The organism is Mycobacterium sp. NGS29 (assembly GCF_059812965.1).
The window spans coordinates 56,931-114,601 of the sequence record NZ_JCALDR010000016.1; the positions used below are offsets into that span (position 1 = coordinate 56,931).

Here is a 57,671-nt window from a genome sequence, read left to right on the forward strand (position 1 = left end):
CGCGCGCACTCGGCGTACCGCGCCTCGGCGCCGCCGACCGAGAACTCGGTGACAGCCGGGAACAGCATCGCATTCGACAACCCGTGGGCCACCTGGAAGTGCGCGCCGATCGGACGGCTCATCCCGTGCACCAGCGCGACGCTGGAGTTGGAGAAGGCCATTCCGGCCTGGGTGGACGCAAGCATCATGGCTTCGCGGGCCCGGGTATCGGCACCGTCGCGGTAGACCCGCTCGAGGTTGCCGGCGATGAGCCGGATCGCGGACAGGGCCAGGCCATCGCTGATCGGATTGGCCTTGCGGCTGACGTACGCCTCCACCGCGTGAGTGAGCGCATCGATGCCGGTGTCAGCGGTCAGCCGCGGGGGCATCGACAGCGTCAGTTCGAAGTCGACGATCGCGGCCACCGGGAGAAACGACACACCCGGACACAGCATCTTCTCGTGCGTGTCGCTGTCACTGATCACCGTGAATTGCGTTGCTTCCGAACCACTTCCGGCTGTGGTCGGAATAGCTATGACGGGCAGGGCCGGTCCCGCGTAGTTGTTCGGTGCCTTGAATCTGCGCATCGGACCGTCCTGGTACGCCAGCACCGCGAGCGCCTTCGCGGAATCCATCGGACTGCCGCCACCGAAACCTATGACGCAATCGGCATGGTGTTCACGCAACGCGGCAAGACCATCCTGCAGCGAGGCGGTCGTGGGATCCGGGACGGTGCGATCGAAGAGCGCGGCCGACATTCCGGCCCGCCGCAGCGAGTCGAGCACTCGTTGCGCGGCCCCGGTGCCCGTCAGGAAGGAGTCGGTCACCAACAGCGGGCGATGCAGGTCGAGAGCGCCCAACACGTCGGCAACATCGTCGATAGCGCCGGCCCCGACGTGTAGCTGACGGGGAAAGGAGATCACATCGACTCAAATTACTCGCGGCTCAGGTCGATCGTTCCGGCGGAACCGGCAACGGCAGTTCGGGCGGTCGCTAGAGCTTTCGCAGCTGTCGCAGGATCCGCACGAAGGGGACGCTGGCGGCCATGCCGCGCTTCAAACTCGGTTGCGCAGCGCTCATGTTGACCACCACGGCGTAGCGCAGTCCAGCGTCGCGTAGCTCAGCGGCCTGTTCGAGCACCTCATCGGGGGTGCCGTTGAGAATGCTGCCGGTCAGCAGTGCCTGTGGGACATTCTTGGTCGCTGCCAGTACGGCCTGCTCGTCGAGGGTCTGCGGAATGAGATCCTGCATGCCGGTGAAGTCGTCTCCGAATGGATGCCGCGACCCGTGCCGGGACCATTCGGAGGCCGGGATGTTGAGGGCAAAGGCGCGGAGGACCTGGGAGCCGAGCGCTTCGTCGACCTCATCGCGGCTGCGGCCCGTCACCACCATGACGAGGCTGGCCGGCACGATTGACATCGGGTCACGACCTGCGTCGCAGGCCGCCGCCCGGACGACATCGAGGGCAGCGGCATAGTCGTCGGGATGGACGAGCGCAGCAGGAAACCAGGCGTCGGCGTAGCGACCGGTGGCTTTGAGCATGCGCGGGCCGTGGGACGCCACCCAGATCTCTGGCCATTTACCGCGATAGGGCGGTAGGTCGAAGATCGCGTTGTGCAGGGGAAAGAATTCCGAATCGCGGCTGACGAGTTCACCGTTGGAGTTCCACAACGCCCGGATCGTGGCAAGGGCCTCGATCAACCGCCCGACCGGCTTGGACCATTCCACGCCATAGGGTTCGTTGGTTACGCGTTCGCCGGTGCCGATGCCCAGGATCGCCCTGCCCTTGGTCAGCAGATGCAGCGTGGCGGCGGCTTGTGCAGTCACCGCAGGGTTGCGCCGGCCGGCGTCGGTGACGCTGGTTCCGAGTCGCAGCCGTGCGAGTCGATTCTTGGCGGCCAGGTATCCCAGTGCCGTCCAGGGCTCGCTGACGGCGTCGGGTCGGGGCATCAACTTCGCGGTCGTCGAGCCGAGATACTTTGCCGTCATGATCGACCGGGGTGTCAGAGCGTTCACGTGATCAGCCACCCAGAACGAATCGACACCTGCTGCGACGGCGGTGAGGTAGTTCGCGCGAGTGATGGCCAGCGGGCCGATGCTCGAGTAGGCGAGCACGTCGACGAGGCCGACCCGGAATCCTGACATGTCATTCCTCGGGTGCGAAGGTAACCATTGGCTTTTCGATTCAAAGCCGCCAGCAATGCGCCGGGTAGCGTAGCGGACTACCTACAGTGGTCGAGCCCAACTCGCGCCGAGTTCTGATCGGGATGCTCGTCAGTCAGCGCCGATACCGATGGGCCAGCGTCTCGGCCTGACGGTGTGCCAGTGCCATCGCGGTGAGCATGGGATTGGCCATCGGGCTCGACGGGAACAGCCCGGTGTCGCACACGTACACGTCGTCGAGGCCGTGCACGGCTCCCCACGAGTCCGTCACGTGCCGACTCGGATCTGCCCCCATCGCCGTCGTGCCGAAGACGTGGTTGGCCACCACGCGAAAGTCGTTGGGAGACAATGCCGCAGCCCGGATCGCGGGTGCCGCCTGGGGCGCATCGTAACGGGGCGCCAAGCCACGGATTCCCGGTACCACGCTGCGGGCGCCCGCGGCGGCGAACATCTCGGCCAGCCGGGCCGCGCCCTCCTGGATGCGACGCACGTCGGCGGCCCCGACGTCGTAGCGCAGGCTGGTCATGCCACCCGGCCGGGCCCGCACCCGTCCGACCGAGTCCTGCCCACTCACCCACACCGTCCAGGTCGCCACGTTCCGGTAGCCGGCCAGCGAGCGTACGTACTCGTCACCGGTTCCCGGGTGCAGCATGCCGAGTACTGACGGGGTGGCCCAGATCGACTCCAGTTTGATGCCTTCCTCAAGAAAGCCGGTTACGTGGTAGCCCTGGGTCGCACCGGTCCACGGCGCGATCTCGTCGTCGAACTCGCCCAGCACAATCATGCCGGGGTGCATGCGAACGTTTCGCCCGACGGCCTCCTCGTGGTGGCCGCTGCGCTGCAGGATCTGCGGCGAAGCGAACGCACCCGCGGCCAGCACCGTGCATTTGGCCTTGACCCGCACACGATGGGTCCGCCGTCCGGAGCTGGGATCGACCACCGTGCCCGTCAATCCGTACACCCGATTGCCTTGCCGCAGCAGCGAATCGACGTGCACGGAGGTGTAGACGCGGCCACCGGCGGCCAACAGCTCCGGCACCCCGCGACGATCCATCGATTGCTTTGCCCCCGAAGGGCATCCGGTGATGCACTGACCGGAGCCACGGCAGTCGTGCTCGTTTCGCCGTAGCGATTCCACTTGGTAGCCCAGCGCTTCTGCCCCGCTGCGGAACAGGTCGTTGCGCCGGCCCTGCACGTGCGACTGGACCGGTCGCACCCCCAGGAACCGTTCGACCGCCTCGTAATGACGGGCCATCTGCTCCGGTGCAGCCCCTTCGACGCCGTGTTCGCTCGCCCACTTCTCGAACACGAAGTCCGGGGCCCGCATACAGATTCCGGAGTTGATCACCGATCCGCCGCCCAGACATCGCGCTTGCAACGTGGGTATCACCACATTGCCCCGCGTGGTGCGCATGCCACCTTCCCAGAACCAGCGGGCGAACGTCTCGCCGGCCTCCGCTCCCCGATCGCGCTGGCGCATGGCCGCGCCGGCCTCCAGGACGACGACATCGAGGCCTTCGCCGGCCAGTCGGTGCGCGAGCACGGTGCCCGCGGGGCCGGAGCCGACCACACACACGTCACAGTCCAGGGCCAGTGCACGGTGGTAGTCGGAATGTTCCTGTATGCGGTTGGCCGCGTTGTGTTTTGGCACATCCAGCGCCGGCCGGCGCGCGTCGAGGCGGGCCCGGGTTTCGTTGAGCACATGGCGGGTGACACCGCCGACCATGCCGACGACCGGGCCGGATGCGGGTCGGCGGTAACCGGCGAGCACTTCTTCGAACGCGGTCAGGAACCAGGCCACGTCGGCGTCGTCCAGAGTCACCGGCGGCAGCAGCTTGATCATGTTGAGGTTGAATCCCGGTATCTGCACCAGGATTCCGCGCTTGTGCAGGTCGATGTGAACCGCGGCCGCGAACGCACCCGGATCGCCGATTCCCATCAGAGTCTGCTGCACCCGCAGCCCGAGCTGGGCCGAATTCTTGAACACCACGCCGATGATCAGGCCCTGCCCCGTGATCCGGTCGATCACGTCGTAGCGGTCGGCCAGTTCCTGCAGCCCGCTGCGGAACTTCTTCGAGAGGGCACGCGCCCGCCGGGGCGCGTCCAGGTCTTCGAGCACATCGAGAGTGGCCAGCCCGGCGGCCATGGCGAGGTTGTTCTCGGCGAAGGTCGACAGATAGATGGGCCCGGACTTGAAGGCGGCGTAGACGCGGTCGTAGATGTCCTGGGTCAGCAGCACCGCACTCACCGGCGCCTGGCCACCGGAGAGCGCCTTGCTGACAGTGAGCATGTCAGGTTTGACGCCGGCACCGTGGCAACCGAACCAGTTGCCCAATCGTCCGAGGCCGGTCTGCACCTCGTCCATCACCAGCGCGGTCCCGTGTTGCGCGCAGAGTTGCTGGGCCGCACGCAGATACTCGGCCGAGACGACTTCGCAGGTCATGCCCTGCACGGCTTCGACCACGAAGGCGGCGACGTCGCCGTAGGAAAGTTCGCGCCGGAGCGTCTCAATATCGTTGCGTGGCAACGGAGTACAGGTCGGCATCAACGGATCGGCGGTGATCTTCATCTCGTCGAAACCACACATCGAGATCGCGGCGTAGGTGCGGCCGTGAAATGCCCCCTCCAGATACAGATAACGACGACGACCGGTGGCCTGACGGGTGAAGCGCACGCAGATCTCGGTGGCCTCGGTCCCGGAGTTGGCGAACACCACCTTGGCGAACTGCGGGCCGGCCAACGAGATGAGCCGCTCGGCCAGCAGGCCGCCCAGCACCGACGCGTTGGCGACCGACAGGTTGGGCAGGTCCATGTCGAGGACGTCACGCAGTGCCGCACGGACCTGGGGATGGTTGCGTCCGATGAAGTGCACTCCCCCGCCGCTGAGCAGGTCCAGGTAGCGGGTGCCGTTCTCGGTCCACAGGTAGGCACCCTGCGCCCGGGTGAACACCGCGTCCATGCCGGCGAGTTCGAACATGTACAGCAGCTTGGGATGCACGTGGCGTTTGGCCAGGTGCGTGCTGGAGTGCAGATGCTCCTCGACGAAGTCGTGGAACGTCATGATCGATGGTCCAGCGAGTAGCCGTATTCGTCGAACACGAACTTCCAGTGCTCGCGCACCAGGTCGGCGAGTTCGTCGTCGATGTTCAGCGTGTTGGTCCGGTATCCGCGCAGACCGTCCAGGTAGCCGCCGATGGTGGCGTCGTAGCGGTCACCCTGCGGGATGTCGAGGTGGCGGTAGATGCCGTCGAGCACCTCGCGCGGGCGCGCGCACAAATCTGGATAGGCCACCTCGATGTAGTTCTGCGGCGGAATGAGGGCGCGGTCCTCGAAGAAGCGCTCGAAGAGCTTCTGCCCGACGACCGCCACCTGCGTCGGCAGGTTCTTGACGAAAGCCACTTCGGGCACCTGCAGGAAGTTCTCCCAGTCGGTCTGGTTGCGCATGTGGATCGTGGAGGCGGCGACAGTGAACGGGTTACGGTGTATATGAACGAATTTCGCGTCCGGGAACACATCGAGCAGCATCCGGACCCGGGCCATGTGGGCGCAGCTCTTGATCACGGGGCGCCGCCCACCGGAGTGCAGCCGGATCTTGTTGACGAACCAGCGCAGCGCCGTCTTCCACTCGTCGCGCTCGTCTTCGCGGGCCTGCAGGAAATCGAAGTAGCGTTCGTAGCGGGGCAGCAGGTCGGGCAGCATGAACGCCAGGTACGGCGACAAGCCGGTCAGCTTGGCCAGCGCGATCTCGTCCTCGGCCGCCTCACCCCAGCCCTGGGCGACGTTGTCATAGCCGCGGGTGTCGGGCAGCAGGCGCGCGGTCAGCGGCGGGATGACGCTGCCGGTGGTGATGAACGCGGTGGGGAACACCACCTGGTAGACGGTGGGATAGGTGTGGTCCGGGTCGCGGCCCAGCAGGTTGTGCAGGTGGGTGGTGCCACTGCGCCAGTGCCCGAGGATGAAGATCGGTGGCGGGTCGAGGGGCGTCGAGGCGATCCGCCGGTCGTAGCGGCGGCGTTCCACCGTGCCTACTGCGGTGGCCACACCGCTCCAGCCGGTGATCCAGGCGATCCGATGCAGATAACGGAGGCTCACCCGGAATCGGGCGCCGGCCAGTACGCCGAACCACTTCGGGATCTCGATGCCGGTGATGAGCTGATCGGTGTTGAAGCGGCGCTCGAGGCGGACGACCCGCGCACCGCGAGCTAGCCGCGGTGCCCTGCCGGGCCGTCGCAGCGGGACGGGCGGTTGAATTTCGTTGTGCGGCAGCCCGATTCGTTGCTGCACTGCGGGTTCGGCCAGATAGGCGAGCGTGAAAAGCCAACGCAGGGCGGAGAACAACGCGCGTTGGACGTATCGGTCGGCGTCCTCCCATGCCTGCAGTCGGGCGATGCGTTCGTCAAGCGGCGCGGCGGAGAACAGGCCGCCGCGACTGGTGATGGCGGTGCCCACCTCGAACGCCACCAGCAGACCCCGCAGTTGGACGCGCTTGGCGAACGGGAGCCGGGCCAGCATCGTGTCGACATAGGGCACCACGCCCGCGGCGCTACCGCCCACCCCGATCGGTCCGCGAGCCGGGAAGAAGGCCTCGGCGATCGCGTCGACAACCGCACCCTCTCTGCTGGTCAGTACCTGCAAAAGCCCCCCTCTACGCTTGCGTAGGCCACTGTATCGCTGATCAGGCGGCCCGCAGGCGCGAATGCACCGTCTCCCCCTGCCGTTGAGCCGCTCACGGAGTCGAGCCGAAACCTGCCCGCCTTCGCCGGTAGACGACGGCGCGGGCACCGTGTTCCGGCGCGAAGATCACGCCGTGGTCGCGCGGCCGCTCCCCGTCCGCATCGGTGGGAACCAGCCGGAATTCCCGCAGCAAGGTGCGCAGCGTGGTGTCCATCGTCATGTTCGCGTAGGCCGCGCCGATGCAGCGCTGGAATCCGCCACCATAGGGAATCCAGCCCACCGGCTTGGGCTGCCCACAGAGGAAGCGCTCCGGGCTGAACGAGTCCGCGTCCGGGAAGCTGTCCGGGGACCCGTGGGCCAGCGGGACATTGATCATCAACGTGGTGTCCTCCGGAATCACCCACTCCCCCAGGCGGATTCGTGCTGTGGTCCGTCGCTGGGCTACGTCGGACACCGGACGTGCGCGCTGCACCTCCCAGATCGTGGCCTGCAGGAGTTCCGATCCGCCGGCATCGACTTCGGCGGTCAGCCGGTCGAGGAGTTGCGGATGCCGACGCAACCGTTCCACCGCCCAGGCCAGCGTCGCCGCCGTCGTCTCGTACCCGGCTGTGAGCACGCTGAGCACTTCGTCGGCGATATGGTCATCCGACATCGGCTCCCCGGTGTCGTAGCGGGCCCGCAGCAGGATCGCCAGTACGTCATGTCGTTCGGCAAGACGTGGATCGGTGCGCGCCTGGCCCATCAACGCGTCGATGGCGGTGTTGAACTTGCCGCGACTGCGCAGCAGGCGCGCACCCGGGCTCCAGCTCCCGAAGTCCTTGCGCAGGATCGGCGGCAACAACCCGATGCGGGCCCCGAGCGCGACCGCGGGCGGCATCAACGCTGCGAGGTCGTCGAGGTCGGCCCCTTCGGCACCGACTACGACGCGCAGCAACCCGCGCAGCACGATGCGCGTCATCGCCGGCCAGGCCGCGAATTCTTGCCCGTCTGACCAGGTCGCGGCTTCGTGCAGCAATTCTTCGCTGACGATCTGCCGGTACTTCGCGACGTGCACGGAATGAAAGGGCGGGGAGAGCAGCCGGCGCCGCAGCAGGTGTTCGTCGCCCGACAGGTTGAACATCGAACCGGGGCCGAAGACCTTGCCGAGATTCAGCCGGGAGCGGCCCAGCAGCTCCCGGCTGGTGCCGAACAGGTCCTTGATCTGATCCGGGTCGCCGACCACCACCGTGCGACCAAAGCCGGGCAGGTCGAGGGTGAACACGTTTCCGTAGCGCCGGCCGAGCGCGGCGACCATTCTGCGCCGGGCGAACAGGAATGCCAGCCCCTGGACCGGTTTCGGCGCGCGCAGAGCCGGCGGTAGACGCACCGCCTCGTCTGTTGCTGTCGCCATGGTGCCTGCCTCGGAACGGCTCGTGAGGCAAACATAACTCCGGCTCGGCTACACGTGAGCGGTCTTGCGTAAACGAACGCCCTCAGCGGCCTTGCTCACCCCTGCAGCGCCGCCACGACCTTCTTCGCTGTCTCCTTGGCTGATCCCGGGTTCTGGCCTGTCACCAGCCGCCCGTCCACTACGGCGTAGGAGGTGAACGGGATCAAACCCTTCTCGTAGCGGGCGCCGCGTTGCTTCATCTCCTGTTCGGCGTTATAGGGCACCAGCTTGTTCACCCGGGCCACCACCTCCTCCAACCAGGCGAACCCGGTGAGTTTGCGGCCGGCAACCAACAATGATCCGTCGGACAGCTTGGTGTTGAGCAGGCCGCAGTAGCCGTGACACACCGAGGACACGATGCCGCCGCGCTCATAGATTTCTCGGGTAATGCGTTGCAGCCCTTCGCTATCGGGGAAGTCGAACATCACCGCGTGACCGCCGGTGAAGTAGATCGCGTCATAGTCGGCCGAGTCGATTTCGTTGGGTGCGGCAGTGCTTTCCAGCAGCGCCATCTTCGACTCGTCGGCCCGCCACGCCTTGGCGCTCTTGTCGTAGAACGGAAATTTGAGCGCGCGCGGCTCCAGCGGCGACGGACCGCCGCTGGGACTGACGATCGTCTGCTCGTACCCGGCTTCGTCGAAGATGTCATAGGCATGGGTGAGCTCCGAGAGCCAAAGGCCGGTCGGCTCCGACGGGTCCGCGTAGTGCGAAACATTGCTGACGACATTCAGGATGCGCTTGGTCATGTCGTCGGCATTCCCGTTACCGCACGCGTTAATACCAACTGTTGGCGGTTCGCAGGGGGTTAACCGACTTTCGACGTGAAGACGTCGATCGGCTGTCCCAGCTTCAGCATGACCAGCGGGATGTGGCGGCTCGTGGAGCGCTGATAGGAGACGTACGGCGGGTACAGGTGGCACATGTACTCCCACACGTCGTGACGTTCGCCACCCTCCGGTTCGCGCCACGTGGCCTCGAAGGCCTGCGTCGCAATCTGCACCCCGATGGTTTCGCTGGCAATGATGTTGAGATACCACTCGGGGTGCGAATCGGCGCCGCCCTTAGAGGCCACGATCACGATCTCCCCTGCGACGTTGCCGTAGATGAGCGGCTTGACGTACGTCTTGCCGGACTTGCGGCCGGTGTACCTGATCAGGCAGTGGGTCGTGATTTCGCGGCCACCGACGGCGCTGACGTCGAAAATGTGGCCTCGGGCTCCGCCCGAGTCGAGGTACATCGCAAGGTGTTCTTGAATCCAGTCTCGGCGTTCGGAGCCAATCGCGGCCGCGTCGACGTCGCCCATGAATTCTTCCTTTCGTCGGCGGTCGAGACGACCTCGCGGATCGGACTCGGTTCCAGCCAGGCTATTACAGCGCCGAGACACACCACGCCCACGGGCACGGCTCGAATCCGTTCGACGTGTACAGCCCGGTCACCGGGTGACTTACCCGATGACGTGCACGCAAGCCGGATCAGTGTGCAGGGCGGTAACAACGCTTTGCTCTATCTGCGCTAGGCATCGCCCAATAGTCAACTCGCCGTAACTAATCCGTCTCGCTGACCATTTCCAGGCGCTGGGTCACCCGGGCCAGTGCCTCGTCGAAGATCTCGACTTTCTCGCCGCGTTTCTCGTTGGCCGGTTGAGCGGCGCCCCGGGCACCTTCGGCCTCTACCCGCGCCGCACCTTGGCGCCGTAGCAGACTGAAATTCTTCTCGCGGGCCTGCCGGAGCCGGCTCTGCAGTTCCTTGAGCGACTTCTCGTCCATGCGCGCCAGCGCATCGGGATGACTCTGGCCGATCAACGAATTTTCCTGCGGGGTCAGATTCACATGATGGGTGCTCACCGTTGATTCATACCCGCACCGGACATGCCCGTGGTGACGAACACCGAACCGTCACGCCCGTGCCATTGCGCGTTCACGTCAACCGAACACCGACCAGTAGGGCTCACCTTGGATGACCCGCATCAGAAATTCCAGCGCTTGCTCGGTCTCTTTGTCGGCGTTGTTGCCGTGCGCCAGCCGACATGATTGCGGGTCGACGGCCACGATCCACACGCCTTCCAACCCTTGCTCACGCTCACCGGCGGTCGGTGAAATCACGTCGGCCGCATAGGCAAGTGCACCGGGCTCGGTCAGCCCGTCGCTGTAATCCAGGCAACTCTCGTCACACAAGGTGACGACATGGTAGTGCGGCATCGAGGCCAATCGATCTGAAAGTGTCTGTGCCCTGCCAGGTTCCGCGTCCACACCACGATCTAACACCCTTGCCGCGGGAACGTCAGTGCTTGTCCGACCAGCGGAAGACGGCGAGGCAGGCGATCAGCCCTCCGACGCTCCACGCCGCAAGCACCAGAAATATGCGCCAGTACTCCCAGTTGCCGGCCGGTTCGAAGATCACCATGTCCGCAGGCAGCAACACCGACCGGAAGCCTTGCGCCATCCACTTGACCGGGAAGATGGAGCCCACCGCCAGCATCCACGTCGGCAGTGCCATGAGCGGCACGTAAGTGCCGGACACGAATTGCAGGCCCACCGCCGGACCGTTGGTCAATACCGCCGCCGAGACCGCGTTGCTGGCGAAGTTGCTGACGAATATGCCGAGCAGGGAACAACTTACGATCCCCAGGACGAACACCCAGGACAGGGTGAACCAGCCGAACACATCTGCCGGGAGCCGAAGTCCGAAGCCGAGCACCCCCACCGCCAGCAGCACGACCGCCTCCGCCAGACTGGCGACCGTCACCAGCAGAATCTTGCCGACGAAGTATGAAGCCGCCGTCGTCGGTGTGCCGCGAAGTCGCCGCAGGGCACCGGTGTCGCGGTCGGCAGCAATGCTGATGCCGAGATTGATGAACGAAGTCGACAGGATTCCGTAGGCGAGCATGCTCGCCGCGATCACCGCGCCGGTGCTGGTATCGCTGTTGGGCAGTTTCGCCGAGAAGATCGAACCCAACAGGATGCAGATCACTGCCGGCATCGAAAAGGTCAACACCACTTGCTCGGGCCGGCGGTAAAACATCTTCAATTCGGGGACGGCCCGCGACAACCCGATCCGAAGCGGCGACGGCAGCGTCGAGGCGTGCCCGGTCGCGCGGTATGGCACCGGTGAGGTTTTCCGGACGTCGTCGACACTCATCGACCCGAACCGATCAATTGCAGGTAGGCGTCCTCCAGGGTGGGCCGGGAGACGGTCAGCTGGGCCAGCTCGGCGCCGTCCGTCGACCGCTGTCTGATCAACTCAGTGGGGTGATCCGTCTTCTCCACATGCACTTGACCGCCCTCCACCCACTGGACAGTCGCAGCCGTATCGACGTGTTCGGTCAGCTTGGCCGGTGAATCGACTGCGACCACCCGGCCGCCGGCGATGACGGCGACGCGGTCTGCCAGGGTGGCGGCTTCGTCGAGGTAATGGGTGGTGAGCAGGATGGTGGTGCCGTCGCGCGCCAGCAGCCGGATCAGTTCCCAGAAGCGCCTCCTGGCTTCTGGATCGAACCCGGTCGTCGGCTCATCCAGGAAAAGGAGTTCGGGCATCCCGACGATCCCGAGTGCCACATCGAGCCGGCGGCGCTGTCCCCCGGACAGATTTCGCACCTTCGATTGGGACGCCGACGCGAGTCCGACGAGCTCGAGGACCTCGCCGGGAACCCGGCTCCGCGCATAGCATTTGGCGAACATGTCCACCGTTTCAGACACTTTGAGCATCCCGAAGTCGCTGGCTTCCTGCAGCACTATGCCGATCTTGGCGCGCCAGCTCCGGCCTGAGGCGTCGGGATCTTCGCCCAGGACCCGCACCGATCCGCGGTCCCGGCGCCGATGGCCCTCCAGTATTTCGATGGTCGTCGACTTGCCGGCGCCGTTGGGGCCGAGGATCGCAAAGATCTCCCCGTACCCGACGTCGAGGTCCAGATCCTGCACGGCCTGCAACGTTCCATAGGCCTTCGACAGACCCCGCACCTGCACTGCGGACGACTTATCTGATTGACGCACTGTGGAATTCACCACTACGAACGTCCCGGCTCGGGATCGTCAGGTGATTGCTCAAGTTCAGCCAGCAATGCCCGCAGGTCGGCGTCGGACAGGCTTTCCAGGAGATGCTCCACGTCGTCCGCAGCGCGCGGCTCCGGTTGCGTTTCGGTGTCCGGCAATGAGCTGGCGCCGTCCAGATGCAGGTCGGCCAGTATCCGCGCGGCCAGCGAGTTGACGCTGACACCTCTGAGCAGTTCCAGCACCGGAAGTTCGATACCGAACATCGCACTGATCCGGGCCCGGAAATCCATGGCCATCATCGAGTCCAGGCCGATGTCGTTGAGGATGTCGTCGGGGCCGATATCGCCGGCCGCGACTTCGAAGACGGCGGCCACCACCTGCCGAACGTGGTCTGCCACCGCCTCGAGTCTCTCGGCTTCGGGGCGGCCGGTCAGCGAGTCGATCATCGTGGTGTCGGGATCCTGATCGACCGTCGCTTCGGTCGTTCCCAGATCGGCGAACATTGCGGGAAGCCGGCCGCCGAAGCCGGCGCGACGGGCTCGCATCCAGTCGGCGCTGATCGCGACCACGTTGGGGGTCCTCTGCGTGATGAGCCGATCGAGGATCCGGGCGCCGGCGGCGGGCGTGATGAGCTCGATGCCGCGCTGGGCGTAGACCTTTTCCAGCTTCAGCTCTTCGACCATTCCCACTGACCACGGACCCCACCCGATGGTGAGAGCGGGCAGTCCCTCGGCCTGCCGCAGGTGCGCGAATGCGTCGAGGAAAGCGTTGGCGGCAGCGTAGTTTCCTTGACCGGGTGCGGCGATAACCGAGCCGGCGGACCCGAACAGGACGAAGAACTCCAGGTCGTGACCGCGAAAAGCGTTGTGCAGCACCCGGGTACCGGTGACCTTCGGAGCCATGACCCGCGTGAAGTCCGGTTCGGTCATGTTCACCAGGAGCTGATCGTTGACACATCCCGCGGCGTGCACGATTCCACGCACCGGCCGGCCGCCTTGCCGGACGTGGTCACTGAGCCACGATTGCACCTGATCGGCGTCGGTGATGTCGACCCGGGCAGTGCTCACCTGGGCACCGAGGCGCTCGATCTGTGCCAGGTTGCTGACGGTGTCGTGATGCCGGTGCCCAGGAAGTATCGACGGCCATTGGTTTCTCGGCGGGATCTCACTGCGGCTGAGCAGCACGATGTGACGGGCTCCGCGTTCGGCGAGATACCTCGCGACCGTGCGCCCGAGAGCTCCGAGCCCACCGGTGACCACATAGGTCGCGTCGGGCGTGAGTTTGGTGGGGAATGGCTCGGTCAGGCTCTGGCTCGGGCGCAGCCGCGGCACATACGTCACGTCTCCGCGGATGACGATCTGATCCTCGGCCTGGTCATCAAGGTTGTCGGCCAGAATGTGTTGGCAGACACGCAACGCCGTCTGCTCGCGATCACCGGCATCGTCGATGTCGATGAGTCCTCCCCACTGGCCGGCCAATTCTTGGTGACCGACGACCCGTCCGAGTCCCCAGATGGCGGCCTGGTCGACGGCGATCGCATCGGTGTCCGGCGCCGGTTGCGCTTTGCCGGTGATCACGTAGAGGCGGGGCTGGATGGCGTCGTGTGCGGCGAAGGACTGGATGAGGTGCAGAATCGTGAAAACACCGATCCGGTAATGTGTTTCGGTGGATCCGGTGTCCGCGCAGATGTCCAGCGGCCACAGGTTGATGACGCCGGCGAGGCTGCCTTCTTTCTCCAGATGTCTATCGAGCAGTTGCTGAAATTGTTCCGGATGCCGCGGGTCCAGCGCATAGCCGCCGTCGATCTCGGTCAGTCCGCTGACGGGCTGGTAGATGACCGTCTGGACCCGTTGACCACTGCGGTGCAGTTGTTCGACCAGGGCGGTTCCTATGCCGTCGAGGTCGAGCAAGACGAGCCAGGACGAGCTGTCGGGCACCGACGCGTTGGCGGCGGGCCTCGTTTCGGTCTGCGCGACCCATTGAATCTCGTAGAGTCCCTTGTCCACCCGTTCGGGCGACATCCGCGATGACGCGCTCAGCGATTGCACGGTGAAGCCGTGGATCGCGGCCAGGGGTTCGCCGTCGTCACCGGTGATCGTGAGGTCGCATTCGATCTCGTCGGTGGTTGCCGAGGTGACACGTGCGTGTACGGCCATGACCTTCTCGGGGGGACCGTAGATGGCGCTGCGCCGGATTCGGGTCGGCAGGTAGGGACTGCCATCGTTGTTCTGGCTGTACAGCGGTGTGCCGAGCAATGTCTGGAAGGCGCCGTCGATGAGTGCCGGGTGGAAGCGGTAGGCATCCACGTCCTGAATGATCGTGGCGGGCAAGGTGATCTGGGCGATGGCCCACCCGTCTCCGGAGGTGATGCCGGTAACGGTCTGAAACGCCTCGCCGTAGTCGAACCCCGCGGCGCGGGCTCGGGTGTAGAACTCGTCGCCGTCGATCGTTGTCGCCTGCTCGGTGCTGCTGGCGTTGTCGTCGCGGCCAGGGGCGCGCGACAGCGTATTCAGCGCTGCTGTCGCGGTGATCGTCCAGCTCATTTCTCCGCCGGCGGTGGCTGTGAACGCGGCGAACTCGATAGCGCCGGTGCCCCGGTTGAGGGTGGTCCGCAGGATTGGATCGCAGGTTGCGTCCAGGATCAGGGCACGGTGCAGCGAGAGGTCGACAACGCTGTAGTCGCTCGATCCATACGCTTCTTTTCCTGCCGCCAGGGCGATCTCGATATACACCGCCGCGGGCACCACGACACTTCCCTGCACCTGATGATCGGCGAGGAAGGGCGCGATGGTGGTGTTCAGCTCGGCCTCCCAGGTCGGGTGCACGGCGCTGACCGGTTGCCCCAGCAGCGGGTGCACCGGGTGGTAGTGCAGGTCCTCGGCCGCTTCCTGAGTTTCGTTCCAGTACCGCTTGTTCTGCCACGGGTAGGACGGCAGCTTCAGCAGCCGCGCACCCGTCTGGGGATAGAGCACGTCCCAGGCGACCGAGTGACCGTGACAATGCAGAGCGCCAACGCAGTTCAACAGGGTACGGCTGTCGTCCTCGTTGCGTCGTTGGCTGGCCAGGACGTTCACGTCGAGCTGCCGGCTTCGGCCGATCTCGGCGATCGATGCCGCGAGGACGGGATGTGGGCCAAGTTCGACGAAGTGGGTGTAGCCGTCCTCGAGCATGCGACGCAGCGCAGGTTCGAAAAGGACGGTGGCGCGGGTGTTCTGCCACCAGTAACCGGCGCCGGAAGGGTAGTGGTCCAGTCGTTCCCCGGTGACGGTGGAGTACAGCGGGATGGCCGCGGCCTGTGGCGACAACGTGTCCAGCGCGGTGCACAGGTCGTCTTTGACCCTGTCCATGTAGTGCGTGTGATAGGGCACCTTGCCGGTGAGCAATCGGTTGAAGATCCCGAGTTCGTCCAAGTGGCGGGCGATGTCGTCCAGCACGTCGCGATCGCCGGCGACGGTGACCGCGGACGGGCTGTTGATCGCGGCGATGGATACCCGCTCGTCAAATGTTGCGATATCGATGGCCTGGGTGAGCGACTCGGCACTGAGTCCGACGGCGAGCATCCGGCCCAGCCCGCTGGTGCGTTGCTGAAGCCTGCTGCGGTGGAAGATCACCTGGACCGCCTGCTCGAAGGTGAGGACACCGGCAAGGTAGTGGGCGGCGACTTCCCCGGCGCTGTGTCCGATCACCGCGTCGGGGGTGACGCCGAACTCGCGAAGTTGTTCGGCCAGTGCGACCTGGATGGCGAAGTTGGCAGGTTGCGCGACCTCGGTTTCGCTCATCCGCGAATGACCTTCATCGGATCGAAGCTCGTCCAGCAGAGACCAGTTGGTGTGCTGGGCGAGTTCGCGATCGGTGCGCAACAAACTCTCGGTGAAGGCCGGATAGGAGTCCAGCAGGTCGCGGCACATCCGCCACCACTGAGGGCCCATCCCGGTGCAGACGTAGGCCAGCTTCGGCGCGATCGGGGTGCGGCCGACGGGGACAGCGTCGGAGAGGGCCTGGAGTTGTTCCCGCGCTTCGGCGATGCTGCCCGCGACCAGGATGCGGCGATAGTTCAGGTGAGAACGCCGCCGGCTCAACGTGTAGCCGAGATCGTGCAGGGTGGTATCCGGGTGGGCGTTCAGGTGCGCCGCCAACCGGTGGGCCTGCGCCGCCAGGGCCTCCTCGGCGCGTGCCGAGATCGGCAGTACGGCCGGCCGGTTCCGCCGAGGTGGGCCTTGGATACCGGCCGGGGCGGGCGGCTCGGCGAGCACGACGTGGGCGTTGCTGCCCCCGAAGCCGAAGGAGTTGACGCCGGCCACCCGCCGCTTGCCGACGGGAAACGCGCGCCCGGTGCGCGGTATCTCGACGCCGAATTCCGCCAAAGGTATGTGACTGCTGGGGTTTTCCAGATGCAGGTTGGCGGGGATGTAACTGTGTCTGAGCACCAGCGCGGCCTTGATCAGGCCGGCCACCCCGGCGCCGGCCTCCAGGTGTCCGATGTTGGTCTTCACCGATCCGATCAGCAGCGGATCTGCGGGGGGCCGGTCGGACGCGAGCGCGTTGGCCAGGGCACGGACCTCGACAGGATCGCCGACCGGAGTACCGGTGCCGTGCGCCTCCACGTACCCGACGTCGTTGGGCTCGACGCCGGCTCGTTGCAGCGCTGTGGTGATCGCCGCCTGCTGCGCGTCAGCGCTGGGTACGGTGATGCCGTCGGTGTGGCCGTCCTGCGACACGGCGGTGCCGAGGACTTGCGCATAGATGTCATCGCTGTCGCGCAGAGCGTGCTCGAGGAGTTTGAGCACCACCACCGCGCCGCCTTCGCCGCGCGCGTAGCCGTCAGCGGATTGGTCGAATGCTTTGCAGCGCCCGTCCGGGCTGAGGAACCCACTCTTCGATTCCGCGATCGCCGTGTTGGGCCCGATCATGATGTTGACGCCGCCGGCCAGGGCGAGATCGCATTCACCGTTCCAGATGCTTTGGGCCGCAAGGTGTACGGCGACCAGCGAACTCGAGCAGGCCGTGTCGATCGTCATGCTCGGGCCGCGGAAGTCGAATGCGTAGGAGATGCGGTTGGCGAGCATCGTCATCATCATGCCGGTGGCGGAATGGGTCTTGAATCGGAAGCGACTGGTACGACCCTGGTTTTGCAGGAGTTGGTAGTCGAGAGTGAAACCACCCATGAAGACACCGACATTGCTGCCGGCCAACGCCTCCGCGGGTATCCCCCCGTCCTCCAACGCTTCCCAGGTGGTCTGCAGCAGCAGACGCTGCTGCGGATCGAGCAAGTTCGCCTCGCGGGGCGAGATGCCGAAGAACTGGGGATCGAATTGGTCTATCTCATCGAGAAATCCGCCTCGGCGGGTGACCATCTTGCCGACTTTCGCCGGGTTTGGATCGTAGTATTTGGCTGCGTTCCACCGGGTCTCCGGGACCGTGCGGGTGGCGTCGGTCTCGTTGCACAGCAGCCGCCAGAAAGTGTCCGGTGTGTGCGCGTCGCCCGGGAAACGACACCCGATCCCCACAATCGCCAAGGGCTTTCGAGTGACGTGTTCGGCGGACATGTTCACCTCTCCCCTGTCGGGCCGCCGCGATACCCGACCGGCACCGCGCAACCGGATCTCGTGTTTGTTCTGGGTCAACTGAATTCGAGTGCGGGTGTGGTGCCGAGAATCCAGTCCTGACTGACCGGGTTGCCCGGTTGCTCACGGCGGTAGATGGCGCGCAGCTCCTGCAGAAAGGAATCCCGTTGCCACGCCTGCACCTGTCGCATGACATCGTCGTCGGCAAACCTGTCGCGATGTTGTGCGATCACGGTCTCGGCCAACTGGCCCGCCAGCTGGCGCAATAATTGGGCATTGGCGTCGAATTGCGCGCGGAAGTCAGAGGCAACGCCCATCATGGCGGTGTGCAGCGTGACCATGAATTGCAGCGGTGCGAATAAGTCAACGAAACCTGATGCGGGAGAAGACTGTTCCACTGCTGCCCACTCCCGGAAGAACCGTTGCACGCGATTGCTGAGGTCGATCAGCCCCTGCAGCTGCGGTACGACTTCGGGATCATCGGCGACACTGACGAAACGGCCATTGCTGTACAGCAACCCCAGGAAGCCCCAGTAGAACGCGATGTCCCAGATCACCTTGGCCGACATCACAGCGGGTGAACCCATCAGCGGGTACTGGTTGCAGTACACGGCAAGCCACATGTCGGTCAGCGAACGGAACAGCGAGTCGCTGATTCCGGAACGTGCGACCACGTCTTCGCCGTCGAGGTCCCGGGTGATCATGTCGGTGATCAGGCCATTGCCGATGGCGACCAGGTCCAGTCCCGACGAATACAGCGGGTCCAGGAACACTCCTGAATCGCCGGTGAGACACCAACGGTCACGTCCGTCGAAGATCTTGTTCGCGCCGTGGCTGTAGTGCTTCATCACCCTGAAGTCCTTGATCAGGTGCTCGTGCTCGGCCAGCACCGCGGCGCATTGCGGTTCGTGCTCGCTCAGCCACGCCCGAGCTTTCGCGAGCGTGTTGAAAGTGTGGAACGGGTGCGCCACCGGGTCGGCGACGATGCCCACGCTGGTCGCTCCGGAAGCGAGTCGGATGAGCCAGACCCAATACCCCTCACCCATCAAGTGATTGGTCGACAAGGCCCGGTCGCCCTCGACCAAGCGGGCGTGCCAGTTTTGGTCGTCGCTCCACTGGCCGATGTCGATCTCCATGCCGATGCGTAGCCATACCGCGTTGCAGTTGTGTTCGTTGGCCCGGCGCAGATCCAGTTGTCGCGGCAACGCCCGATTCCGGCCCGACGCATCGACCACCCAGCGAGCCGTCGTCTCAGTGGTCGCGTCGCCGTGCTGAAATGTCACGGTGTGGGAACCGGTGCCGTGGCCGAAATTCACGGAGCGCACTCGGCCACAGACGATTTCGACGCCTTGGGCCAGGCACCGACGGTTCAGCTCGTTCTCCAACCTGCCGCGGTCGATTTGATAGGTCACCTGGGGTGTGTAGGTGGAGCTGCCGAGCTCGACCCGTTGGGCGATGTCGGTGTTCCCCGCGTTCGAGAAGAACATTCGCAAGCCCATCTTGCGGAGCTGGGAATCCCGCAGATGGTCGGCCAGGCCCAGCCGGTCCCTGAGGTAGTGGGCGGCGATCTCGACTGTGGACTCGCCGACCGTGTGGGTGATCTCCGGTACCGGATGCGGGTTCGGTTCGATGATGAGGATCCGCGTTTGTGGGCGGACGATCTTCATTTCCAGTGCCAGAGTGAGGGCTGCGACCCCGCCGCCGATGACGGCGACCTCGTGGTCAGGGGCAGCGGCGTCCGTATGGGAAAGGCGCGCTCTGATCCGGTGGGCCAGAGCTTCTCGTGCTTCGGGGCTGAGTTGCGAAAGCTCTGTTCGTACATCCATACGGCCCCCTCACACACGCGGGTTCAGTCAGTTACTTAATATTTAAGAAGTTACACCAAGCCGCATTCATTCACCCGGTGAAGGCAAGCCGTCGTCGACAGGGGTTCTACTGCCGCATCCGACAGATCGCCGGACATGGTCCCGAACTGTTGCTACCCGCATTTCGAACCAGGAGACGTGACCTGTGCCTGCAGCAACTGCCATACATTTCTTTCTGGAACTGGCGGTGATTCTGGGGACCTGTCGAATTGTCGGAATGCTGGCGCAGCGACTCGGTCAACCACAAGTCGTGGGCGAGATGCTTGCCGGCGTGCTGCTCGGCCCCTCGCTGCTGGGACGCATTGCCCCCGGGGTGCAACACGACCTGTTTCCTCCGGGTCAGGCCAACGTCGTGCTCTACACGGCGGCGCAGATCGGGCTGGTGCTCTACATGTTCCTGATCGGGCTGAACTTCGACGTCAACCTGATCAAACATCGCGCCGGCACCGCCGCGGCCGTCTCCGCGGCCGGCATCCTCACCCCGCTCGCGCTGGGGGCGCTGGTCGCTGGGCCGCTGCTGGCGAGCGGAACATTCTTCGAAAAAGGCGTCACCCCGGTGATGGCGATGATGTTTCTCGGTGCGTCGATCGCGACCACCGCGTTTCCCATGCTCGCCCGGATCATCTTCGAACAACGACTTTCCGGCACCCCGTTGGGCACCCTCGCCCTGGCGTGCGGCGCCGCGGACGATGCGCTGTCCTGGTGCATCTTGGCGACGGTGCTGGCCATTCACCGGGGCAATCCCACGCTGGCTGTGGTGGCGATAGTCGGTGGCATTGTGTACACGTTGCTGGTGCTGACGGTCGGACGGCGCATGCTGTCCAGGCTGGGAACCATCTCTGAACGCCAGAACACCGTCAGCGCGCCCACGCTCAGCGCGGTATTGATTCTTTTGATGGCATGTGCGTGGTTCACCGACACCATTGGGATCTACGCCATTTTCGGCGCCTTCATTCTTGGTGTCGCCATGCCCTCCGGATTTTTCGCGCGGCATCTCACGGCCAGCCTCGAACCGCTTGTAACCACCTTCCTGCTGCCTCTGTTCTTCGTGTATTCGGGGCTGAACACCCAGATCGGACTGGTCAACAGTCCAACGCTGTGGGCGGTGACCCTGGGAATCCTGGTGATCTCCATTGCGGGGAAAGGGATTGCCTGCACACTGGCTGCGCGCCTGAACAAGGTGCCGTTGCGCGAGTCCGTAGCGCTGGGTTCATTGATGAATGCCCGCGGGCTGATCGAGCTCATCCTGCTCAATATCGGGCTGGAAGCAGGCATTATCACGCCCACGCTGTTCACCATGTTGGTGCTGGTGGCGATCATCACCACGCTGATGGCCACGCCGATATTCGAGTTGGTCTATGGGCGATACCGGGTGAGCGAGCTTACCCGGCGAGAGACAATCGAACTCATGCCTGCCGAATCCTCCACCCCACCACCTTCTGCGCCATATCGGCCACGGCCGCGGGTCACGCCGGAGGACTTCGAGCGGTTCAGTGATGAGGAGCAGATGCGGGAGGCATCCGACGAAGGCAGGCTGTGGGACGAGCGGCCGCCGCATCACTGACCGGGCCGTACAGTCAAACCTCGCATCAACCGGGTTCCGCCGCTGCCGCGTTCAGCATCCGCGCCGAACTGGCACCGGTAAACATGAGCAGAGAAATCATTTCTTTCCTGCGGCAGCACCAGAAGATCACCTTGCCAAGCAATCCTGCCCGACGCCGATGTGCTGACCCGTGTCCCGAAGAAAGGCGCCTGCCTAATCGGCTACGTGATGTGGGGAAAACTGCTACGCGGCCAACCGATCACGGCATACCCAACGGGTGTCCTGATCGGCCCGGCACCGGCACTACGGTGGGTCGCATGGGGCGTCCGTACCTTCGCCTGGTTCCGCAGCAGTCGTCACGCCCTGATCTGCGTCGCGCTCGGCGACGAGATGACGTGGTCTACCGGATCCGGGTGCACCTCGACGACAGCGATCCAACGATCTGGCGACGCCTAGATCTGCGCTCGAATCTGACGCTGGACCTGGTGCACCAAGTCCTTCAGGTGGCGTTCGACTGGACCGACTCGCACCTGCACCGCTTCTCACTCGGCGGTGGCGCCTTCGACCTTCACAGCCAGCTGTTCCTGTGCCCGTACGACGTGGACAACAAGGAGTGGCCCGACGAAGACGATGACGGTCTGCCCGCCGCCGACACTCGGCTCGACGAAACCCTCAGCGAGCCCGGTGATGTCCTGCACTACCTCTACGATTACGGCGACAACTGGGAGCTGACGCTGCGCCTGGAAGAGGTCTGCGCTGCCGAAACCGGCTGTCCCGCGGCGGTTGTCGTAGACGGTGAGCGCGCGGCACCGCCAGAGGACTGCGGGCATCTGGTCGACTCCGACAGCCTTTCCCAGGTGCTGGCCGACCCTGCGTTCTTTGATCTGGGAAGGGTCAACGGGGGCTTCGACGGCGCGTACTTTGTGTTGCGTGAAGCCGGCATCGATGAGCGTCTGGTCGAGCTGGTTCACCGGCTCACCTACACCCCTCACGGTGACGACCTGACGGTGGCGGCGCTCACGCTGATCGGCCCGCAGTCGCTGGATACGGTTGATTTGCCCGATAATCTGCGGCCGTACAACTGGTTCCTGGACCGCGCGAAGGACGGCGGCATTGCGCTGACGAGCGCTGGGTATCTCAAGCCGGCTGATGTCGGGGAATCCTCCAAAGTCGTTCCTGCAATGCATGATTGGATCGGCAAACGCTATCGCGAGATCGACTGCGACCCGCTGCTGCGATTCCGCCGGGGCGTGCAGTCTTTGGGGTTGTTGCGCAAGCACAAGGGAACGTTGCTATTGACCAAGGCTGGGACAGCGGCCCAGCGTGACCCCGACAGACTGTGGGACCATTTGGCCGGTCGGCTGATCCCCAAGTCCGACAAGACGTTTGAAACGCAAGCCACCCTGCTCATGCTGGCCTTTGCGGCGGCTTCGACCGACTCCGCATTGCCGTTCGAGAAGGTGGCGGCGTTGCTGACCGAACTCGATTGGCGCCACGCCGACGGTCGGCCTGTTTCTGCAGCCGCCCTGCGCCAACTCCCCGTCTTTGATGTCCTGATCAACGTGACCGATCAGCCCGTCACCTGGATGCGTGGGGACATCGTAAGTCCCGCGGCAGCGGCGCTGGCGCGTCGGGCGCTCGGCGGGAGTTGACCGTATCCACCGAGGCACGTCTGCGAGCCTGATGCGCACCACTTCGGCGTCATCGTGTTGACCCTGCCCGGTGTCAGGGTTGGAGTGAGGTTCTGCGGGGTGTTAGACGCCAAGAGTAACTGGCGAACGGGTGCCGAAACCGTCCTGACGTGCGCTGGCAACAGTGCACGGATCTACGGGTCACCCCGCCGATGCCTCAAAAGGTGTCGTTGATCTGCGCATAGATGGGGCTCCCCGGCAGGATTGTTGCCACCGCCAAGCAAAAACACACGGGTCAGGACCAGCGACGGCCCTTACCGACGCTCAAAGTCGGGGCATGACCGGGGCATGCCACTGAACCGGCTGATCAAAATGCTCTGATCTGCTGTCGGGCTGACAGGATTTGAACCTGCGACCACTTGACCCCCAGTCAAGTGCGCTACCAAACTGCGCCACAGCCCGCCACTGCCGGCGTCAACCGGCAGCAGGTCGAAATCCTACCGCAGCATCAACGCGAGACCGCCAGGCCCTGCGACGGTCACAAACTGCTGAGGTCTGAGAGGATCGACTGCGCCGCCGAGACCAGCACCAGCGTTCTAGAACCCGCGGCGATCGAGAACAAGCCGACATCAGCGGCAATCGGATTGCCGATTGCGTTGATCAGCCCAACCGGGTCGCCGGCGAGGGCTTGTCCCAACCCGTCGGCGAACAGCGAGACATGGTAGGCGGGCAGGGAGAGCAGCGCCGTCATCGCGAAGTCGGACGGCGCCGGTCGGTGAGGCGAGGATGCGCTCGATCACCCCGAGTGACGGCTGCGGAAGCGAATCCAGCAGGCTCGACGGTGACGCGTTGGACACCAGCGCCCGGACTTCCCGGGCGAAATCGCCAACGCCCTGCTGCGAACCGCCCACCAGCGCGCCGGCGACCCCCCCGGGGCGAGCGGCGGGAGCAGCCCGAACGGAGGCACATTGGGCGGTCCGGTCGACCACCCCTGGTGCGGGCTGCCGTAGCCCAGGTTGACCAACACCCGCACGTCCGGCTCGATCAAGCTCGCCAATGGCCGAACCGGCCTCGCTGAGCGCCGAACCGAACCCAACCAGATCCGGTGGCGGCGGCAGCCAACGTCGGCGGCACGGTAGTCAGGTAGCTAATCGGCGGATCCTCTTCCACGTCGTCAAAGCAGCCCAATTCGGCCTTGCCGACGTGTCCCAGCTTTCAGCGGCGCCGCGCACCCCGCTTCTCGCGCACCCGCACATTGATCCGGATCGGGCTCCCCTCGAACCCGAACGTCTCACGCAGCCGCCGCTCCAGGAATCGCCGGTAGCCCGCCTCCAAGAAGCCCGAGGTGAACAGCACGAACGTCGGCGGCCGTGCGGCGGCCTGAGTGGCGAACAGGATGCGCGGCTGCTTGCCGCCGCGCACCGGCGGCGGGGTGGCCGCGACGATCTCCTTGATCCAACTGTTCAGCGGACCGGTGGCAATCCTGGTGTCCCAGGACGCCAAAGCGTTCTCCATCGCCGGCACAAGTTTCTGCACCGCCCGGCCCGTTTTGGCGGAGATGTTGACCCGCTGCGCCCAACGCACCTGCACCAGCTCGCGGTCGATCTCCCGGTCCAGCAGATCCCGGCGGTCCTCGTCGACAAGGTCCCATTTGTTGTAGGCCAGCACCAGCGCCCGCCCGGCCTCGATCACCATCGACAGCACCCGCAGGTCTTGCTCGGTCAGCGGCTGGGAGGCGTCGATCAGCACGATCACCACCTCGGCGGCATCGATGGCCCCGTGGGTGCGCACCGAGGCATAGAACTCGTGGCCGCTGGCCTGCCCGACCTTGCGCCGCAGCCCGGCCGTGTCCACGAAGCGAAACACCTTGCCGTCCAGCTCGATCAGCGAGTCCACCGGGTCGACGGTGGTGCCGGCGGCGTCGTGCACCACCGAACGCTGATCGCCGGCCAGCTTGTTCAACAGCGAGCTCTTGCCGACGTTGGGCTTGCCGACCAGGGCGACCCGTCGCGGTCCGCCGCTCTGCGACCCCGCCTCGGCCACCTCGGGCAGCGCCGCCAGCACCGCGTCCAGCAGGTCGGCGACCCCGCGACCGTGCATGGCACTGATCGCGTGGGGCTCGCCGAGTCCCAACGACCACAGCGCGGCGGCGTCGGATTCGCTTCTGTCGCTGTCAACCTTGTTGGCGGCCAGGAAAATCGGCTTTCCGGCACGCTGCAGGATGCGCGCGGCGGCCTCGTCCGCGGCGGTAGCGCCCACGGTGGCGTCCACGACGAGGATCACTGCGTCGGCAGTGCGCATGGCGACCGAGGCCTGCTCAGCGACCAACTGCTGCAGGCCTTTGGCGTCGGGCTCCCATCCCCCGGTGTCCTGGACGACGAACCGGCGACCGGTCCACAACGCGTCGTAGGACACCCGGTCCCGAGTCACCCCGGGCACGTCCTGCACCACCGCCTCACGTCGCCCGATGATGCGGTTGACCAACGTCGACTTGCCGACGTTAGGTCGCCCGACGATCGCAACGACGGGTGCAGGTCCCGATTCGGCGAACTCGTCCAGCTCGGAATCGCTTAATTCCCAGTCGCTTTCGTCAGACCAGATGCCGTCCTCGGTCATCGCGTGGCCTCGCTTCGCTGAGTCACCAGATCCTGCAGGTGCGCGATCACCTGATCCTCGGTCATGTCGCTGGTGTCGACGATGATCGCATCCGAGGCCGCACGCAGCGGGGACACCGTTCGGGTGGAATCGAGGTGGTCGCGGCGGCGCACATCGGCCAGCACCGCCTCGTAGTCGTCGGGCAGGCCCGCCTTGACGTTCTGCGCATTGCGTCGCTCCGCGCGGGTTTCCGCCGAGGCGGTCAGGAAGATCTTGACCGACGCGTCGGGGAACACCACGGTGCCGATGTCGCGCCCCTCGACCACGATGGTGTCCGGTGCTTGCGCCATCTGGCGCTGCAGATCGACCAGTCGGGTACGCACAGCGGGCACCGCCGACACCGCCGACACCGCGCGGGTGACGTCGTCACCGCGGATCTGCGACGACACATCCTCTCCGGCGAGTCGAAAGCTGCTGACACCCGGGTCATATCCCACCGACAACTGCACCTCTGAGGCGCATTCGCCGACTGCCTGAGTATCAGCGGGATCGATGCCCTGGCGCAGCACGGCCAGCGTCACGATCCGGTACATCGCCCCGGTGTCGAGGAAGCGGGCATCCAAACCACGCGCCAATCCCCTTGCGACGGAGGACTTTCCGGTACCGGCAGGACCGTCGATGGCGACAACCGTCACAATCCCACCGCCTTATACAGTTGCCCGATCTCGTCCTGCCGTAACGCCCGCACCGAACCGGGACGCTGCTTGCCCAACGTCACCGGGCCGATGTCGGTGCGCACCAACGCTTCCACCGGATAACCCACTGCGGCCAGCATGCGTCGAACGATGCGGTTGCGTCCTTCGTGCAGCGTCACCCGCACCAGCGACTTGCCGGGTATCGCGTCGACCACCGCGAAATCGTCGACCCGGACCGGACCATCGTCCAAGTCGATTCCGGCGCGCAGCTGCTTGCCCAATCCCCGCGGCACCGAACCCGTCACGGTGGCAAGGTAAGTCTTCGGGACCTCGTGCGAGGGGTGCATCAACCGGTGCGCCAGTTCGCCGTCATTGGTCAACAGAATCAGGCCTTCGGTGTCGGCGTCCAGCCGACCCACATGGAAAAGATTCTTGTTGCCGCGGACCTTTCGCTCGATCAGGTCGCCGATGCAGGCCCGGCCGCGGTCGTCGGACATGGTGGAGTGCATGCCGCGGGGCTTGTTCAAGGCCAGATAGACCAGTGAGTCGTCGAGCACGACCCTGGCTCCGTCGACGCGGATCACCGATGCGTCCGGATCGACCCGGGTGCCCAGCTCGGTCACCACCCGACCATCCACCTCGACGCGACCCTCCATGATCAGCTTCTCGGCTGCGCGCCGCGACGCAATTCCCGCCTGCGACAACACCTTTTGCAGGCGGGTGCCCTGCGGCTCCTCGAATTCGACCATCAGTCGTGATCCACGTCGAAGCTCAATGCCTGATCGGTCGACGGGCCGCCGCCGAGTTTGATGAACCGGGGTTCGCTGTCCAGCGAGTCGCTGATGTCGTCGATGGTGTCGACGTCGGGAAGCAGCGGCGCGATATCCGGCAATTCCGTCAATGAGGTCAATCCCAAACGCTCCAAGAACAATTCGGTGGTGGCGAAGGTCATCGCACCGGTGTCTTCGTCGCTGCCGACCTCGGTGATCAGCCCGCGCGCCAACAACGTACGCATCACCGCATCGACGTTCACCCCGCGCACCGCGCTGACGCGCGCGCGCGTCACCGGCTGGCGGTAGGCCACCACTGCCAGCGTCTCCAGGGCGGCGCGGGTCAGCTTGGTCCGCGCACCGTCGAGCAACAGCTTCTCGACGTAGGGCGCGAACCGGGCGCGGGTGTACAGCCGCCAGCCCTCGCTGTTGTGCCGCAGATCGATGCCGCTGTCACGCGTGGTGAGTTCGTCGGCCAGCTGTTCCAATCTGGCGGTGATCCGGTAGACCGGTTGCTCGGTCGCCGACGCCAGGGCCTCCGCGGTCACCGGCGTGTCTACCACCAACAGCAGCGACTCCAGCACTCGGCCGAGTTCATCCGGATCGAGTTCCACCGGCTCAGCGATGTCCGGGATGCCAGCGTCCAGATCGGGCGTCTGGTCAGTCATGGTCTCGCGTTTCTAATAAAACTTCGCTGCTGGGCCGCTCCCCGGTCCACGACACGTGAAGCACGCCGAGGGGCTCGGACTGGTCGAATGCTACCGCCCGAGAGCGATACAGTTCGAGCAGCGCCAGGAAGCGCCCGACGATCTCGACCGGCACCGTGCAGTCGGCGACCAACTCGGAGAACGACGCCCACTGCCCATTACCCCGGCTCTCCAACATCGCCAGAATGTGCCGGGCCTGTTCGGGCACCGACACCGTTTGCACGTGCAGATGCCCGACGCCCACCGTCGGAACCGGGCGCGGCGTGAACGCGATGGCCGCGATCTCGGCGAACTTCGCGGCGTCGACGCCGAGCATCACCTCTGGTAGCAGGCTCGCGAAGCGATTCTCCAGCGACACCGCTCGGGGGTAGCTGCGCAGCGCGGTCGCCTCCAGTTCGGCGAACATCTCCGCGACGTGCTTGAACGCGCGGTACTGCAGCAGCCGCGCGAACAGCAGGTCGCGCACCTCCAGCAGAGCAAGGTCTTCTTCGTCGTCGACCTGACCTGTGGGCAGCAGTCGGGCTGCCTTGAGATCCAGCAGTGTGGCCGCGACCACCAGAAAAGCGGTGGTCTCCTCGAGGTCGAGCTGGGCGCCGATGGCCTTCGTGTAGCCGATGAAGTCGTCGGTGACCTGGTGCAACGCCACCTCGGTGACATCGAGCCGGTGCGCGAAGATGAGCTGCAACAGCAGGTCGAACGGCCCTTCGAAGTTGTTCAGCCGGACTCGAAAGCCATCCGAGTAGCCGCTCTCGGGTGCGGCGTTCACACGCCGAATCGGTCGATGAACTCGCGCGCCAAGGCCCGATATGCGACGGCGCCGCCGGACCGGGGGGCCCAGGTCGTGATGGGTTCGCCGGCGACACTGGTCTCCGGGAAGCGCACGGTGCGCGTGATCACGGTGTCGAACACTAAATCACCGAACCGCTCGACGACACGGGCCATCACTTCGCGGGAGTTGACGGTCCGCGGGTCATAGCGGGTGATCAGGATGCCGCTGATGTCCAACTTGGGGTTCAGCCGGTCACGCACCTTGTCCACGGTGTCGGTGAGCAACGCCAGCCCGCGCAGCGAGAAGAACTCACACTCGGTCGGGATCACCACGCCTTCCGAGCAGGCCAATCCGTTGACAGTGAGCAGCCCCAGCGAGGGCTGGCAGTCGATGAGGACGTAGTCGTAGCGGTCCAGCACCGGGTACAGTGCCCGGTTCAGCGTTTGCTCCCGGCCCACTTCGTTGACCAGCTGGATTTCGGCGGCGGACAGATCGATGTTGCTGGGCACCAGGTCCAGGTTCTTGACCCGGGTGTTGATCAGCACATTGTCGATCGACGTTCGCGGCTCGACCAGCAGGTTGTAGACCGTCTTGTCCAACTCCCAGTGCGGCACACCGAGACCCGCCGACAATGCGCCCTGCGGGTCCATATCCACCAGCAACACCCGTCGGCCGTATTCGGCCAGGGCAGCACCCAGATTGATGGTCGAGGTGGTCTTGCCGACGCCGCCCTTTTGGTTGCACATCGCGACGACTTTGGCCGGGCCGTGGGCGGTGAGCGGTTGGGGGTCCGGGATCGCCCGCGGCGGCCGGCCAGTGAGGCCGATCTCCGGGCCGCTGTCGGGTCGGTCGGTCATACCCGGTCGTGACTGGTGGTGACGGGCGCCTGGTTGGACATCGCTGGAAAGTCTAACGGCTGCCCCCGCCGGTACCGGCCGACCCGCAGGCGACGCGACCAGCAATTATCGTCGTATTGGTGATGGAGTCACGACAGTCACATCCGTCACTTTTGTACCGCGGCAGCGACGCCGCTCGTGCTGCACGGTGTGGGCCTATGGTGGGTCACTATGGACCTGAAGCGACGTATACCTCTGCTCCGGTGGTCGGTCTGGCGGATGGCCACCGGTGCGCGCAACATCACCAAAACCGGCCAGATCGGCGACGGGCGCGAGGCTGCGGCCGTGGAATATGTGCTGAACAACGCCCGCGCCGGTGATCTTGACGGTGTGCTGGCCGCTATCGATAAGTTCGCCTACGAGAAGTCCATCTTGATCAACGTCGGCGACGAGAAGGGCCAGCTGCTCGACGCGGCGGTCAAGCGCGCCAATCCGGCGCTGGCCCTGGAACTGGGCACCTACCTGGGATACGGCGCGCTGCGAATTGCGCGGGCCGCCCCCAATGCCGCGGTGTACTCCGTCGAGCTCGCCGAAGCCAACGCCGCCAACGCCCGCCGGATCTGGAGTCATGCCGGCGTGGCCGATCGGGTGACGTGTGTGGTCGGGACCATCGGCGATGGCGGACGCACCTTGGACGTGTTGGCCAACGAGCATCAATTCGCCTCTGGGGCAATCGATTTTCTCTTTCTCGATCACGACAAAGATGCGTACCTCGATGACCTGCAGAGCATTGTGGACCGCGGCTGGCTGCATCCCGGCTCGATCGCCGTCGCCGACAATGTCCGGGTACCGGGTGCGCCGCAGTATCGCGCCTACATGCGCGAACACGAAGGCAAGTCGTGGCGAACGGTCGAGCACAAGACCCATCTGGAATACCAGTCCATGGTGTCCGACCTGGTGCTCGAGTCCGAATATCTGGGGTAGGTTCCCTCGCGAGCAGACGCAAAAGCCCCTTATTTGCGCTGCCAAAGGGGGCTTTTGCGTCTGCTCGCGAGAGTAAGGGAGCTACTGGGCGCGGGGGTGCGCGCCGGCCCACACCTCGCGCAGCGCATGCACCGTGACCAGCGTGTAGATCTGCGTCGTGGTCACCGACGCGTGGCCCAGCAACTCCTGCACCACGCGGACATCCGCACCGCCCTCGAGCAGGTGGGTGGCGAACGAGTGCCGCAGCATGTGCGGCGACACCCCTGAGGTGATGCCGGCACGCTCGGCGGAATCCTGCAGGACCTGCCACGCGCTCTGCCGGGACAACCGCCCGCCCCGGGCGTTGAGAAAGGTCGCCGGGGTGCCGCGGCCGCGTCGGGCCAGGTCGGGACGTCCCCGCACCAGGTAGGCGTCCAACGCCTGCACGGCCGGACGTCCGATCGGCACCAGCCGCTGCTTACCGCCCTTGCCCCGCAGCAACACCGACCGGGCGTGCGTGTCGACGTCGTCGACGTCCAGGCCGACTGCCTCGGAGATCCGTGATCCGGTGGAGTACAACAATTCCAGCAGCGCGCGGTTACGCAACGTCAACGGCCCGTCCGAGGCGTCCTCGCCGCCGGCGGCTTCCAGCAGCGCCAGCACCTGGTCGATGGTCAGGCTCTTGGGCAACCGGCGGCCCGGCGTCGGCGGTCGCACCGCCCGCGCCACATCCAGTTCCGCCAAACCCTCCGCGGCGGCGAAGCGGTGCAGCCCGCGCACCGCGATCAACGCCCGCGCCGCCGACACCGCGGACAGCGCTACCGAACCGGACTCCGGGTCGCCGCGTCGCAGCGCCACCAGGAACTCGCTGACGTCGCTTTCACCGACCTTGGCCAGATCGTGAATTCCACGCTCTTCCAGATGCTTTGAGTAACGACGCAGGTCACGTCGGTACGAGCTCAGGGTGTTCGCCGCAACGCCACGCTCGATCGTCAGATGGTCGAGATAACCCTGCATCTGATCATCGAGGGTCAGCGTCGTCACTGCCCTGCCTTGCGCTTGGCGAAAGCGCCGGGCTTGTCCAGCCACGGGCTGTCCAGCGGGCGCGGCTGGGCCAACCCCTCATGCACGGCGTGGGCCGCCAGAATCCCCGCGATGGCAATCGAATTGACGATCTGCCCGCTCAGCACCCGCTGCACCGCGTCGTCGACGGCATACCAGCGCATGGTCATGTCGGCTTCCTCGTCCTGCGCCTCGGGCCGCCCGATGTCGCGCAACCCGGTGGCCAGATAGACACGCACCGATTCGTCGCTGTAACCCGGAGCGGTGTTGACGTCGAGCAGCACCTGCCAGGTGTCGGCGTGCAGGCCGACCTCCTCTTCGAGTTCGCGCTCCGCCGTCCGGTGCGGTGCCTCGCCGGGCGCGTCGAGCAGCCCGGCCGGCAACTCCCATATCCGGCGACCATAGGTGTGGCGGTACTGATAGACCATCGCGATTTCGTTGTCGTCGTTCATCGCGACGATCGCGACGGCGCCGTAGTGCTCCAGCACTTCCCGTTTTGCGGTGTTGCCGCCGGGCATCCGGACTTCGTCGCGCCGCAACGCGAAAATTGCACCCTGATAAAGGGTTTCGGACGCTACGGTCTCGAAATCGTGCTCAGCCACGGGTGACGGGTTCGGGTAACGGTTGGCCGACACTGCCACGATGCTCGTTGCCGTTGGGCGCGTGCTGATCGGGATATTCTGGGATTTCGACAGGCAGCAGTTCGCCGGCCTTGTAGTCGATGGCCGCTTTGACGAATGCGACGAACAACGGGTGCGGACGGGTGGGCCGGCTCTTCAGCTCCGGATGTGCCTGAGTGCCGACGACGAACGGATGCTGATCGGGGGGGTACTCGACGAATTCCACCAGGTGCCCGTCCGGTGAGGTCCCGCAGAATCGTAGGCCGCTCTCCGCGATCTTCTCCCGGTAGGCGTTGTTCACCTCGTAGCGATGCCGGTGCCGCTCGGACACCGAGGTAGCACCATACGCTTCGGCGACAATCGAATCTTCCTGCAGCACAGCGGGATAGGCACCAAGCCGCATGGTGCCGCCCAGATCTGCCTCGCCGGCCACGATGTGTTCCTGGTCGGCCATCGTGGAGATCACCGGATCCGGTGTGTCCGGCTCGAATTCGGCCGAGTTCGCCTCGGTGAGCCCCACCGAGCGGGCGGCTTCGATCACGATGCACTGCAGACCGAGGCACAACCCGAACACCGGCAACCCGCGGGCCCGCGCATGCCGGATGGCGCCGATCTTGCCTTCGATACCGCGGATGCCGAACCCACCGGGGATCAGCACCCCGTGCACGTCGGCCAGCGCGTGCGCGGCGCCGCTGGAGGTTTCGCAGTCATCGGAAGCCACCCAATGGATTTCGACCTTCGCGCGATGCTTGAAACCGCCGGCGCGCAGCGCCTCGCTGACCGAAAGGTAGGCATCGGAGAGTTCGACGTATTTGCCCACCAGAGCGATTCGCACGGTGTCGTGGGGTTCGTGCACCCTGCGCAGCAGGTCGTCCCATTCGGTCCAGTCGACGTCGCGGAACGGCAGGTTGAGCCGGCGGACCACGAACGCGTCGAGCTCCTCGCGGTGCAACACCTTGGGGATGTCGTAGATGGAGGGCGCGTCCGGGGTGGAGATGACGCCGTCGATGTCGACGTCACACATCAACGCGATCTTGTTCTTCAGCGCCTCGGGAACGACCCGATCGCAGCGCAGGATCAACGCGTCCGGACTGATACCGATGCTGCGCAGCGCGGCCACCGAGTGCTGGGTGGGTTTGGTCTTGAGTTCCCCGGACGGCGCCAGATAGGGCACCAGCGACACGTGCAGGAAGAACACGTCCTCGCGGCCCAGGTAGTGACGGACCTGGCGGGCGGCCTCCAGGAACGGTTGCGACTCGATGTCACCGACGGTGCCGCCGATCTCGGTGATGACGACGTCGGGACGGTTGCCTTCGGCGTCCGGTTCGGCCATGGCCAGGATGCGCCGTTTGATCTCGTCGGTGATGTGCGGGATGACCTGAACGGTGTCACCGAGGTATTCACCGCGGCGCTCCTTGGCGATCACCGTCGAATACACCTGTCCGGTAGTGACATTCGCCGAACCTGACAGGTCGCGGTCGAGGAAGCGTTCGTAGTGTCCGACGTCGAGGTCGGTTTCGGCGCCGTCCTCGGTGACAAAGACCTCGCCGTGCTGAAACGGATTCATGGTGCCCGGATCGACATTGAGATACGGGTCGAGTTTCTGCATGGTCACGGCCAGTCCGCGGGCGGTGAGCAACTGTCCGAGGCTGCTGGCGGTCAAGCCTTTGCCCAGTGACGACGCGACCCCACCGCTGACGAAGAGGTGCTTGGTGGCAGTCTGCGGATGCTTGCGCAACTGGGCGACCTCCGTGAAGACGGGCAGGGCGATGCATGGAATTCAACGAACTGGGCCTGCCGACCCACGGAAACCCACCCTAACATCCACCGCGTCGCGCCGCGGGTAACACGCCCTTACTCGGGAACGGTCACCGACGTCGCGCCGTGTCCGGTGCCGAAGTGCGCCGGATGCGCGCCACCGAGCAACTCGTGCAGCGCCAGAATCGTGGTGATCCGCCCGGACTCGGCGTTGACGTCGTCAACAGTGCTCACCGCACCCGCCATGGCGGCATCGGCACGGGCCACGGCCACCGCCGCACTGCCGCCCGCCGAGCCGTCGCGCCCGGTCAGCACCGTGCCGGAGCCGTGTGGGGCCAGGGCGGCGGCGAACCGCGCCACCGTGACCCCTTGATTGCCGGCGTCGGCCGGTAGCCCTCCGCCGGTGACGACGATCGCCGCGTTCGCCACGCCGACGTGTTGGCTGGGCTGATAGGTGATGAAGCCGGTCTCGCGCAGGGCGGCCAGGACGGTGTCGCGCTGGGCCTCGTCGACGGGCGGCACATCTGGCTTGGACGTGGTCAGCAGTGCGATACCGAGCAGGTCGCCCGCCTGCGAGCCCTGGTCGACCAGCTTGGTGCTCAGTTGTGAGCCGGCCGGCAATGCCGTCGAGTTGACCACCGAGCGCAACTTCTCCCCCGAGTTGGCTTCGACGAACTCGTGGGTCAGCGACACGGTTCCGGTGATCGAGCCGCCGGCCTGTCCGACGATCTTCGACACCCGGGCGACGTCGTCATCCTTGGCGTCGGGGGTTCGGAAAACGACCACCGCCTTGCCGGTCAGCGCGTCGTGCACGATCCGGCCGAGCACTTGGGCATCGAAATTGTTTGCCGCACTCAGCTTTTCGTTGAGCGCGTTGCGCTGGTCGTTGAGTCCGCTCACCTGTGCGGCCAGATCGCGCTTCTCGTTACGCAGGCTGGACAGCACGGTGTCGGAGAAGAACCCCGAGCCCAGCACAACTCCGATGGCCAAGGCCAGGAAGACCGCGGCCAGCGAGATCGCATGTTGGCGTAACGAGATCATGACGAGTCCGATCTAGGAGATTAAGTGCTGGATCCAGAGCGTGAAGCGGTTCCAGTAGTCGGCAACCCAGTGCAGCACCACAGCGTCGGTGCGCGACACCCACAGCACCACGATGATCGCGATGAGCATCGTCAGCGCCAAGAGCGCGATGGCACCCCCGGAGATGTGGTTGCGGTACAGGGTGGCGACCGCCCTGGCGTCCACCAACTTCTCCCCCACCCGCAACCGGGTGAGGAACGTCGAGGGGTTGCTCTGCGAGCGGGTGCGGTCGAAGAACGTCTCGATGTTGGCGGTGTGGCCGGCGGTGACCAGCAGCGCAGCGCCGTGGTGATCGGCCAGCAGCAGCGCCAGATCGGTCGCCGACCCGGCGGCCGGGAACGTCATGGCCCCGACACCGAGATCCTGGATGCGCTCCAGACCCGGGGCGTGCCCGTCGGCGTCGGCGGGCAGCACCACCTGCGCGCCGCACTTGAGGACTTCGGTGCTGATCTGGTCGGGATCGCCCACGATGAGTTGCGGACGGTAGCCCGCTTTGCGCAGCACGTCGGCGCCCTGCCCGACGCCGACCAGCACCGGCTGGTACTCCTTGATGAACGGCTTGAGGGACTTCAGATCGTCTGCGGCGCTGGGCTCCTCGGAGACGATCACCACATGCCGGCGTCGCATGTCGACGTCGATGTCGGGGATGCCGATTCCGTCGATCAGCAGCGGACTCTCGCTGCGGATGAACTCGATGGTGTTGCCGGCGAACGCTTCCAGGTGCGCAGCCAGTCCGCTCTTGGCCTCACGCATGAGGTCGGCGATGTCGTGATCGGTGCGTTCGGTGCCCCGGATCAGCCGGCGGTCACCGGAGTACACCCCGCCCTCGTGCAGGCGGATCTTCGCGCCGTCCTTGACCTTCTTGAAGATTTCCGGCCCGGTCTCGTCGATCAGGGTGACCCCGTTGTTGACCAGCACCTCGGGCCCGAGGTTGGGGTAGCGACCCGACACCGAGGGCGAGGCGTTGACGACGGCGGCGATGTCAGCTTCGACCAGGGCATCGGCGGTGATGCGGTCCAGGTCCAGGATGTCGAGGACCACGATGTCGCCGGGGCACACCCGGCGCAGCAGTCGGTCGATATTGCGGTCCACGCGAGCGGTGCCGGTCAGACCCGGTCGGTCAGTGTTGCGAGATAGAAGTGCTGACATCTTCATGGGGGCTGATTCTGTCCGCGCGGACCGCTCGCTGCGGGGAGGCGCGCCGTAACATCTGCCTCATTAGTTTAAAAGCGTCACATCTGTAACACCTTGATGGCGGTGCGGCATCAAGGTCTTGGAGCGCGGGACCAGAGTCCCCATATGTACGGTCCGCATCGGCGTGTCGGCGCACATATGAGGTCGCTCGCGCACCCCGCGGGCGCCGGGGTCACTGCTCGCTCTGCGCGGTGTCGAGCAGTTCGCGGGCGTGCGCCCGCGCGCTGTCGGACTCGCCCAGACCGGCCAGCATGCGCGCCAGTTCGGCCACCCGGTCGTCGCTGTCCAATCGGCGCACGCCACTGGCCCCCTTGGGTCCGTGGCTGTGTACCACCAGATGCACGTCGGCGTAGGCGGCGACCTGCGGTAGATGCGTGACGACAATGACCTGGTGGGTACGTGCCAGCTTGGCCAACCGCCGGCCGATCTGCACCGCCGCCCAACCACCCACACCCGCGTCCACCTCGTCGAAGACCATGGTGGTCCCGGTCGCCGACGCTGCCAGCACCACCTCCAGGGCGAGCATGACGCGGGAAAGCTCCCCGCCGGAGGCGCTCTTGGCCAGCGGCAGCAGCGACATGCCGCGGTGCGCGGCGAAGCCGAACTCGACGACGTCGATGCCGTCGACACCGGCCCTGACCGTCTCGCCGGAGGGCAGCAACAGCGCGGCCGCGTCGGTCGACTCGGCGAGGTCCGATGCGACGCCGATGCTGAACTCGGCGTCGGCCATCGCCAGCGCGGACAGCTCAGCGGTGACCTCCTTGGCCAGTTTCTTGGCTGCCCGGCGCCGGATCTTGCTGAGATCGATTGCTACGTCAGCTAATTGGTGTCCGAGATCGTCGACGCGGCGTTGCAGCGCCGCCAGCCCTTCTTCGGACACATCCAGGTGCGCAAGCCGCGCGCGGGAGTCCTGCGCCCACTGCAGCACGCCGTCGATGTCGGCGGCGTACTTGCGGGTCAGCGTGCGCAACTGAGCCTGCCGGGCCAGCTTGGCATCCAACGCGCTGGCGTCGACCGGCAGCCCGTCCAGGTAGTCGCCGAGTTCGCCGACCGCGTCGACGACCACCGTCAGCGCACCGGAGATCTGGTCGGCCAGCGCCCGCAGCCGGGTGTCTCCGGTCGATTCCAGCGCCGCCCGGGCCCGTGCCAGCCCGTCAGCGGCGCCCACGGCCTCCTCCGACGAACTCGACAGCGACTCGCGCGCTGAGGCCGCGGCCTCGCGCAGCGTGTCCAGTTCGGAGAGCCGCAGAATATCGGCGACCAGCGCCTCGTCCTCACCGGGTTGGGGGGCGACCGCGTCGATCTCCTGCAGCGCGAACTTCAACCGGTCGGCCTCCTGGACGAGTTCGCGGGTCCGGTCGCGGCGATCGGCGAGATCGCGTCGCGCCGTCAGCCAGGCATCGCGCAGCTTGCGGTAACGCTCAGCCGCGGCCCCCACCGCCGCGAAGCGGTCCAACGCTCCGCGCTGCTCGTCCGGACGCATCAACCGCAACTGGTCGTTCTGGCCGTGCAACGCGAGCAAGTGCGTGGTGAATTCACTCAGCGACTTCGCGGGCACACTGCGACCGCCGAGGTAGGCGCGCGACGGCCCGTCCCGATTGACGGTGCGCAGCGCGATCACGCTGGCGTCTTCATCGCGCTCGGCACCGCAGGCGTCCAGGATGCCGTCGAGGTCCGCGGTCACCGCATCGTCGACATCGGTTGTGGTGAAACGACCTTCGACCACGGCACGGTCGGAGCCCGACCGCACCCGGGTCGGGTCGGCGCGCGCGCCGCCGAGCAGATGCAGACCGGTGACCACCATCGTCTTGCCGGTTCCGGTTTCACCGGTCAGCACCGTCAGGCCACGGCCGAATTCGGCGGTCGCGACGCTGATGGCGCCCAGCGACTCGATGCGGATCTCGGTGAGCACCGGCTACTTCCCGCGCCAACCTGTGACGGGTAGCCGGAACTTGGTCACCAGCCGGTCGGTGAACGGTGCGCTGTCCAGTCGCGCCCACTTCACCGGTGTGACAGCGCGGGTCACCTCGAGCCGGCTGCCCGCCGGGACCAACATTTCCCGACGGCCGTCGCAGAACACCAGCGCGTCGTGTCCGTCGGCTTCGATCTCGACCGCGATCGCCGCGTCCGGGCTGGTGACCATCGGCCGGCCGAACAAGGCATGAGCATTGTTGGGCAGCACCAGGATTGCCTCGAGGTCGGGCCACAACACCGGGCCACCGGCGGAGAATGCGTAGGCGGTGGACCCGGTGGGAGTCGACACCAGCACCCCGTCGCAGCCGAACGTCGACACCGGCCGGCCGTCGACCTCGACCACCACACCGAGCACACCCAGGCGGGGACCCTTCTCCAAGCTGGCCTCGTTGAGCGCCCAACCCTGCCCGATCACCTCGCCACCTTGGCGCACAACGACATCCAGCGTCAGGCGGTCTTCCACCCGATAGCTCTTCGCACAGATGTGATCGAGCACGACATCGATATTCTCGGCCTCAGCCTCGGCCAGGAAACCGATCCGGCCCAGGTTCACCCCCAGCACCGGAATGCCGGCGTTGCGGGCCAATTCGGCCGCGCGCAGGAACGTGCCGTCGCCGCCGAGGACCAAGACCAGTTCGCAGCCTTCGGCGGCCCGTGGGTCCGCATCGACGACCTCGATGTCGACGCCCATGGCCCGCATATCGCCGGGAGCCATCCGCAACGATCCCCGGTCCACCGCCTCGGCCGACAACGCGCGCAGCTCAATGTTGTTCTCGTTGAGGACCTTTTCCACCCGCCGGGCGGTCTCGGTCGCTTCGTCCCGGCCCGTGTGGACGACCAGCAGTACGGTTCGTGGTGACGTCACTGCGGCCCCTCCGAGACTGCGCGCTGAACCGCGCCGGCTAACTCATCGCCGCTCAGCGCACCCTCGGTCTGGGCGCGCAACCACAGGAAGTACTCGACATTGCCCGACGGGCCCGGCAACGGACTGGCCGTCACTCCGACCGGGTGCCAGCCCAGCTCGCCGGCACGACGCGCGACCGCAAGCACCGACTCCGCGCGCAATCGGGGATCCTGTACCACCCCACCGGGCCCGACCTGGCCCTTGCCCACCTCGAATTGCGGTTTCACCATGGGAACGATATCCGCGCCGGGCGAAGCGCAACCAACCAGCGCAGGCAACACCGTGGCCAACGAGATGAATGACAGGTCGGCCACCACCAGCTCGACCGGCCCGCCGACCGCTGCGGGCGCGAGGTCGCGGACGTTGGTGCGTTCGATCACCAGCACCCGCGGGTCGCTGCGCAGCGACCACGCCAGCTGGCCGTACCCGACGTCGGCAGCGACGACTTCGGTGGCGCCCCGGTCCAGCAGCACCTCGGTGAATCCCCCGGTCGATGCGCCCGCGTCCAGGCAACGGCGGCCCGCCACGGGGATGGCGAACGCGTCCAGCGCTCCGATCAGCTTGTGCGCGCCGCGCGACACCCAACTGCGTTCGCCGTCGTCGGCGACCGTCAAGGCGGCGGTGACAGCTACCGCGGTGGCCGGCTTGTGCGCCGGGAGTCCGTCGATGCGCACCCGGCCGGCACCGATCAACTCGGCGGCCTGCTGCCGGGATCGCGCCAGACCCCGCCGGACCAGCTCGGCGTCGACGCGAGCACGCCGTGCCATGCGCGCACTCAGCCCTTCTCCGCCGACTCCAGCGCCCGCATCAGCACGTCGTGCGCCTCGGATAATCGTCTGGCGATGTCCTCGAGCTCTTCGAGCGACGGTCCGCCTGTCGCGTCGGCCGGGTCGGGCAGCTGGGCCATCAACCCTTCGATTTCCGCGCGAATCTGTTCGGGATCGATAGTCATTGCGCTCCTACGCTACTCGTCGGACAGCAGCGACCAGCGCTCCAGCGCGTCGCGGGCCTGATCGTCACCGGCCTCGATGCGCGGTGTCTCGTCCATGTCCCAAACTGCACCGGCGACGGCACGCACGATGGCCAGATCGTCCTTCTGGCCGTTGCCGCTCGCGGTGACGGTGACCGTCCGGTCCCGGCTGTCGATTTGCCAGCCTGGCTGATCGCCGACTTTGAGCTCGTCGGGTTCGCGCAGCAGCGACCGCAGATCCGCGCCGATGTAGCTGGGCCGGCGGGCCGCGTCGGCGAAGACCGCGTCGCGCGCGGAGTTCACGCCGGTGAGCACCATGAGGCTGGGCAGTCCGGCGGCATTGGCGCCCTCGATGTCGGTGTCCAGCCGGTCACCGACCACCAGCGGCGCGCGAAAATCGCCCCGCCCCACCGCATCCTTCATCAGCTGCGGGCCCGGTTTGCCCGCTACCTGCGGTTCCTCGCCGGTGGCCGCACGCAGCGCGGCGACCAGAGACCCGTTGCCCGGCAACAGGCCTCGCTCGGTGGGCAGGGTTGCGTCGACGTTGGCGGCGACCCACAGTGCGCCCGCCCGGATCGCCAGCGCGGCCTCGGCCAGCTCAGGCCAACCGAGGGTCTTCGAGAGACCCTGGACGACGGCGTCCGGGTCGTCATCGAAGGAGCGGACCGGCCGCAGGCCGGCCGCCGAGATCTCGCCGGCCAGCGCGTCGGTGCCGACGACCAGGACTTTCGAGCCCGACGGAAGTTGCCCGGCCAGCAGGTGCGCCGCGCTCTGGGCGCTGGTGACGACGTCGTCGGCCGCTGCGGTGAAACCCAGCTCACACAGGTGCGCGGCGACCTCGTCCGCAGCCCGGGAGGCGTTGTTGGTGACGAACAGTGTGCGGCTTGCTATCTCGGTCAGCGTCTGCACCGCACCCTCGGTGGGCTGATGGCCGCGGAAGACTGTCCCGTCCAGGTCGAGGAGCAGGCAATCATGTTCCTGCGCAAGCGTTTTGGTGTCAGCCAAGGCTGCTGACCCGGTCTTCGGCGTCGGTGACACCTTCGACATCGGCTGCCGCCGAGCGCAGGAACCATTGCAGCGCTTCGTCGTTATGCCCGAGCGCCAGCAGCGTCTCGGCGTAGGCGTAGAACAACCGTGCCGCGGTGGAGCCGGTCCGTGCCGGGTCCAACTGCGGGGTGGACAATACGGTCAACGCCTGCTCGAGCTGACCCAGGTCAGCGCGGGCGCCGGCGGCGACGATGCGCAACTCGTCGGCGTCGTCACCGGTGAGCTCCGCCGCCTCGGGCCCGCGCGTGAGGTCGATGGCCCGCTGTGGACGACCCAGGCCGCGTTCGCAATCAGCGATCAGTGCCAGCAACGCGGATTTACTGCCCATCCGGCGGGCCGCGCGGAATTCGGCGAGCGCCTGCGCCCAGTCGCCGCAGTGGTACGCGGCAATGCCGACCGCCTCGCGGACCGCAGCGATTCTGCTGGCGCGGGCCCGCGCCGCCCGAGCGTGACTCAGCGCGGATTCCGGGTCGTCGTCGAGCAGCCCGCCCGCGGCCACCAGATGGCGCGCAACGGCGTCGGCGGTGGCACGGTCCAGGGTGCTCAGCTCGCGCCGGACCTCGGGGGCCAGCTGTCGGGCGTCGACGTCCGCCGGTATCCGGGGCCCGTCGTGCGTGGCGCGATCGGCGTTGGGCCTGGGTTGGGCCGGGCGGGCTCGGCCGGGGCCCGACCATGACGCGTCGCCCTCCCGGCGCGGATCACGCCCGCGGGCGCCGCCGGACGCAGGTCGCGGACGCCTCGCCCCGCTGCGCCCCTGCCTGTCGTCGACCACCCGCTAGAGGTTACGGGCACTCGGGACAACCACACAATTTGCCGACAGCAGGCACGGCCGGACAGCAGCGGCGGCTACGCCTGCAGCCGGGTGGGGAACAGCGGCGACAGCAACGACGGGCAGTACGTTGCGATCGCCACAACGGTGAATCCCGCCGCCCGCTCCCGCGACAGCCCGTTGATCTCCGCCATTTCGGCGGCGACGGCGTCGAACGTGCCCCCGGGCGCCAACACCTTCGGACACACCGTCCGGCCCAGCGCGATCGCGGTCGCCGGCTGCCCATAGGAGATGCCGGCGGCGGTCAACGCGTTCAGAAAGGAATTGCCCAGCATGTCCGCGTGAATTGGTGCTGCCACCCCGGCCGACACCCCGAAGGCACCGAGTGTCAGCGCCAGAACTCTGAGCGCGAGCACGGGTGCGGTCATCGTGACAACAGTGCGCAACGCGGGTCACGTCCGCAACACAGTGCGATAAAGATTTGCGCACTACCGCGTTTTGCAGGGGGACGCGGCTCGGGTAGTGGTCGTCCCCCGATCGGTGGACGGCCCGACTCGTGCCGTCAGCGGACCGAGTTTTCCGCTGCGCAGCAGCCGGTAAGGGGATACCGGGCCGGTGCCCGGCGCCGAAGAATGGGTTTCGACACGGAGACAAGACACCACGAATCCAGGTCAGCTCAACCGCCCAGCTCCCGAAAGAAGGAAACCATGTCCTACGAGAACCTGTTCTGCGAGTACGAGACCGCTTACACCGCTCCGGCTTTCCACGCCGGCGACGCCGAGTGATCTGACCTTCCCCGACACCATCTCGTCGACCAAAAAGGCAGATCTGCATGTCCATCCCGTTCTGACCCGCTTGCCCGAATCCGACGAAACAACTTCCCCGAAAGGTAGTACCCATGTCCCACGAAATCCTGTTCTCCGAGACCGAGTCCGCCTACTCGATGCCGTTCTTCACGGTCGCTGACGCTGCCGAGTAGTCAGACCATCCAGCGGGATCTCATCGCAGCCCTCCCCCCCTCTCTCCGCGATGAGATCCCGCTGGAACATTTTTCGCCGACTCGCTGATTTCCCACCCGTCGATCACCGAACTAAGTAGCGTGAAGCCATGTCGGAACTGCCGGGCTTGAGCACTAGTGCAGGCACCGTGGTACGCACCGGCCCTGACTGGTCGCACTGGCCGTCCCGAGTTCTCGGTCACGCCGATCCGCTGACCATCGGCCACCATGCGGGCACCCACCGCATCATCTCTCCCGAGCAGACCTGGGCGGCGATTCAGCCGCTGCTCAGCGCAGCGGGAATCACTCGCGTCGCCGACCTCACCTGGCTCGACGACCTCGGCATCCCCACCGTGCAGGCAGTACGACCGGCCTCGCTGACCCTGTCGGTCAGTCAGGGCAAAGCCACCACTTACCGCGCCGCGCAGGTATCGGCCGCGATGGAGTCTCTGGAGAACTGGCACGTCGAGAACATCACCCCCGATCTGACCTCGACCTCCACCGACGAACTCGCTGAAACCCTCACCTACGATCCCGCCGAGCTGAACCGTCCGGCGGGCAGCTTCTATCACCGCGGCGCCAAGCTCGACTGGATGATCGCCACGACATTGTTGACCGGACGCAAGACCTGGGTGCCCTGGCTGGCCACCGTGGTGAACATCGCGGTCGGCGATTCCTGGGGTCCGCCGATATTCGGAATGGACACAACGGGTTTGGCGTCGGGCAACAGCTACCACGAAGCCGCCCTGCACGGTCTCTACGAGATCATGGAGCGCCACGGCATGGCCGCCGCCCGACCCGGCTCGACGTTGTTCGGGGTCCCGCTGGACGACGTCGCCCGCTCGGAGTGCGCCGAGCTCATCGAGATGATTCATCGGGCGGGCAGCGAACTGCAGGTCGCCCGGATGGACACCTGGGACGGCTACTACCTGTTCGCCGCCGAGATCAGCTCGCCGATGATGGAGGTCCCGTTCAGCGGCAGCGGACTTCACCACAACCCCAATGTTGCGCTGTCGCGGGCGATTACCGAAGCCGCGCAGTCCCGGCTGACGGCCATCAGCGGAGCCCGCGAAGATCTGCCGTCGGCGATCTACCAACGATTCGCCCGGGTGCACACCTATGCCCCGGCCCGAAAGTCCATGCAGGACATGCCCGATGCCGAACCGACACCGTGGCATGTCACGTCCAGTGACTCGCTGCACGACCTGCTGGCGTCGGCGGCGACCGCGGTGGCGGCTCAGGCCGGCGCCGAACCGCTGGCCGTGGTGTGCGATTTCGCCGACGCGTGCGTGCCGGTCGTCAAAGTCATCGCCCCCGGCTTGTCGGCGACCATCCAGTCACCCCTGCGCACCCCGCTGGAGGAGCACTCATGACCCGGATCGTGGTGACGGCCGGCCCCACGATCAGCGCGGCGGACATTCATGCGATCATCTCCGATGCCGAAGTGGTAGCACCGATTTCATTCGGTGACGCCTTTCGCTACGGATTGCGGTCCGGTGACACCCTGCTCATCGTCGACGGGCTGTTCTTCCAGAGCGCTGCGGTGCGGCACAAGGAACTACTGACGCTGATCGACGACGGCGTGCGGGTGGTCGGCTCATCGAGCATGGGCGCGTTGCGGGCGGCCGAATTGCACCCGTTCGGCATGGAGGGCTACGGCTGGGTCTTCGAAGGTTACCGAGACGGAGTCATCGAGGCAGACGACGAAGTCGGCATGGTGCACGGCGACCCCGAAGACGGTTATCCGGTGTTTGTGGACGCGTTGGTGAACATTCGCCAAACCGTCGCCCACGCAGTGCGTTCCGGTGTGCTGTCCGCGGCGGCCGGTGCACGAATCGTCGAGACCGCGCGCCGCACCACCTTCACCCAGCGCACCTGGGATCGATTGCTGGAGGCGGTAGGGATACCGGAAAGTCGTGCGCTGGCAAAGCAATTGAAGTCGATGCGGGTCGACGTCAAACATGCCGACGCGGTGCTGGCGTTGCAGGAGATCGTGCGCGGGCCACGGGATGTCGCGGTACGGCCCGGCCCGCCACCGACCATCTGGTCGCAACGGTGGCGGCAGCGCTGGGCCCCGCCGACCCCCGTCGCCCTGCCGGATGACTCCAGCGTCGACATTCTCGACCTCGACGTGCTGTCGCTACTCAGCCTGTGCGCCACCGACCGTTGGGCCTACCTGCCCGCCCTCGAGCAGGTCGCCGCCTGGCACTGGAACCTGACCCATCCCGGTGACCGGAGCAGCGTCCGAGAGCGCGCCGCCAAGGCCGTCGCCGCGGTCGGCATCGCCGACTACGAGCGCGCGCTGGAGACCGTTGCGCACCACTACGCGCTGGCGACGGGGATCGTCGACGAGTCCGGTTTCCCCGCGCAGGTCCGGGCGTACTGGTTGACCGACGAGGAGAACGCCACTCTGCACGACGATCCGATCTCGGTCGCGGCGCGACTGACCACCCGCACGCTGTTCTTCGCCCGCTCACTGCCCGCGATCCAGCATTTCCTCGACCTGCTGCGCACCGACCCGCGGCTGCCGCAGTGGCGGATGCTGGTGGCACAGGCCCTGGCCAGGCGAGACGAGTTGGCCAGGCAGAAGCCGCAATTGAACCTGCACCGCCCCGACCCCACCCAACTCAACAGGCTGTTCAGCAACCGCTGGGGCACGGCAGCCGACCGCGTCGAACTGGCCAGCCGCGGGCTGATGACCACCGATGCCTTCTACACCGCCGCAACCATGTTCGCGGTAGCCGCCGCCGACGACGAACTGCCGTCCTTCGAAGTCGGCCGGCTGGGTTGCCCCCAGCCCGCTTAACCCCGGTGCACCCCGGCGATGTTGCGCTTGCCGCGGCGCAGCACCAGCCACTGTCCGTGCAGGAAATCCGTTGAGTGTGGGGCCCATTCGTCGCTGTCGATGCGAATGTTGTTGACGGACACGCCCCCTTCGCCGATCGTGCGACGCGCCGCCTTACGGCTGTCGGACAGCCCGGTGGCCACCAACAAGTCGATGATCCCGTCCGCCTCACCGGGTTTCAATTCGGCGACCGTCGTCTCGCGCAGGGCCGCGGACAACGTCGCCTCGTCAAGACGGGCCAGCTCACCCTGCCCGAACAGCGCCCGGCTGGCGTGCTCGACGGCGGCGGTGGCCGCCTCACCATGCACCAGCGTGGTGAGCTCACCGGCCAGCTTGCGCTGCGCTGCGCGTTGCTGCGGGCGTTCGGCGGTGGCCTGCGCCAGCTCGGCCAATTCGTCGCCGCTCAGGAAGGTGAACCAGCGCAGGTAGCGGATCACGTCCGCGTCGGCGGTGTTGACGAAGTACTGGTACCACGCGTACGGGCTGGTGAGCTGCGGGTCCAGCCACAGACTGCCGCCACCGGTGGACTTGCCGAATTTGGTGCCGTCGGCTGCGGTCACCAGCGGCACGGTGAGCGCGTGCACGGCAGCACTGAGCTTCTGGCGCACCAATCGCACCCCGGCGATGATGTTGCCCCACTGATCCGATCCACCGAGCTGCAGTGTGCAGCCGTGCCGCCGGTGCAGTTCCACGTAGTCGTTGGCCTGCAGCAACATGTAGCTGAACTCGGTGTAGGAGATCCCCTCGCCCTCCAGGCGGCGCCGGACGGTGTCCCGGTCCAGCATCACGTTGACCGAGAAGTGCTTGCCGATGTCGCGCAGGAACTCGATCGCCGACATCGGCCGGGTCCAGTCGAGATTGTTCTCGACGATCGCTCCGGTCGGCGAATTGTCGAAGTCGACGAAGCGCTCCAGCTGGCCCCGGATTCGTTCGGTCCATTCGGCGACGGTGTCGACCTCGTGCATGCTGCGCTCGCCGACCTCGCGTGGGTCGCCGATCAGCCCGGTGGCGCCGCCGGCCAGCACGATCGGGCGGTGCCCAGCCCGCTGGAATCGACGCAGCGCCAGCAACGGCACCAGGTGTCCGGCGTGCAGGCTGGCCGCGGTGGGGTCGAATCCCGCATAGACGGTCAGGGGTCCGCGTTGCGCCTCGGCGGCCAGCGCGTCGAGGTCGGTGGACTGCGCGATCAGTTCGCGCCAGCTCAACTCGTCGAGGATCCCGGAAGGCTCGCTACCCATGGCACAGAGTCTTGCAGGACGGTTACCGCGGCCGGTACGTGGCCGCGATCCGCTCTGCCTGATTCCAGCTGAGGGCGCTGCCCACCACCGGCCGTAGAGTGACTTGCTGCCACTGAAGGCGAAATCAGCCCACGTCCCGCGGAAGCGATATGCAGAGCCAGTTGTTCCCCTTGGTCATCGGTGCGGTCATGCTCGCCCTCGGGCTGACGCTGACGGTGGACGACTTCCGCCGGGCCGCCACGCTGCGCCGTCCGCTGCTGGTGGCGTTGCTCTGTCAGGCGGTGCTGCTGCCAGCGGTGTGCTTGGCGATTGCCGAAGCCTTGGACCTGTCCCCCAATCTGGCGGTCGGGCTGATGCTGATGGCGGCTACTCCCGGCGGCATGTTCGCCAACGTGCTCAGCCATCTGGCCAATGGTGACCTGGCGCTCAACCTCACCCTCACCGCGATCAACGCGGTGCTGTCGATCTTCGCCATCCCCGCGATCCTGGCGGTCTCGATGACGTGGTTCCTGGGCAACGGACGCTTCATCCCCCTGCAGTTCGACAAGTTTCTCACCGTGTTCGCCCTCGTCCTGATCCCTACCGCGGTCGGTGTCGCGATCCGGCACCGGTTCCCGGATCTGGCTCGACGGCTGGGGTTTCCGGTCAAGATCGCCGCGGCGGTGCTGCTGGTGATCGCCGTCGTCGCGGGGGTGGCCGGTGGCCAGGCGACGCTGTGGAACAACTTCGGGGTGCTCAGCGCCGCGGTGGTGTTGTTCTGCGCGATCAGCCTCACCATCGGCTACCTCGCGCCGCGCTTCCTCAAGCTGGCTCCGCGCCAGGCGATCGCGGTCAGTCTGGAGATCGGACTGCACAATGCCGTGGTGGCCATCGGGATCGCGTTGAGCCCGCAGCTGTTGAACAACGCCGAAATGGCCACTCCGGCTGCGATCTACGGCATCCTCGCGCCGTTCATCGCGCTGCCGTTCATCTTTGCGGTCCGGCGTCTGGACCCGGCGTACCGCTCGGCCCCCGACGCCGACGACACCCTGGCGCGGAAACCTCCGGCGTAGCCACCGCACTAGTCACTGGCGCCGGGTGCCGGCGCTCGGGGACTCCGGCGGTACGCGGATACCTCGGGCCGACCGGGCAGCCACAATCGCCACGGCCGGTCGGCGGCGTGACTCACTCCGACCCGGGGTCCCGTCGTTGCGGTCAGCGGGCCGCACAGTTCGAGCCGCACCGGGCTGTCCGGGTCGAACACATCAATACCGTTGTCCGCCATGGTGATTCCCAGAGCTGAGCAGAGGTTACCCGGCCCGCGCGCCAGCGCGGCGGTGCGCACGAGTTCGCTGCGCCGCGACCGTGCCGTGTCGAAGCCGTCGGCCACGGCGCAGGCCCGCAGCAGCACCGCGGCGGCGGTCCCGTCGGGTCCGCAGGCCACGTTGGCACAGACGTGGATTCCGTGGCTGCGGTAGGTGTAGAGCCGCCCGGGTGGCCCGAACATGACGGCGTTGCGCGCGCTGCGTCCGCGGTAGGAATGCGCAGCGGCATCCGGCCACGGGCCGTCGGGAACCCCGCCGTAGGCCTCCACCTCGACGATCACTGCGCTGACACCACGGCCGGTCAGGGTGGCACCGAGCAGCCGGTGGGCGGCCGCGACCGGGTCTACCAGCAGTTGCTCAGCGCTCACCGAACCGATTCTGCCCGAGCGCCTCTTGACATCCACGCAGCACCGGCAAATTATTCATCTCATGATGACTTCATCACATGATGAATTTTCTGGAAGCAGTTCGCCCCCCGCCGTCAGCATCAGACACCTGCGAGCGGTTCGGGGAAAACGCACCGCGCTGCACGACATCTCGGTGGATATCGCCGAAGGCACCATCACCGGATTGCTCGGCCCGTCCGGCTGCGGAAAGACGACCTTGATGCGCAGCATCGTCGGCACGCAGATCCTGCCCAGCCATTCCAAAGGGGCCGTCACCGTGCTGGGCCACCCCGCGGGATCGGCGGCGCTGCGTCGGCAGGTCGCCTACCTGCCGCAGAACCCGGCCATCTACGACGATCTGCGCATCATCGACAACGTCCGCTACATCGCCGCGCTGCACGGCTACCACGGCGAGGCCGCCACGCAAGCCATCGACCGGGTCGGTCTGGCCGATCATCGAACGGCATACTGCGGCAACTTGTCCGGCGGTCAGCGCACCAGGGTGTCGCTGGCGTGCGCGCTGGTCTGCCACCCCGCCCTACTGGTCCTCGACGAACCCACGGTGGGCCTGGATCCGGTGCTGCGCGTCGATCTCTGGGAACAGTTCACCGAACTCGCCCGCGGCGGAACCACGCTGCTGGTCTCCAGCCACGTGATGGACGAAGCCGACCATTGCGACGACCTACGGCTCATGCGGGAAGGGCGTCTGGTCGCCCACACCACCCCGGCCCAGCTGCGAGAGGACACCTCATGCACGTCCCTGGAGCAAGCGTTTCTGTCCATCATTCGGCGCAGCACCGAGCAGGAATCCAAGGCCGGATAGGACTTCAGGCGTACCCGGCGAGCACCGGACGGATCCTGCGTCAGTTGGTCGCCGACCGCCGCAGCGTGGCGATGATTCTGGTGGTGCCCAGCGCGATCATCACGCTGATGTACTTCATGTTTCAGAACGCCCCGCACCGGCCCGGCGCACCGACACCGTTCGACAACGCGTGCCTGATCCTGCTGGGCCTGTTCCCGCTGTTGCTGATGTTCCTGATCACCTCGATCACCATGCAACGCGAGCGGGCGTCGGGAACTTTGGAGCGCATCCTGACCACGCCATTGCGACGACTGGACCTGCTGGCGGCCTACGGGACCGCGTTCTCGGTCGCCGCGGCGGCTCAGGCGAGCCTGGCGTGCGTGGTGTCGTTTTGGTTGCTGGGCCTCGACACGGCGGGAAACCCGTTGTGGGTGTTCGTGATTGCCATCATCAATGCGGTGCTGGGTGTCGGGCTGGGCCTGTTGTGCAGTGCATTTGCGCGCACCGAGTTTCAAGCTGTGCAGTTCATGCCGGTGGTGATCGTCCCGCAGTTTCTGCTGGCTGGTGTGATCGTGCCGCGGGCCGCGATGCCAGACTGGCTCGAGTGGATCAGCAATGTGATGCCGGCCAGCTATGCGCTGGAGGCCCTGCAACAGGTGGGCGCCCACCCGGACCTGACGTTTCTCGCCGTACGCGACATCGTCGTGGTGATGGCGTTCGCGGTCGCGGCGCTGGGCCTGGCCGCTGCCACACTGCGCAGGCGGACGCCCTAGCGTGACGACCACCGGCCGTAACCGGCCCGGCCGGCCCGCCGGGAATTCCGACACCCGCGAGCGAATTCTGGCCAGCGCGCGAGAGTTGTTCGCGCGCAACGGAATCGACCGTACCTCGATACGGGCAATCGCCGCCAGGGCCGGCGTCGATTCCGCGTTGGTGCATCACTATTACGGCACCAAACAGCAGTTGTTCACCGCCGCCGTCGAGTTACCGATCGACCCCATGGTGGTGATCGAACAGATGCGACGCGTTCCGGTCGAGGAACTCGGGGTCCGACTGCCGTCGATATTGCTGCCGCTGTGGGATTCGGAACTGGGCACCAGCCTGATTGCGACCCTGCGATCGTTGATCTCCGGAGACGAGGTGGGTTTAGCACGCACTTTCCTGCAGGAGATCATCGGTGGGGAACTCGGCGCGCGCGTGGACAATCCACCGGGAACGGGCAAGATCCGCACGCAATTCGTCGCGTCGCAGCTGATGGGCGTGGTGATGGCTCGCCACATCGTCAAGGTGGAGCCTTTCGCATCCCTGCCGACCGATCAGATCGTGCAGATCATTGCGCCCAACCTGCAGCGTTACCTCACTGGGGATCTTCCGGAAGGCCTTGCGCCGTGAAGGCGGTGTGCTGCTGTTCGTCGACGTCGCGGGCCTCGTCGACCAGCAGCACCGGGATTCCGTCGTCGATGCGGTAGGCGCGCCGCAACCGGGGGTTGTAGAGGGTCTTGCCGCCCTCGACGAGCAGCAGCGGCCCCCGATCGGCCGGGCACACCAGGATCTGCAGCAGAGTGTCGTCAAGCATTGGCAGGTGCTCGCTTCCCACTGATCTCGGTCCGCGCGGCCGGTGTCAGGCGGCGGAACTCGCCGCTGCCCGCATCCAGGTACCAGGCCTGGCGACCCGACTTGGGGATGCCGGCGGCCCGCAGCGCACTCACCGTCGGGCGGTAGGTCGCACTGAGGTCGAACTTCGGCACCACGTGCACGATGTCGGGCCCCAGGCCCACCGGCATACCCGCGATCGCCTCGGTGAGATCGGCGGCGGTGATGGTCGCCCCCGGACGCAACGTCACCGCCGATACCGCCAGATGTCGATCTCCCACTGGGACACCGTAAGTCACCGCAAGGTCGACTGCACTGATGCAACCCAGCGCATCGGTGACCGGTTCGGCGTACACCATGCCGCGGGCTGTACGCACCACCGATCCGCGCCGGCCGGCCAGCCAATAATCACCGTCCTCATCGCGCCGGAACAGATACTCGGTGGAGATCCAGGTATCGGCAGGCGCAAAAACGCCGCGCTTGACCGACGCGGTGGGATCTATAGGCCCGCGGGACTGGGCGAGCAGCACCCCGATCTGGTTGGTCTCGGCGACTTGGACGAACCCGTCGTCGTTCTCCAGGATCAGATCCTGCTCAGCGTCATAGGCACCGAGTTCGACCCGCCCGGCACCCGGCAGCGGCCGGCCCTTGCTGCCCACCTTGGCCCCGGAGACGTTGGCCAGCACCGCCTGGCCGTCGGTGGTGGCGAAGAACTCGACGACATGGGCAGGGGCAAACGCGTCTTCGACCCGCTGCCACAACCCGGTGGGCATGCCGGACCCGATGAACAGCCGCACCGGATGGTTGCCGTGCAGCGCGAACTCCGGGTCGTCCACGACGTCGCGCAGCATGGCCCAGGTGTAGGACACCACGGTGACGCCGTACTGCCGGACCTCGGAGACGAACCGGTCCGGCCGGATGCCACGGGACAATGCGATGCGGGTACCCCCGACCACCGCGCCACCCAGGCTGACCAGCAGCGCGGACTCGTGATGCAACGGCGTCAGGCAGTACACGGTGTCCTTGCGGTCCAGCGCCGCCGTCGACGCCGTTCCGAATGCCGAGAGGGCCCATCGGAAATTCGTGATCTGCTTGGCGACCAGTTCGCCGCCGGCCGCGTTGAACGCGATGAACGCCTGGTCCCGCGCGAATCCCGGGTTGGGCCGGTACCAGGCCGGCAACTGCACCGCGTCGGGATCGATCTGCTCCATGTCGATCACGTCGGCGTCTTCAGCCAAGTGCAGATCCCGCGACTCACCGCCGCCCAGCACCAGGATCTGGCCCGGCAGTTGCCGGGCGGCCTCGAGGTTGCTGGGGTCGGTCAGGATCTCGCTGACTCCCCCGAGCCGCACCTGCGCGGCCAGATCGACATCCTGGCGCATCATGACGGCCACGGCACCCAGCCGGGACAGCGCGGCGATTGCGACCAGCGCGCTGGGCCGGGTCTCCATCAGCAGACCCACCCGGTCGCCCTGCCGCACCCCGACTTCGATCAACCCGCGGACGACGTTGTTGATGCGGCGGTTGACGGCCTCGTAGGTGTGCACCCGCCCGTCGAACAACAGGAATTCGCCCTGCGGGGCGTCCTGTGCTTGTTCATCGATGATGCGGCCCAACGAGATTCGGGTGTGATCGTTGAGCTGCCCCAGCCGCGCCAGCCGGGGCAGCGTCCGGACGGTCTCGACGGCCAAGGTGCGCATCGACCGGTTCGCCGCGACGACCGCGTCCGCCGCGCCGCGCGCCATCGCCAGCGCAGCCTCAGAGACCTCGCCCACCCCGTGGGCAAGACGCGAACTGAAGGCCACGCCACTGTCGGTGTGCTCGGCCGACTGTTCGACCATCAGACTGATGCTGCCCGGTTTGTCGCCACCACCGGACACCCAGCGCACCCATTCGGCAACGGTGGGCCAGCTCTGCTGAGCCGCCCGGGATCCCACCACCAGACCGAAATGTCCTGTCCTGATCAAACATTCGTAAACCTCGGTGTTGGGCGCGGCACGTCGGATGCCGCGCACCGAGGCCGGCTGGCCGATGTCGTCGACTTCACCGACGAACGCCAGAATCGGGACGGTGATGTCGGTGAGGGTCACCAGCTGACCGTTGATCGCAAACCCGCCGGTCATCATGCGGTTGTGCGCGATGAACTGCTTGAGCAGTTCGGAGATGGCCGGCCCCGACCAGGCGATCCAACCCTCGCGCTCGAGGAACCTGCGCTGTTGCTCCCGCGGCAGCAGAGCCTCACGGTCATGCAGCTGCCGGACGAAGTCCACCCGGGCCTTGGCGGTCTTGAGCGGATCCATCATCTGAAAACCGGTGCGCGCCATCCAACTTGGGATATTCAGACGGTTGAACACGTGATCGGCCATGAAATCGGCGACGCCAGGGGCCAGGTTCGCCGGAATCCCCATCGGCAGCGCGGCCAGCGTGTCCACCGGCGACCCGAACGCAACGATGCTGGCCAGATCCTTCGAGCGCCGGTAGGCGGCGACCTGGTAGCACCACATGCCGCCCTGCGAGTATCCGACCAGGTGCACGTCCTGCCCGGTGGCCTCCTTCACCGTGTCGATGGCCTGGCTGAGCGCAACGATGTGGTCGGCCAGATTGCGGCGCATGCCGCCCTCGACCTTGTCGGGGGATCCGAAATCGATGACCCAGCAATCCAGGCCACCGGCGTGCAGGATCCCGACGGCGCCGTCCTCGCGGGTGACGTCCCACATGTCCGCGGACATCATCATCGGGTGCACCATCAGGACCGGGGGGCCCACCTGCGGCTGACCGGGCCGATTGTCCGGCGGAAAGTACCGGCGGAGCTTGTACATCGGCACGCTCTCGACGACCTGCGACGGCGACGGGATGCTGCCTGTTTCCAGGCCGCCCAGTCGCAGAACCTCCAGACCGTTCTGCGCTGTGGCCACCAGACGCTCGACCGGTCGGGTGACCATCGACAAGTTGAGATCCACCGCTACTCCTGAATGCTCGCTGAGTTGGCCTTGACCAGCGTGGTCATCATGGCACATCGACCCGACAGTGTGGCCTGGGTCACTGCGCCGGTGCGCACGAGCCGGGCGCGCACCTCTCCCAAGCGCGCCCGTTCCGTCGCCTGCAGGGCCGCGACGTGCTATCAGATCGCGGATCTGTCGCGGGTGGCCGTCGGCAGCAGCGCTCGAATGGCGATGCCGGCGCGTTCCACCCACTACCGTCGTGCGGGTGGCGCACCTACTCGGAGCTGAGGCCGTGCACCTGGCGTATCCGACTCAGGTGATCTTCGACTCGCTCACCCTGGGGGTCAACGACGGGGCCCGCATCGGCATCGTCGGCCGCAACGGGGACGGGAAATCCAGTCTGCTGGGCCTGCTCACCGGCCAGATCCAACCCGACACCGGCCGGGTCACCCGCCGCAGCGGGCTACGGGTCAACGCGCTGAGCCAGGCCGACACCCTGGACCCGGCCAGCACCGTGGCCGCGACGCTTGTCGGCGACCAGCCCGAACACCAGTGGGCCGGTAACGCCCGCATCCGCGACGTGATGTCCGGGTTGGTATCCGACATCGATTGGGCAACAACGGTTTCCACCCTCAGCGGTGGTCAGCGCCGACGGGTGCAGCTGGCTCAGCTGCTGATCGGCGATTGGGATGTGATCGCGCTCGACGAGCCCACCAACCACCTCGATATCCAGGGCATCGCCTGGCTGGCCAACCATCTCGGACAACGCTGGGCACGGAACAGCGGCGGACTGTTACTGGTCACCCACGACCGCTGGTTCCTCGACGAAGTCGCCACCACCACATGGGAAGTGCACGACGGGACCGTCGAGCCGTTCGAAGGCGGCTACGCGGCGTATGTGTTGCAGCGCGTCGAGCGCGATCGGGTCGCGGCAACCGCGGAAGCCAAGCGGCAGAATCTGATGCGCAAGGAATTGGCCTGGCTGCGCCGGGGCGCCCCCGCGCGCACCTCGAAGCCGAAGTTCCGCATCGAAGCCGCCAATCAACTGATCGCCGACGTACCGCCGTTGCGCAACACCGTCGAATTGGCCAAGGTGGCGACAGCCCGGTTGGGCAAGGACGTCGTCGACCTGCTGGACGTGTCGGTCACCTTCGAGGGCCGGACGGTGTTGCGGGATGTCGAGTGGCGGATCGCGCCAGGCGAACGCACCGGCATCGTCGGGGCCAACGGCGCCGGAAAGTCGACGCTGCTGGGTTTGATCGCCGGGACTGTGCAACCGGATTCCGGACGCGTCAAACGCGGCAAGACGGTGCAGCTGGCGGTGCTGGATCAACGTGGTGACGAGCTCAAAGCGCTGGCCGAGGACCGGATCGCCGACGTGCTGGGTCGCCTGCAGACCGAATACCGGGTGGAGGGCCGTGACATGACTCCCACCCAACTGCTGGAGCGCCTCGGCTTCGGCCGCGGGCAACTGTCGGCGCGGGTCGGCGAGCTCTCCGGCGGCCAGCGACGCCGGCTGCAGCTGATGCTCACCTTGCTGTCGGAGCCGAATGTGCTGCTGCTGGACGAGCCCACCAACGACGTCGACACCGACATGCTGACCGCCACCGAGGACCTGCTCGACTCGTGGGCGGGCACTTTGATCGTCGTATCGCACGACCGCTACCTGCTCGAGCGCATCACCGACCAGCAATACGCCATCCTGGACGGCCGGTTGCGGCATCTGCCCGGCGGCATCGACGAATACCTACGGCTGGCCGAGGCGGCGCCGACCGGGCCCACCACGCCCGCGCCCGCACCGGCGGCCCAGGCCATGTCGGGCGCGCAACGCCGGACCGCGGAAAAAGAGCTGGCGTCCATCGACCGCCAACTCGCCCGTCTCGCCGACCGGATCGCCGCCAAGCACACCGAACTGGCCGAGCACGATCAGTCCGACCACGTCGCGATCGCGGCGCTGACCCACGAGTTGCGCAATCTCGAAGCCGAGGTGGCCTCCTTGGAGGGGCACTGGCTGGAGCTGTCGGAAGCACTGGAATGACGCTGATCTCCCATCTGCCCGGCGAAGTACTGCGCACGCTGTAGCGGCGCCGGGGTCCGGTGACCAACGGGATAGGGCCTGCAACCGTTGCCGGACCTGACCCATCGCCCGCCGCACGTGATGCGTCTGCAGTGCCGGACTACCGCAAATACGCTGCGCACCAATTCATTGCGCGTCAGCGTCAGCGCCAGCGCAGTAGGACGAGTTCGGAGCAGAATCCAGGACCCATCGCAAGCATCAATCCGGGGCTGCCGCTGGGCGGTCGCTTCTCGATGGTGTCGCGCAGGATGTGCAGGACCGAGGACGAGGACAGATTGCCGATTTCGCCAAGCGATCGCCATGTCAGCTCAAGCGCCTCAGGCGGCAGCTGCAAGGTGTCGGTGATCGCGTTGATGACCTTCGGCCCGCCCGGATGGCTGACCCAGGCACCGATGTCGTTCTTGGTCAGGTCGTGATCGGTGAGGAAACCGTCGACATCTGCGGCCAGGTACTGCTCGATCAGGTCGGTCAGATCCGGCGACAACCGCAGCTGCAGGCCAGCCGAACTCACGTCCCAGCCCATGATGTGCAGCGACTCCGGGTACATCCGGCTGCGGGAGTCGACGATGTCGGGGCCGGCGGGGTTCAGCTGTTCGGCGCGTCGGTCGCCTACGGCAACGACGGCGGCCGCCCCGTCGCCGAACAGCGCCGTCCCGACCAGGCCGGATACCGTCGGCTTGATGGCAGGGTAAGTGAGCGAACACAATTCGACCGAAATCAGCACGGCCACGTCGTCGGGCGCGCCCCGCAGATAGTCGTGCAGCCGGCCCACCCCTGCTGCCCCGGCCACACAACCCAGGCCGAACAGCGGCATCCGACGCACGTCAGGACGCAGACCCAGCCGCCCGGCGATGCGGGCATCCAGCGACGGGACAGCAACCCCGGTCACCGTGGTGGTGATGATCAGGTCGATGTCCTGCGGCTGTAACCCGGCCTCGTCGAGCGCGCCCATCAGCGCCTCGATACCGAGATCCACTGCCTTTTCGATGAAGATCTCGTTGGCGTCACCGAAGTCGGTCAGTGCCGGGTACTGGTCGAGCGGCAGCACGAAATGCCGGCCGTTGACCTTGGCCGCCGTGTGCAGACGCCGGACGATCTCCTCGTGCTCCTTGAGACCGGGGAACTCGACGAACAAATCGGTGGTCTCAGCCTGGGTGTATCGGTGTGGCGGTAATGCGCCGTACACGCCTGCGATGACGCTCATGCACCTGCCTCAATCAGTCTCAGTCAATCGATTGCCGGGTAGCCCGCCCCCGTAGCGTCCCGAAATGCCCAGTTTAGTGGGCCCTACCACGACTCCGCAAAGTATTGCGGTATTCGACACCTGTATTATTTGATCGCCGGATTACAGCCGTCCCGCATTATCTCACCGGGATTATCAATGACCTGCGTCAGAAATGGACCGGGTCATCTCGATTAATGCGTCCGGACTCAACGAGTCGATGTCTGTTTCGGCAGCCATCAGGTCTGAACTGGTTATTTGAGGATTACCGGAGAGAAGTAGGAGTTTGTCAAGCAACCCGGTTCGACGTAATTCCGAGATTGGAATATTTCGTAGCAGCGACCAGATCTTTTCGTCATCGGATTGTTTCTCCTGGTTTCCGAGTTCATGCAGGAGGTAGTCAGCAAGGGCAACTGGGGACGGATAGTCGAAAATGAGGGTCCGCGATAGCGGCAATCCCGCCAAGCTCGCCTCTGTTTTGAGGCGATTGCGCAGTTCGACACCGCTCATCGAGGTGAACCCCAGGTCCTGGAAAGCGCGTTGCGGATCGATGGCGTGCCGGTCGTGCAGACCCAGCACGACGGCGGCGTGCAGGCACACCACGTCGACCAGGAGGCGACGCTGCTCGGCGGGATCCTCGGTCGACAACTGTGCGGCGACCGGCGCGGCCACGTCGAGCGCTACGTTGCCACCGAGCCAGTGCCGTTGCCGCGCG

The 57,671-nt window shown here is 66.2% G+C and carries 49 protein-coding genes and 1 tRNA gene (2 of these 50 cut by a window edge); 11 read left to right on the forward strand and 39 right to left on the reverse strand.

The genetic code is table 11. From position 1 onward, the window contains the following. From AC5Y5Z_RS19820 to AC5Y5Z_RS19880, 13 genes are all read right to left on the reverse strand, one after another. Positions 1–902, reverse strand: partial view of an iron-containing alcohol dehydrogenase gene (locus AC5Y5Z_RS19820; protein ID WP_463825318.1) — the 5' portion only. Its footprint begins 250 nt before the window's first position; the window shows 902 of its 1,152 coding nt (coding positions 1–902); it begins with the start codon at positions 900–902; its stop codon lies off the left edge, out of view. Between the two features lie 70 nt (positions 903–972). Continuing rightward, positions 973–2,124 carry an LLM class flavin-dependent oxidoreductase gene (locus tag AC5Y5Z_RS19825; protein WP_499918614.1) on the reverse strand — a complete coding sequence of 384 codons (1,152 nt, stop codon included), beginning with the start codon at positions 2,122–2,124 and terminating at the stop codon, positions 973–975. Between the two features lie 133 nt (positions 2,125–2,257). Beyond that, positions 2,258–5,203 carry an aminotransferase class III-fold pyridoxal phosphate-dependent enzyme gene (locus AC5Y5Z_RS19830; RefSeq protein ID WP_499927015.1) on the reverse strand — a complete coding sequence of 982 codons (2,946 nt, stop codon included), beginning with the start codon at positions 5,201–5,203 and terminating at the stop codon, positions 2,258–2,260. Beyond that, positions 5,200–6,777 (reverse strand): sulfotransferase, encoded by a 1,578-nt coding sequence (locus tag AC5Y5Z_RS19835; protein ID WP_499927017.1) that lies wholly within the window; start codon positions 6,775–6,777, stop codon positions 5,200–5,202. Before AC5Y5Z_RS19835 ends, AC5Y5Z_RS19830 begins: the two co-directional genes overlap by 4 nt. A 91-nt stretch (positions 6,778–6,868) precedes the next feature. Further along, positions 6,869–8,206, reverse strand: a complete 1,338-nt coding sequence (locus AC5Y5Z_RS19840; protein WP_499927019.1) for a cytochrome P450 — start codon at positions 8,204–8,206, stop codon at positions 6,869–6,871. A gap of 95 nt (positions 8,207–8,301) precedes the next feature. Next, positions 8,302–8,991 (reverse strand): type 1 glutamine amidotransferase domain-containing protein, encoded by a 690-nt coding sequence (locus tag AC5Y5Z_RS19845; protein ID WP_463825312.1) that lies wholly within the window; start codon positions 8,989–8,991, stop codon positions 8,302–8,304. 59 nt (positions 8,992–9,050) lie between these two features. Further along, positions 9,051–9,548 carry a nitroreductase/quinone reductase family protein gene (locus tag AC5Y5Z_RS19850; RefSeq protein ID WP_499927021.1) on the reverse strand — a complete coding sequence of 166 codons (498 nt, stop codon included), beginning with the start codon at positions 9,546–9,548 and terminating at the stop codon, positions 9,051–9,053. A 241-nt stretch (positions 9,549–9,789) separates the two neighbouring features. Continuing rightward, positions 9,790–10,089, reverse strand: a complete 300-nt coding sequence (locus tag AC5Y5Z_RS19855) for a hypothetical protein (protein WP_499927023.1) — start codon at positions 10,087–10,089, stop codon at positions 9,790–9,792. A 78-nt stretch (positions 10,090–10,167) separates the two neighbouring features. Further along, on the reverse strand, positions 10,168–10,443 hold the full coding sequence (locus AC5Y5Z_RS19860; RefSeq protein ID WP_463825309.1) for a hypothetical protein: 276 nt from the start codon (positions 10,441–10,443) through the stop codon (positions 10,168–10,170). Positions 10,444–10,525: 82 nt separating this feature from the next. Continuing rightward, positions 10,526–11,383, reverse strand: coding sequence for an ABC transporter permease (locus AC5Y5Z_RS19865; RefSeq protein ID WP_463825308.1), 858 nt, complete (start codon positions 11,381–11,383; stop codon positions 10,526–10,528). Then, the gene (locus AC5Y5Z_RS19870) at positions 11,380–12,234 is read right to left on the reverse strand and encodes an ABC transporter ATP-binding protein (RefSeq protein ID WP_463825307.1); all 855 of its coding nucleotides are present in this window, start codon (positions 12,232–12,234) and stop codon (positions 11,380–11,382) included. Before AC5Y5Z_RS19870 ends, AC5Y5Z_RS19865 begins: the two co-directional genes overlap by 4 nt. Positions 12,235–12,248: 14 nt before the next feature. Next, positions 12,249–17,780 (reverse strand): type I polyketide synthase, encoded by a 5,532-nt coding sequence (locus AC5Y5Z_RS19875; RefSeq protein WP_499927026.1) that lies wholly within the window; start codon positions 17,778–17,780, stop codon positions 12,249–12,251. Positions 17,781–17,854: 74 nt separating this feature from the next. Then, positions 17,855–19,624 carry an NAD(P)/FAD-dependent oxidoreductase gene (locus tag AC5Y5Z_RS19880; protein WP_499927028.1) on the reverse strand — a complete coding sequence of 590 codons (1,770 nt, stop codon included), beginning with the start codon at positions 19,622–19,624 and terminating at the stop codon, positions 17,855–17,857. A 184-nt stretch (positions 19,625–19,808) separates the two neighbouring features. On the opposite strand from AC5Y5Z_RS19880, the gene AC5Y5Z_RS19885 reads away from it, so the two are divergent. Both AC5Y5Z_RS19885 and AC5Y5Z_RS19890 read left to right on the forward strand, forming a co-directional pair. Further along, positions 19,809–21,227, forward strand: coding sequence for a cation:proton antiporter (locus AC5Y5Z_RS19885; protein WP_499927030.1), 1,419 nt, complete (start codon positions 19,809–19,811; stop codon positions 21,225–21,227). Positions 21,228–21,601: 374 nt separating this feature from the next. Continuing rightward, positions 21,602–22,858, forward strand: coding sequence for a plasmid pRiA4b ORF-3 family protein (locus tag AC5Y5Z_RS19890; RefSeq protein ID WP_499927032.1), 1,257 nt, complete (start codon positions 21,602–21,604; stop codon positions 22,856–22,858). A gap of 367 nt (positions 22,859–23,225) precedes the next feature. Here the strand turns inward: AC5Y5Z_RS19890 and AC5Y5Z_RS19895 are convergent. The 8 genes from AC5Y5Z_RS19895 to AC5Y5Z_RS19930 all read right to left on the reverse strand — a co-directional run bounded on the left by AC5Y5Z_RS19895 (position 23,226) and on the right by AC5Y5Z_RS19930 (position 29,230). Then, a tRNA-Pro gene (locus AC5Y5Z_RS19895) sits at positions 23,226–23,299 on the reverse strand. A 76-nt stretch (positions 23,300–23,375) separates the two neighbouring features. Then, positions 23,376–23,588 (reverse strand): hypothetical protein, encoded by a 213-nt coding sequence (locus AC5Y5Z_RS19900; protein ID WP_499927034.1) that lies wholly within the window; start codon positions 23,586–23,588, stop codon positions 23,376–23,378. Between the two features lie 464 nt (positions 23,589–24,052). Next, the gene (der, locus tag AC5Y5Z_RS19905; RefSeq protein WP_463825302.1) at positions 24,053–25,453 is read right to left on the reverse strand and encodes a ribosome biogenesis GTPase Der; all 1,401 of its coding nucleotides are present in this window, start codon (positions 25,451–25,453) and stop codon (positions 24,053–24,055) included. Further along, positions 25,450–26,127 carry a (d)CMP kinase gene (gene cmk, locus AC5Y5Z_RS19910; RefSeq protein WP_499927037.1) on the reverse strand — a complete coding sequence of 226 codons (678 nt, stop codon included), beginning with the start codon at positions 26,125–26,127 and terminating at the stop codon, positions 25,450–25,452. The genes der and cmk overlap by 4 nt, the downstream gene beginning before the upstream one ends. After that, positions 26,124–26,876, reverse strand: coding sequence for a pseudouridine synthase (locus AC5Y5Z_RS19915; RefSeq protein ID WP_499927039.1), 753 nt, complete (start codon positions 26,874–26,876; stop codon positions 26,124–26,126). The genes cmk and AC5Y5Z_RS19915 overlap by 4 nt, the downstream gene beginning before the upstream one ends. Next, a complete protein-coding gene (gene scpB / locus AC5Y5Z_RS19920) occupies positions 26,876–27,565 on the reverse strand; it encodes an SMC-Scp complex subunit ScpB (protein WP_499927041.1) in 690 nt (229 codons plus the stop codon). Before scpB ends, AC5Y5Z_RS19915 begins: the two co-directional genes overlap by 1 nt. After that, positions 27,558–28,370 carry a segregation/condensation protein A gene (locus AC5Y5Z_RS19925; RefSeq protein ID WP_499927043.1) on the reverse strand — a complete coding sequence of 271 codons (813 nt, stop codon included), beginning with the start codon at positions 28,368–28,370 and terminating at the stop codon, positions 27,558–27,560. Before AC5Y5Z_RS19925 ends, scpB begins: the two co-directional genes overlap by 8 nt. Next, positions 28,367–29,230 carry a ParA family protein gene (locus AC5Y5Z_RS19930; RefSeq protein WP_463825297.1) on the reverse strand — a complete coding sequence of 288 codons (864 nt, stop codon included), beginning with the start codon at positions 29,228–29,230 and terminating at the stop codon, positions 28,367–28,369. Before AC5Y5Z_RS19930 ends, AC5Y5Z_RS19925 begins: the two co-directional genes overlap by 4 nt. Before the next feature lie 210 nt (positions 29,231–29,440). Here AC5Y5Z_RS19930 and AC5Y5Z_RS19935 point away from each other — a divergent pair, with 210 nt between their 5' ends. Then, positions 29,441–30,193: an O-methyltransferase gene (locus AC5Y5Z_RS19935; RefSeq protein ID WP_499927046.1), complete on the forward strand. Its 753-nt coding sequence runs from the start codon at positions 29,441–29,443 to the stop codon at positions 30,191–30,193. Between the two features lie 81 nt (positions 30,194–30,274). Here AC5Y5Z_RS19935 and xerD read toward each other — a convergent pair whose 3' ends face one another. The 12 genes from xerD to AC5Y5Z_RS19995 form a co-directional block, all read right to left on the reverse strand. Next, positions 30,275–31,189 carry a site-specific tyrosine recombinase XerD gene (gene xerD / locus AC5Y5Z_RS19940; RefSeq protein ID WP_499927098.1) on the reverse strand — a complete coding sequence of 305 codons (915 nt, stop codon included), beginning with the start codon at positions 31,187–31,189 and terminating at the stop codon, positions 30,275–30,277. A gap of 23 nt (positions 31,190–31,212) precedes the next feature. Continuing rightward, positions 31,213–31,836, reverse strand: coding sequence for an NUDIX domain-containing protein (locus AC5Y5Z_RS19945; RefSeq protein WP_499927048.1), 624 nt, complete (start codon positions 31,834–31,836; stop codon positions 31,213–31,215). Further along, positions 31,829–33,592, reverse strand: coding sequence for a CTP synthase (pyrG, locus tag AC5Y5Z_RS19950; protein WP_499927050.1), 1,764 nt, complete (start codon positions 33,590–33,592; stop codon positions 31,829–31,831). The genes AC5Y5Z_RS19945 and pyrG overlap by 8 nt, the downstream gene beginning before the upstream one ends. A 116-nt stretch (positions 33,593–33,708) precedes the next feature. After that, entirely contained in the window at positions 33,709–34,653 is a 945-nt protein-coding gene (locus tag AC5Y5Z_RS19955; RefSeq protein ID WP_499927052.1) for a copper transporter, read from the reverse strand. A 12-nt stretch (positions 34,654–34,665) separates the two neighbouring features. Beyond that, positions 34,666–35,847, reverse strand: coding sequence for a putative cytokinetic ring protein SteA (gene steA, locus AC5Y5Z_RS19960; protein ID WP_463825292.1), 1,182 nt, complete (start codon positions 35,845–35,847; stop codon positions 34,666–34,668). 211 nt (positions 35,848–36,058) lie between these two features. Beyond that, positions 36,059–37,798 carry a DNA repair protein RecN gene (gene recN, locus AC5Y5Z_RS19965; RefSeq protein ID WP_499927054.1) on the reverse strand — a complete coding sequence of 580 codons (1,740 nt, stop codon included), beginning with the start codon at positions 37,796–37,798 and terminating at the stop codon, positions 36,059–36,061. A 3-nt stretch (positions 37,799–37,801) separates the two neighbouring features. After that, complete coding sequence (locus AC5Y5Z_RS19970) at positions 37,802–38,725, reverse strand: NAD kinase (RefSeq protein WP_463825290.1); 924 nt, start codon at positions 38,723–38,725, stop codon at positions 37,802–37,804. Then, positions 38,722–39,531: a TlyA family RNA methyltransferase gene (locus tag AC5Y5Z_RS19975; RefSeq protein ID WP_499918571.1), complete on the reverse strand. Its 810-nt coding sequence runs from the start codon at positions 39,529–39,531 to the stop codon at positions 38,722–38,724. Before AC5Y5Z_RS19975 ends, AC5Y5Z_RS19970 begins: the two co-directional genes overlap by 4 nt. An 8-nt stretch (positions 39,532–39,539) precedes the next feature. Next, positions 39,540–39,716, reverse strand: a complete 177-nt coding sequence (locus tag AC5Y5Z_RS19980; RefSeq protein ID WP_463825288.1) for a hypothetical protein — start codon at positions 39,714–39,716, stop codon at positions 39,540–39,542. Positions 39,717–39,728: 12 nt separating this feature from the next. Beyond that, on the reverse strand, positions 39,729–40,739 hold the full coding sequence (locus tag AC5Y5Z_RS19985) for an HAD-IIA family hydrolase (protein ID WP_499927057.1): 1,011 nt from the start codon (positions 40,737–40,739) through the stop codon (positions 39,729–39,731). After that, positions 40,732–41,553, reverse strand: coding sequence for a tetratricopeptide repeat protein (locus AC5Y5Z_RS19990; RefSeq protein WP_499927059.1), 822 nt, complete (start codon positions 41,551–41,553; stop codon positions 40,732–40,734). Before AC5Y5Z_RS19990 ends, AC5Y5Z_RS19985 begins: the two co-directional genes overlap by 8 nt. A 74-nt stretch (positions 41,554–41,627) precedes the next feature. After that, positions 41,628–41,978 carry a DUF732 domain-containing protein gene (locus AC5Y5Z_RS19995; RefSeq protein WP_463825285.1) on the reverse strand — a complete coding sequence of 117 codons (351 nt, stop codon included), beginning with the start codon at positions 41,976–41,978 and terminating at the stop codon, positions 41,628–41,630. Between the two features lie 204 nt (positions 41,979–42,182). Between AC5Y5Z_RS19995 and AC5Y5Z_RS20000 the strand changes: the two genes are divergently transcribed. The 3 genes from AC5Y5Z_RS20000 (at position 42,183) to AC5Y5Z_RS20010 (ending at position 45,353) form a co-directional block, all read left to right on the forward strand. Continuing rightward, positions 42,183–42,335, forward strand: a complete 153-nt coding sequence (locus AC5Y5Z_RS20000) for a hypothetical protein (protein WP_463825284.1) — start codon at positions 42,183–42,185, stop codon at positions 42,333–42,335. A gap of 322 nt (positions 42,336–42,657) precedes the next feature. Then, positions 42,658–43,920 (forward strand): YcaO-like family protein, encoded by a 1,263-nt coding sequence (locus AC5Y5Z_RS20005; protein ID WP_463825283.1) that lies wholly within the window; start codon positions 42,658–42,660, stop codon positions 43,918–43,920. Continuing rightward, the gene (locus tag AC5Y5Z_RS20010) at positions 43,917–45,353 is read left to right on the forward strand and encodes a TfuA-like protein (RefSeq protein WP_499927061.1); all 1,437 of its coding nucleotides are present in this window, start codon (positions 43,917–43,919) and stop codon (positions 45,351–45,353) included. Before AC5Y5Z_RS20005 ends, AC5Y5Z_RS20010 begins: the two co-directional genes overlap by 4 nt. Here AC5Y5Z_RS20010 and tyrS read toward each other — a convergent pair. Further along, entirely contained in the window at positions 45,350–46,630 is a 1,281-nt protein-coding gene (gene tyrS / locus AC5Y5Z_RS20015) for a tyrosine--tRNA ligase (RefSeq protein ID WP_499927063.1), read from the reverse strand. The genes AC5Y5Z_RS20010 and tyrS overlap by 4 nt on opposite strands. A gap of 149 nt (positions 46,631–46,779) precedes the next feature. Between tyrS and AC5Y5Z_RS20020 the strand changes: the two genes are divergently transcribed. Next, positions 46,780–47,682 (forward strand): bile acid:sodium symporter family protein, encoded by a 903-nt coding sequence (locus AC5Y5Z_RS20020; protein WP_499918565.1) that lies wholly within the window; start codon positions 46,780–46,782, stop codon positions 47,680–47,682. Between the two features lie 8 nt (positions 47,683–47,690). On the opposite strand, the gene AC5Y5Z_RS20025 is transcribed toward AC5Y5Z_RS20020, so the two are convergent. Beyond that, the gene (locus tag AC5Y5Z_RS20025; protein WP_499927065.1) at positions 47,691–48,302 is read right to left on the reverse strand and encodes a DNA-3-methyladenine glycosylase; all 612 of its coding nucleotides are present in this window, start codon (positions 48,300–48,302) and stop codon (positions 47,691–47,693) included. 61 nt (positions 48,303–48,363) lie between these two features. On the opposite strand from AC5Y5Z_RS20025, the gene AC5Y5Z_RS20030 reads away from it, so the two are divergent. The 3 genes from AC5Y5Z_RS20030 to AC5Y5Z_RS20040 are packed head-to-tail and all read left to right on the forward strand — an operon-like array spanning position 48,364 to position 50,514. Further along, positions 48,364–49,143, forward strand: a complete 780-nt coding sequence (locus AC5Y5Z_RS20030) for an ABC transporter ATP-binding protein (protein ID WP_499927067.1) — start codon at positions 48,364–48,366, stop codon at positions 49,141–49,143. Beyond that, positions 49,071–49,895 (forward strand): ABC transporter permease, encoded by an 825-nt coding sequence (locus AC5Y5Z_RS20035; RefSeq protein WP_499927069.1) that lies wholly within the window; start codon positions 49,071–49,073, stop codon positions 49,893–49,895. Before AC5Y5Z_RS20030 ends, AC5Y5Z_RS20035 begins: the two co-directional genes overlap by 73 nt. Before the next feature lies 1 nt (position 49,896). After that, positions 49,897–50,514, forward strand: a complete 618-nt coding sequence (locus AC5Y5Z_RS20040; protein WP_463825276.1) for a TetR/AcrR family transcriptional regulator — start codon at positions 49,897–49,899, stop codon at positions 50,512–50,514. Here the strand turns inward: AC5Y5Z_RS20040 and AC5Y5Z_RS20045 are convergent. Both AC5Y5Z_RS20045 and AC5Y5Z_RS20050 read right to left on the reverse strand, forming a co-directional pair. Next, positions 50,480–50,698 (reverse strand): Trm112 family protein, encoded by a 219-nt coding sequence (locus AC5Y5Z_RS20045; protein WP_463825275.1) that lies wholly within the window; start codon positions 50,696–50,698, stop codon positions 50,480–50,482. The two genes, AC5Y5Z_RS20040 and AC5Y5Z_RS20045, sit on opposite strands and share 35 nt — an antisense overlap. Beyond that, positions 50,691–53,657: an acyl-CoA synthetase gene (locus AC5Y5Z_RS20050; RefSeq protein WP_499927100.1), complete on the reverse strand. Its 2,967-nt coding sequence runs from the start codon at positions 53,655–53,657 to the stop codon at positions 50,691–50,693. The genes AC5Y5Z_RS20045 and AC5Y5Z_RS20050 overlap by 8 nt, the downstream gene beginning before the upstream one ends. 265 nt (positions 53,658–53,922) lie before the next feature. On the opposite strand from AC5Y5Z_RS20050, the gene AC5Y5Z_RS20055 reads away from it, so the two are divergent. Beyond that, entirely contained in the window at positions 53,923–55,695 is a 1,773-nt protein-coding gene (locus tag AC5Y5Z_RS20055; protein WP_463825273.1) for an ABC-F family ATP-binding cassette domain-containing protein, read from the forward strand. A 181-nt stretch (positions 55,696–55,876) separates the two neighbouring features. On the opposite strand, the gene AC5Y5Z_RS20060 is transcribed toward AC5Y5Z_RS20055, so the two are convergent. Both AC5Y5Z_RS20060 and AC5Y5Z_RS20065 read right to left on the reverse strand, forming a co-directional pair. Next, on the reverse strand, positions 55,877–56,938 hold the full coding sequence (locus tag AC5Y5Z_RS20060) for a type III polyketide synthase (protein WP_463825272.1): 1,062 nt from the start codon (positions 56,936–56,938) through the stop codon (positions 55,877–55,879). 174 nt (positions 56,939–57,112) lie between these two features. Next, positions 57,113–57,671, reverse strand: the end of a protein-coding gene (locus AC5Y5Z_RS20065) for a type I polyketide synthase (protein ID WP_499927072.1). Its footprint extends 2,459 nt past the window's final position; only the last 559 of its 3,018 coding nucleotides appear in the window; the start codon falls outside the window, past its right edge — the gene reads right to left on this strand; the stop codon is at positions 57,113–57,115.

Excerpts from the sequence above, each read along its gene's own strand:
- AC5Y5Z_RS19825 (WP_499918614.1), bottom strand. The coding sequence starts at position 2,124 with ATGTCAGGATTCCGGGTCGGCCTCGTCGACGTGCTCGCCTACTCGAGC.
- AC5Y5Z_RS19830 (WP_499927015.1), bottom strand. The coding sequence starts at position 5,203 with ATGACGTTCCACGACTTCGTCGAGGAGCATCTGCACTCCAGCACGCAC.
- AC5Y5Z_RS19840 (WP_499927019.1), bottom strand. The coding sequence starts at position 8,206 with ATGGCGACAGCAACAGACGAGGCGGTGCGTCTACCGCCGGCTCTGCGC.
- AC5Y5Z_RS19845 (WP_463825312.1), bottom strand. The coding sequence starts at position 8,991 with ATGACCAAGCGCATCCTGAATGTCGTCAGCAATGTTTCGCACTACGCG.
- AC5Y5Z_RS19850 (WP_499927021.1), bottom strand. The coding sequence starts at position 9,548 with ATGGGCGACGTCGACGCGGCCGCGATTGGCTCCGAACGCCGAGACTGG.
- AC5Y5Z_RS19860 (WP_463825309.1), bottom strand. The coding sequence starts at position 10,443 with ATGCCGCACTACCATGTCGTCACCTTGTGTGACGAGAGTTGCCTGGAT.
- AC5Y5Z_RS19865 (WP_463825308.1), bottom strand. The coding sequence starts at position 11,383 with ATGAGTGTCGACGACGTCCGGAAAACCTCACCGGTGCCATACCGCGCG.
- AC5Y5Z_RS19875 (WP_499927026.1), bottom strand. The coding sequence starts at position 17,780 with ATGTCCGCCGAACACGTCACTCGAAAGCCCTTGGCGATTGTGGGGATC.
- AC5Y5Z_RS19880 (WP_499927028.1), bottom strand. The coding sequence starts at position 19,624 with ATGGATGTACGAACAGAGCTTTCGCAACTCAGCCCCGAAGCACGAGAA.
- AC5Y5Z_RS19900 (WP_499927034.1), bottom strand. The coding sequence starts at position 23,588 with ATGACGGCGCTGCTCTCCCTGCCCGCCTACCATGTCTCGCTGTTCGCC.
- der (WP_463825302.1), bottom strand. The coding sequence starts at position 25,453 with ATGACCGAGGACGGCATCTGGTCTGACGAAAGCGACTGGGAATTAAGC.
- AC5Y5Z_RS19915 (WP_499927039.1), bottom strand. The coding sequence starts at position 26,876 with ATGGTCGAATTCGAGGAGCCGCAGGGCACCCGCCTGCAAAAGGTGTTG.
- scpB (WP_499927041.1), bottom strand. The coding sequence starts at position 27,565 with ATGACTGACCAGACGCCCGATCTGGACGCTGGCATCCCGGACATCGCT.
- AC5Y5Z_RS19930 (WP_463825297.1), bottom strand. The coding sequence starts at position 29,230 with ATGACCGACCGACCCGACAGCGGCCCGGAGATCGGCCTCACTGGCCGG.
- AC5Y5Z_RS19935 (WP_499927046.1), top strand. The coding sequence starts at position 29,441 with ATGGACCTGAAGCGACGTATACCTCTGCTCCGGTGGTCGGTCTGGCGG.
- xerD (WP_499927098.1), bottom strand. The coding sequence starts at position 31,189 with ATGCAGGGTTATCTCGACCATCTGACGATCGAGCGTGGCGTTGCGGCG.
- AC5Y5Z_RS19955 (WP_499927052.1), bottom strand. The coding sequence starts at position 34,653 with ATGATCTCGTTACGCCAACATGCGATCTCGCTGGCCGCGGTCTTCCTG.
- steA (WP_463825292.1), bottom strand. The coding sequence starts at position 35,847 with ATGAAGATGTCAGCACTTCTATCTCGCAACACTGACCGACCGGGTCTG.
- AC5Y5Z_RS19975 (WP_499918571.1), bottom strand. The coding sequence starts at position 39,531 with ATGGCACGGCGTGCTCGCGTCGACGCCGAGCTGGTCCGGCGGGGTCTG.
- AC5Y5Z_RS19980 (WP_463825288.1), bottom strand. The coding sequence starts at position 39,716 with ATGACTATCGATCCCGAACAGATTCGCGCGGAAATCGAAGGGTTGATG.
- AC5Y5Z_RS19995 (WP_463825285.1), bottom strand. The coding sequence starts at position 41,978 with ATGACCGCACCCGTGCTCGCGCTCAGAGTTCTGGCGCTGACACTCGGT.
- AC5Y5Z_RS20000 (WP_463825284.1), top strand. The coding sequence starts at position 42,183 with ATGGGTTTCGACACGGAGACAAGACACCACGAATCCAGGTCAGCTCAA.
- AC5Y5Z_RS20005 (WP_463825283.1), top strand. The coding sequence starts at position 42,658 with ATGTCGGAACTGCCGGGCTTGAGCACTAGTGCAGGCACCGTGGTACGC.
- AC5Y5Z_RS20010 (WP_499927061.1), top strand. The coding sequence starts at position 43,917 with ATGACCCGGATCGTGGTGACGGCCGGCCCCACGATCAGCGCGGCGGAC.
- tyrS (WP_499927063.1), bottom strand. The coding sequence starts at position 46,630 with ATGGGTAGCGAGCCTTCCGGGATCCTCGACGAGTTGAGCTGGCGCGAA.
- AC5Y5Z_RS20020 (WP_499918565.1), top strand. The coding sequence starts at position 46,780 with ATGCAGAGCCAGTTGTTCCCCTTGGTCATCGGTGCGGTCATGCTCGCC.
- AC5Y5Z_RS20030 (WP_499927067.1), top strand. The coding sequence starts at position 48,364 with ATGATGACTTCATCACATGATGAATTTTCTGGAAGCAGTTCGCCCCCC.
- AC5Y5Z_RS20035 (WP_499927069.1), top strand. The coding sequence starts at position 49,071 with ATGCACGTCCCTGGAGCAAGCGTTTCTGTCCATCATTCGGCGCAGCAC.
- AC5Y5Z_RS20045 (WP_463825275.1), bottom strand. The coding sequence starts at position 50,698 with ATGCTTGACGACACTCTGCTGCAGATCCTGGTGTGCCCGGCCGATCGG.
- AC5Y5Z_RS20050 (WP_499927100.1), bottom strand. The coding sequence starts at position 53,657 with ATGGTCACCCGACCGGTCGAGCGTCTGGTGGCCACAGCGCAGAACGGT.
- AC5Y5Z_RS20060 (WP_463825272.1), bottom strand. The coding sequence starts at position 56,938 with ATGAGCGTCATCGCAGGCGTGTACGGCGCATTACCGCCACACCGATAC.